Source organism: Nitrospira sp. BLG_1 (assembly GCF_047338595.1).
In the GTDB taxonomy this organism is placed as follows: Bacteria; Nitrospirota; Nitrospiria; order Nitrospirales; family Nitrospiraceae; genus Nitrospira_D.
This window is the reverse complement of sequence record NZ_JBLFBO010000022.1, coordinates 1-42854: the sequence shown is the minus strand read 5'-3', so window position 1 is coordinate 42854 and position 42854 is coordinate 1. Positions and strand designations below refer to the sequence as shown.

At 58.1% G+C, this 42854-nt stretch carries 62 protein-coding genes; 21 read left to right on the top strand and 41 right to left on the bottom strand.

All coding sequences use genetic code 11. From position 1 onward, the window contains the following. Positions 1–86: 86 nt before the first annotated feature. The 21 genes from ACMTNU_RS14555 (at position 87) to ACMTNU_RS14455 (ending at position 11709) form a co-directional block, all read left to right on the top strand. Complete coding sequence (locus ACMTNU_RS14555) at positions 87–275, top strand: hypothetical protein (protein WP_413935994.1); 189 nt, start codon at positions 87–89, stop codon at positions 273–275. Positions 276–446: 171 nt separating this feature from the next. Beyond that, positions 447–638, top strand: coding sequence for a hypothetical protein (locus tag ACMTNU_RS14550; protein ID WP_413935993.1), 192 nt, complete (start codon positions 447–449; stop codon positions 636–638). Then, positions 635–802, top strand: coding sequence for a hypothetical protein (locus tag ACMTNU_RS14545; RefSeq protein ID WP_413935992.1), 168 nt, complete (start codon positions 635–637; stop codon positions 800–802). The genes ACMTNU_RS14550 and ACMTNU_RS14545 overlap by 4 nt, the downstream gene beginning before the upstream one ends. Then, on the top strand, positions 795–1085 hold the full coding sequence (locus tag ACMTNU_RS14540; protein WP_413935990.1) for a hypothetical protein: 291 nt from the start codon (positions 795–797) through the stop codon (positions 1083–1085). The genes ACMTNU_RS14545 and ACMTNU_RS14540 overlap by 8 nt, the downstream gene beginning before the upstream one ends. 56 nt (positions 1086–1141) lie before the next feature. Beyond that, positions 1142–1354, top strand: a complete 213-nt coding sequence (locus ACMTNU_RS14535) for a hypothetical protein (RefSeq protein ID WP_413935989.1) — start codon at positions 1142–1144, stop codon at positions 1352–1354. Further along, positions 1347–1616 (top strand): hypothetical protein, encoded by a 270-nt coding sequence (locus ACMTNU_RS14530; RefSeq protein ID WP_413935988.1) that lies wholly within the window; start codon positions 1347–1349, stop codon positions 1614–1616. The genes ACMTNU_RS14535 and ACMTNU_RS14530 overlap by 8 nt, the downstream gene beginning before the upstream one ends. Then, the gene (locus ACMTNU_RS14525; RefSeq protein WP_413935987.1) at positions 1604–1825 is read left to right on the top strand and encodes a hypothetical protein; all 222 of its coding nucleotides are present in this window, start codon (positions 1604–1606) and stop codon (positions 1823–1825) included. The genes ACMTNU_RS14530 and ACMTNU_RS14525 overlap by 13 nt, the downstream gene beginning before the upstream one ends. Before the next feature lie 152 nt (positions 1826–1977). Then, complete coding sequence (locus tag ACMTNU_RS14520; protein WP_413935986.1) at positions 1978–2349, top strand: hypothetical protein; 372 nt, start codon at positions 1978–1980, stop codon at positions 2347–2349. A 174-nt stretch (positions 2350–2523) separates the two neighbouring features. Then, on the top strand, positions 2524–2853 hold the full coding sequence (locus ACMTNU_RS14515) for a hypothetical protein (RefSeq protein ID WP_413935985.1): 330 nt from the start codon (positions 2524–2526) through the stop codon (positions 2851–2853). A 102-nt stretch (positions 2854–2955) separates the two neighbouring features. Continuing rightward, positions 2956–3342, top strand: a complete 387-nt coding sequence (locus ACMTNU_RS14510; RefSeq protein WP_413935984.1) for a hypothetical protein — start codon at positions 2956–2958, stop codon at positions 3340–3342. A gap of 649 nt (positions 3343–3991) precedes the next feature. Next, positions 3992–4126 (top strand): hypothetical protein, encoded by a 135-nt coding sequence (locus ACMTNU_RS14505; RefSeq protein ID WP_413935983.1) that lies wholly within the window; start codon positions 3992–3994, stop codon positions 4124–4126. A gap of 30 nt (positions 4127–4156) precedes the next feature. Further along, entirely contained in the window at positions 4157–4336 is a 180-nt protein-coding gene (locus ACMTNU_RS14500) for a hypothetical protein (RefSeq protein WP_413935982.1), read from the top strand. Positions 4337–4346: 10 nt separating this feature from the next. Further along, entirely contained in the window at positions 4347–4559 is a 213-nt protein-coding gene (locus tag ACMTNU_RS14495) for a hypothetical protein (RefSeq protein WP_413935981.1), read from the top strand. After that, complete coding sequence (locus tag ACMTNU_RS14490; protein ID WP_413935980.1) at positions 4556–4777, top strand: hypothetical protein; 222 nt, start codon at positions 4556–4558, stop codon at positions 4775–4777. The genes ACMTNU_RS14495 and ACMTNU_RS14490 overlap by 4 nt, the downstream gene beginning before the upstream one ends. Next, positions 4774–5748: a PD-(D/E)XK nuclease family protein gene (locus ACMTNU_RS14485; protein WP_413935978.1), complete on the top strand. Its 975-nt coding sequence runs from the start codon at positions 4774–4776 to the stop codon at positions 5746–5748. The genes ACMTNU_RS14490 and ACMTNU_RS14485 overlap by 4 nt, the downstream gene beginning before the upstream one ends. 9 nt (positions 5749–5757) lie before the next feature. Beyond that, positions 5758–6699, top strand: coding sequence for a hypothetical protein (locus tag ACMTNU_RS14480; RefSeq protein WP_413935977.1), 942 nt, complete (start codon positions 5758–5760; stop codon positions 6697–6699). Between the two features lie 140 nt (positions 6700–6839). After that, positions 6840–7475, top strand: coding sequence for a hypothetical protein (locus ACMTNU_RS14475; RefSeq protein WP_413935976.1), 636 nt, complete (start codon positions 6840–6842; stop codon positions 7473–7475). 58 nt (positions 7476–7533) lie between these two features. Further along, complete coding sequence (locus ACMTNU_RS14470) at positions 7534–7701, top strand: hypothetical protein (protein WP_413935975.1); 168 nt, start codon at positions 7534–7536, stop codon at positions 7699–7701. Beyond that, positions 7698–10202, top strand: a complete 2505-nt coding sequence (locus ACMTNU_RS14465; protein WP_413935974.1) for a DNA polymerase — start codon at positions 7698–7700, stop codon at positions 10200–10202. Before ACMTNU_RS14470 ends, ACMTNU_RS14465 begins: the two co-directional genes overlap by 4 nt. Then, on the top strand, positions 10192–10392 hold the full coding sequence (locus ACMTNU_RS14460) for a hypothetical protein (protein WP_413935973.1): 201 nt from the start codon (positions 10192–10194) through the stop codon (positions 10390–10392). Before ACMTNU_RS14465 ends, ACMTNU_RS14460 begins: the two co-directional genes overlap by 11 nt. A gap of 12 nt (positions 10393–10404) precedes the next feature. Beyond that, on the top strand, positions 10405–11709 hold the full coding sequence (locus ACMTNU_RS14455) for a DUF3987 domain-containing protein (RefSeq protein WP_413935972.1): 1305 nt from the start codon (positions 10405–10407) through the stop codon (positions 11707–11709). A 99-nt stretch (positions 11710–11808) separates the two neighbouring features. On the opposite strand, the gene ACMTNU_RS14450 is transcribed toward ACMTNU_RS14455, so the two are convergent. The 41 genes from ACMTNU_RS14450 to ACMTNU_RS14250 all read right to left on the bottom strand — a co-directional run bounded on the left by ACMTNU_RS14450 (position 11809) and on the right by ACMTNU_RS14250 (position 42841). Next, positions 11809–13848, bottom strand: coding sequence for a hypothetical protein (locus tag ACMTNU_RS14450; RefSeq protein WP_413935971.1), 2040 nt, complete (start codon positions 13846–13848; stop codon positions 11809–11811). Next, positions 13848–16175 (bottom strand): hypothetical protein, encoded by a 2328-nt coding sequence (locus ACMTNU_RS14445; RefSeq protein WP_413935970.1) that lies wholly within the window; start codon positions 16173–16175, stop codon positions 13848–13850. Before ACMTNU_RS14445 ends, ACMTNU_RS14450 begins: the two co-directional genes overlap by 1 nt. Next, a complete protein-coding gene (locus tag ACMTNU_RS14440) occupies positions 16175–16417 on the bottom strand; it encodes a hypothetical protein (protein WP_413935969.1) in 243 nt (80 codons plus the stop codon). Before ACMTNU_RS14440 ends, ACMTNU_RS14445 begins: the two co-directional genes overlap by 1 nt. 2 nt (positions 16418–16419) lie before the next feature. After that, positions 16420–17010 carry a hypothetical protein gene (locus ACMTNU_RS14435; RefSeq protein ID WP_413935968.1) on the bottom strand — a complete coding sequence of 197 codons (591 nt, stop codon included), beginning with the start codon at positions 17008–17010 and terminating at the stop codon, positions 16420–16422. Positions 17011–17055: 45 nt separating this feature from the next. Continuing rightward, entirely contained in the window at positions 17056–18777 is a 1722-nt protein-coding gene (locus ACMTNU_RS14430; protein ID WP_413935967.1) for a hypothetical protein, read from the bottom strand. Continuing rightward, the gene (locus ACMTNU_RS14425) at positions 18774–18953 is read right to left on the bottom strand and encodes a hypothetical protein (protein WP_413935966.1); all 180 of its coding nucleotides are present in this window, start codon (positions 18951–18953) and stop codon (positions 18774–18776) included. Before ACMTNU_RS14425 ends, ACMTNU_RS14430 begins: the two co-directional genes overlap by 4 nt. Beyond that, complete coding sequence (locus ACMTNU_RS14420) at positions 18950–19405, bottom strand: hypothetical protein (RefSeq protein WP_413935965.1); 456 nt, start codon at positions 19403–19405, stop codon at positions 18950–18952. Before ACMTNU_RS14420 ends, ACMTNU_RS14425 begins: the two co-directional genes overlap by 4 nt. Further along, positions 19402–20064: a hypothetical protein gene (locus ACMTNU_RS14415; RefSeq protein ID WP_413935964.1), complete on the bottom strand. Its 663-nt coding sequence runs from the start codon at positions 20062–20064 to the stop codon at positions 19402–19404. The genes ACMTNU_RS14420 and ACMTNU_RS14415 overlap by 4 nt, the downstream gene beginning before the upstream one ends. 6 nt (positions 20065–20070) lie before the next feature. Continuing rightward, entirely contained in the window at positions 20071–20523 is a 453-nt protein-coding gene (locus ACMTNU_RS14410; RefSeq protein WP_413935963.1) for a hypothetical protein, read from the bottom strand. A gap of 1 nt (position 20524) precedes the next feature. Further along, positions 20525–21163 carry a hypothetical protein gene (locus tag ACMTNU_RS14405; protein WP_413935962.1) on the bottom strand — a complete coding sequence of 213 codons (639 nt, stop codon included), beginning with the start codon at positions 21161–21163 and terminating at the stop codon, positions 20525–20527. 81 nt (positions 21164–21244) lie between these two features. Beyond that, positions 21245–22186, bottom strand: a complete 942-nt coding sequence (locus ACMTNU_RS14400; protein ID WP_413935960.1) for a hypothetical protein — start codon at positions 22184–22186, stop codon at positions 21245–21247. Next, positions 22170–22517 (bottom strand): co-chaperone GroES, encoded by a 348-nt coding sequence (locus ACMTNU_RS14395; protein WP_413935959.1) that lies wholly within the window; start codon positions 22515–22517, stop codon positions 22170–22172. Before ACMTNU_RS14395 ends, ACMTNU_RS14400 begins: the two co-directional genes overlap by 17 nt. After that, positions 22514–22660, bottom strand: coding sequence for a hypothetical protein (locus tag ACMTNU_RS14390; RefSeq protein WP_413935958.1), 147 nt, complete (start codon positions 22658–22660; stop codon positions 22514–22516). Before ACMTNU_RS14390 ends, ACMTNU_RS14395 begins: the two co-directional genes overlap by 4 nt. After that, positions 22660–23463 (bottom strand): hypothetical protein, encoded by an 804-nt coding sequence (locus tag ACMTNU_RS14385; RefSeq protein WP_413935957.1) that lies wholly within the window; start codon positions 23461–23463, stop codon positions 22660–22662. The genes ACMTNU_RS14390 and ACMTNU_RS14385 overlap by 1 nt, the downstream gene beginning before the upstream one ends. Before the next feature lie 23 nt (positions 23464–23486). Then, entirely contained in the window at positions 23487–24392 is a 906-nt protein-coding gene (locus tag ACMTNU_RS14380; protein ID WP_413935956.1) for a hypothetical protein, read from the bottom strand. A gap of 27 nt (positions 24393–24419) precedes the next feature. Then, positions 24420–24917, bottom strand: a complete 498-nt coding sequence (locus tag ACMTNU_RS14375) for a hypothetical protein (RefSeq protein ID WP_413935955.1) — start codon at positions 24915–24917, stop codon at positions 24420–24422. Between the two features lie 11 nt (positions 24918–24928). Next, positions 24929–25603: a hypothetical protein gene (locus ACMTNU_RS14370; protein WP_413935954.1), complete on the bottom strand. Its 675-nt coding sequence runs from the start codon at positions 25601–25603 to the stop codon at positions 24929–24931. Further along, positions 25600–26373 carry a hypothetical protein gene (locus ACMTNU_RS14365; RefSeq protein ID WP_413935953.1) on the bottom strand — a complete coding sequence of 258 codons (774 nt, stop codon included), beginning with the start codon at positions 26371–26373 and terminating at the stop codon, positions 25600–25602. The genes ACMTNU_RS14370 and ACMTNU_RS14365 overlap by 4 nt, the downstream gene beginning before the upstream one ends. Then, complete coding sequence (locus tag ACMTNU_RS14360; RefSeq protein ID WP_413935952.1) at positions 26357–26578, bottom strand: hypothetical protein; 222 nt, start codon at positions 26576–26578, stop codon at positions 26357–26359. The genes ACMTNU_RS14365 and ACMTNU_RS14360 overlap by 17 nt, the downstream gene beginning before the upstream one ends. Positions 26579–26605: 27 nt before the next feature. Continuing rightward, the gene (locus ACMTNU_RS14355; protein WP_413935951.1) at positions 26606–28474 is read right to left on the bottom strand and encodes a hypothetical protein; all 1869 of its coding nucleotides are present in this window, start codon (positions 28472–28474) and stop codon (positions 26606–26608) included. Further along, the gene (locus ACMTNU_RS14350; RefSeq protein ID WP_413935950.1) at positions 28461–28763 is read right to left on the bottom strand and encodes a hypothetical protein; all 303 of its coding nucleotides are present in this window, start codon (positions 28761–28763) and stop codon (positions 28461–28463) included. The genes ACMTNU_RS14355 and ACMTNU_RS14350 overlap by 14 nt, the downstream gene beginning before the upstream one ends. Positions 28764–28772: 9 nt before the next feature. Next, positions 28773–29015 (bottom strand): hypothetical protein, encoded by a 243-nt coding sequence (locus ACMTNU_RS14345; protein WP_413935949.1) that lies wholly within the window; start codon positions 29013–29015, stop codon positions 28773–28775. Next, complete coding sequence (locus ACMTNU_RS14340) at positions 29016–29435, bottom strand: glycoside hydrolase family protein (RefSeq protein WP_413935948.1); 420 nt, start codon at positions 29433–29435, stop codon at positions 29016–29018. Between the two features lie 96 nt (positions 29436–29531). Continuing rightward, entirely contained in the window at positions 29532–29912 is a 381-nt protein-coding gene (locus tag ACMTNU_RS14335) for a hypothetical protein (protein WP_413935947.1), read from the bottom strand. Between the two features lie 101 nt (positions 29913–30013). Beyond that, a complete protein-coding gene (locus ACMTNU_RS14330; protein WP_413935946.1) occupies positions 30014–30889 on the bottom strand; it encodes a hypothetical protein in 876 nt (291 codons plus the stop codon). Further along, entirely contained in the window at positions 30876–31391 is a 516-nt protein-coding gene (locus ACMTNU_RS14325) for a methyltransferase domain-containing protein (RefSeq protein WP_413935945.1), read from the bottom strand. The genes ACMTNU_RS14330 and ACMTNU_RS14325 overlap by 14 nt, the downstream gene beginning before the upstream one ends. A gap of 34 nt (positions 31392–31425) precedes the next feature. After that, positions 31426–31914, bottom strand: coding sequence for a hypothetical protein (locus tag ACMTNU_RS14320; RefSeq protein ID WP_413935944.1), 489 nt, complete (start codon positions 31912–31914; stop codon positions 31426–31428). 2 nt (positions 31915–31916) lie between these two features. Further along, positions 31917–32153, bottom strand: coding sequence for a hypothetical protein (locus tag ACMTNU_RS14315; RefSeq protein ID WP_413935943.1), 237 nt, complete (start codon positions 32151–32153; stop codon positions 31917–31919). Between the two features lie 13 nt (positions 32154–32166). Continuing rightward, positions 32167–33408 (bottom strand): fibronectin type III domain-containing protein, encoded by a 1242-nt coding sequence (locus ACMTNU_RS14310; protein WP_413935942.1) that lies wholly within the window; start codon positions 33406–33408, stop codon positions 32167–32169. 588 nt (positions 33409–33996) lie between these two features. Then, positions 33997–34776: a hypothetical protein gene (locus ACMTNU_RS14305; protein ID WP_413935941.1), complete on the bottom strand. Its 780-nt coding sequence runs from the start codon at positions 34774–34776 to the stop codon at positions 33997–33999. Between the two features lie 11 nt (positions 34777–34787). Beyond that, on the bottom strand, positions 34788–35141 hold the full coding sequence (locus ACMTNU_RS14300) for a hypothetical protein (protein WP_413935940.1): 354 nt from the start codon (positions 35139–35141) through the stop codon (positions 34788–34790). Between the two features lie 9 nt (positions 35142–35150). Then, positions 35151–37412 (bottom strand): hypothetical protein, encoded by a 2262-nt coding sequence (locus ACMTNU_RS14295; protein ID WP_413935939.1) that lies wholly within the window; start codon positions 37410–37412, stop codon positions 35151–35153. Next, positions 37412–37795: a hypothetical protein gene (locus ACMTNU_RS14290; RefSeq protein ID WP_413935938.1), complete on the bottom strand. Its 384-nt coding sequence runs from the start codon at positions 37793–37795 to the stop codon at positions 37412–37414. Before ACMTNU_RS14290 ends, ACMTNU_RS14295 begins: the two co-directional genes overlap by 1 nt. Then, complete coding sequence (locus tag ACMTNU_RS14285) at positions 37795–38808, bottom strand: cellulase family glycosylhydrolase (RefSeq protein WP_413935937.1); 1014 nt, start codon at positions 38806–38808, stop codon at positions 37795–37797. Before ACMTNU_RS14285 ends, ACMTNU_RS14290 begins: the two co-directional genes overlap by 1 nt. A gap of 55 nt (positions 38809–38863) precedes the next feature. Next, positions 38864–39043: a hypothetical protein gene (locus ACMTNU_RS14280; protein ID WP_413935936.1), complete on the bottom strand. Its 180-nt coding sequence runs from the start codon at positions 39041–39043 to the stop codon at positions 38864–38866. A gap of 48 nt (positions 39044–39091) precedes the next feature. Beyond that, a complete protein-coding gene (locus ACMTNU_RS14275; protein WP_413935935.1) occupies positions 39092–39727 on the bottom strand; it encodes a hypothetical protein in 636 nt (211 codons plus the stop codon). Between the two features lie 177 nt (positions 39728–39904). Then, complete coding sequence (locus ACMTNU_RS14270; RefSeq protein ID WP_413935934.1) at positions 39905–41110, bottom strand: hypothetical protein; 1206 nt, start codon at positions 41108–41110, stop codon at positions 39905–39907. Then, positions 41031–41558 carry a hypothetical protein gene (locus tag ACMTNU_RS14265; RefSeq protein WP_413935933.1) on the bottom strand — a complete coding sequence of 176 codons (528 nt, stop codon included), beginning with the start codon at positions 41556–41558 and terminating at the stop codon, positions 41031–41033. Before ACMTNU_RS14265 ends, ACMTNU_RS14270 begins: the two co-directional genes overlap by 80 nt. After that, positions 41551–41802, bottom strand: a complete 252-nt coding sequence (locus ACMTNU_RS14260; RefSeq protein WP_413935932.1) for a hypothetical protein — start codon at positions 41800–41802, stop codon at positions 41551–41553. The genes ACMTNU_RS14265 and ACMTNU_RS14260 overlap by 8 nt, the downstream gene beginning before the upstream one ends. A gap of 91 nt (positions 41803–41893) precedes the next feature. Continuing rightward, entirely contained in the window at positions 41894–42277 is a 384-nt protein-coding gene (locus tag ACMTNU_RS14255) for a hypothetical protein (protein WP_413935931.1), read from the bottom strand. A gap of 345 nt (positions 42278–42622) precedes the next feature. Further along, the gene (locus tag ACMTNU_RS14250; RefSeq protein WP_413935930.1) at positions 42623–42841 is read right to left on the bottom strand and encodes a hypothetical protein; all 219 of its coding nucleotides are present in this window, start codon (positions 42839–42841) and stop codon (positions 42623–42625) included. Positions 42842–42854: the final 13 nt, after the last annotated feature.

Below are 42854 nucleotides of genomic sequence, written 5' to 3'. Positions count from 1 at the left end.
TGGCAGGATTTAGATCGCCGTAAGGATATGGCCCGTCTCGCCCGCCTCGAACGGCTGGCGCTCAAACAGGTGAGGAGGGAGAAGAGATGATGGATGTAGTGGCGGTCAACGTGCGAACGAATAATGTTCGAGTGATGGCTCGTAATCTGACGCCACAAAACGCCGAGGCCTACGTCAAACTGGCTGTTATGAGGCGCGGAGTAACAGAAGAATTCTTCTGTGATGTAGAGAGCGGAACGTATAACGATGGTGATTCATGGACGGTCCAGCCATGACCCCCGACGAGCTGAGGGAGCGGGCGGAGAGTGTGGTGGGTACTTGTCACTGCCACGAAGGCTACAGTTCTAGAGGTCTGAGAGATCCTAGCTGCGCGTGGTGTAATTATGGAGAGGATGTAATGGAACTGGCTCGTGACATCGAAGCACGCGGGTGGGAGGAGGCGCGGGATGAGTGAGCGACCTGTCAGCGGACTGGCTGAAGAATTGTGGAATATCTACAAGCATCAGCCTGTCTGGGACGGTGATGTCATTTCCAAGCGCACGAAATATGAATTGATCCGGCAAGGTCTCGCCGTGTGTCGCAATGGATATACGACCTTGACGGAGCAAGGCAGAAAATTGGTGGAGGGACTATCATGAGGCCAACACGCGAGGATCGAGATGCCTTGAGGCTCCTCCTCTCCCGCGAGGATCTGAGCGACTACGATGGGGAGTTTGTCGAGGCGCTGAGGAATTGGCAGGGAAATTGGACGGAGAGGCAGGCGAGTTACTTTGATCGCGTGTGGGAGAAATACTATGCCTAATATCCCTCCAAAACTCAGCATCCCATCCGATGGTCTGCTGTCGTGGAAGCGATGTTATGCGGATGTAGGAGATACGATTACCGTCTATCCGTTGCTACCGCCAGGGGCAGATCCGTTTCAAGCGGAGGTCGTGAAGGTTAGCCGGAACAGATTTGGACGCATTTCCTATGACGTGGTTAAGCATTGCATCAACTCAGGCCGGCGCGAAATCGTTCACCGACAGCATGTAGTTACCGAGGAATTGGTCCCAGAGCACCATCAGCGCGTGGATAGTTGGGATTGAGGCAGGCCAACATCCGAAACTGAAACTGTGTGACGGTTGCAAGGAGGCAAGTTCTCATGATGAAGCGTGATCTCGCAGGTATAGCGCGTTTCGCGCTGCTTTCATTCCCTGGCGCTGCGCTTGGAGCGATGCTGCCAAGTGAGCACGAGGCGGTCGTCAAACTTCTGACACATCTACAAGAAGAAGCTTACCAGGGTGGATTTGACAAAGGTTATCGTCAGAGACTGCTCGAAGAACGAGACGAGCGCAGGGAGAAAGATCATGCCTAACCTGACCTGGACCCGCGAGCAGTATGAGAAACAACGGATGATGGACCGTAGAGGGGAATTCCTGGCCGCGATCCATCCGCTTATCGATTTGAAGCTGCGGATTATGAACTCGACTCTGCCTCGGATAATCCTTTCAGGGGATGGCCCTGCACAATATGAGTGGCCGCCAGCGGTCCAGGAGCAGTGGGCGAAGATTGACGAGAGCATTGAGCAGATCAAGGAGATGATGGAAAGGAGGCTGCACACACAATGGATCGGCTAGTCTGGACCCGCGAGCGACCGACCGTGCCAGGGTGGTATTGGTATCGAGATATGACAACTGTGCCACGTGTCGTCTCGCTTATCCAGGATGGATACGGTTTAGTTGTCTATGGTATCGAAGAGTACTGCAATCGTTTGTATGAGGTACGCGGCGAGTGGGCCGGTCCCATCCCACCCCCGGAGGAGCCATGCGATGAAGCAGTCGTGTGATTGTCCGTGTCATTTGCCCACATGTGATGATCCGCGTATGCCGCGCCAGCCGTGGGTGCACATCGGGTACCCGACAGATATGCACCTGTATCCACCGTATCTGGAAGTGCCTACTGTATTGTTCTCACGCTGCCAGTGTGAGGAGGAGCCACATGAGTAAGATTTGGTCTAAGTCCTCAGTTGACGCTATGGAGTACTATGTACTCAACGGCCGGAAGCAGGAAATCGGGGAAGAGGGCTTAAAGATGATCATTGCCTCCCATCGTGCCCTGGAGCAGAGGGTTAAAGAGTTGGAGGCGGAAGTTGCAATGCGGAAATCCCTGCTCGTTGATCAGTGCGCACTTCAACGGAGGATAGATCTACTCTGTGAAGAGCGCGACCGGCTGCGCGAGGCGATCGTCAAGTGGATTCATGCGGGCAAGCTCTCCATTGGAGCAGTGGTGAGGGACACCGATATGACACATGAAGAACTGCTCGCAATCAATAAGCAAATCATGGCCAAGCAGGCGCTCAAGGAGGGGTGATGGACAAGCGATGTGGGACGTGCAAGTACCTAGCATATTCTGGCTCTATATCATGTTGTGAGTGGTATCCACCGGAAGACCTTAAGGCACAACTGCCAGATACTTGGCACGATGCTGGCGGGTGTCCGGTAACGCTCAGTAGTGGTACCAACTGCCCCACCTGGGAGGCCCGCCATGCGTGACGTGACCAACGAGCAGATTGCGAAATGGTTGGGGTGGATTGGATTGAAAGAGCAAGAGTTTGAATCTCCGCATGGATATAGGCCAGAGACACCACGCTATACAACCGATGTCGCCCTCGCCCTCTCCGAAGTCGCGCCGGAGATTGAGCGGAGGGGGTACAGGTGGGCACTGGAGGGATGTAGTGCATATGGCCTGGTTGTACGCCTCTACCGATTTGGGGATTTTGACGTCCATCTCGTGCAATCGTGGCCGTGTACCGATCCCCCCTCCATTGCGGCGGCGTTGTGTGAGGCGTTGGTGACGACGGAGGGGCGGGAATGATGAGTCACGCACGTCGGAGGGCCAGCGGAATTGTTCATCGTTTGAGCCCCAAAACGGTCCCCGCCAAGGCTGGATACCGACGTGCTCTTTGGGAGGTGAGGAATGTCTCGATCTGGGTATTCTGATGATTGCGACGGATGGGATCTTATTCGATGGCGTGGGGCGGTTGCTTCAGCGATTCGCGGCAAAAGGGGACAAGCGTTTTTGCGCGAAGTACTCACTGCCTTGGATGCAATGCCACAAAAGCGCCTCATACGTGGTGAGTTAGAGCATGATGGGGATGTGTGCACGCTGGGGTGTCTCGGACGTGCACGAGGTCTCACGATGGATGAGGTTGATCCATACGATCGGGTGACTGTGGCGAGTATATTTGGTATCGCCGAGGCGATGGCGGCGGAAATTATGTTTGTCAATGATGACTGGCAGGAGACACCTGAACAGAGATGGCAGCGGATGCGGGAATGGGTTGCGGAGCAGATTGCTACTTAGCAACAACGGAAGGCAGCGGCGTGGACAGTGACACGCAGGTAGTTGTGGAAGCGGTTCAGCGGCGACCTAGGGGGATAGGCACTCTAGGTAATTCCAGGTGGCAACTGGCATGACACTGAAAAGTGTAATAGCCAAACAAGCTAGACGGTGGGGATTCCGTCTTTCATCGGCAACTGCAACCGATGAAGCACACAAGACCGCGAGCAGCACAAGCCTATGCCAGCCGGTGCAATTCCGGCCTGCCTTCCCCAACGTGGAGCGTATATGAAACTTGATCTCATACCGCGTTGTAAACGTTGCAAGAAAGTGCCCAGAGGCCGACTAGGACAAATCAACTATGCACGGTACTGCCCGTACTGCTCATACCATTGTCAGGAGTGGGCGCGATTGGAAGATGCTCAGCGGTATATTCACGAGAAATTCATCAACGCCCCGAGAGGAGGTGGTGTGGAAATGCTGTACAACGGAGATGACTGTTCTCGCGGACACAACTACGCAAATGGATGGTGCCAACGGTGCGGGACCTCTATGTCCTAACCCGGGCCGCGCATGGGTCGGGCGCACGCGGTTCATGAATCATGAACAGGGCAGATGAGTGAACGGCCTGGAGGGTGAGCGGCCCTTGACAACTTCCATCTAGCATGAGAGGATGGAGAAAGTGGAGGTGGGGCATGTGCAGTTTGTGTGGGGAATGGTTCAGGGACTTGCGATGGGTCGAGTCGATTGGGTATTGGCTCTGCGAGTCGTGTGCAGCGATGGCGAGGCGGGAGGAATGCGAGGATGAGGCGGTCTGCTGTGCGACGGAGGGATGGCGATGAGTGACGAATATGACATCATCGAGGGCATGGCTCGAATCCTGTATGAGATCGACCGGATGCCAGCCTACCATCGGGAGCATTTGATTCATCTCATGCCTGAGTCGAGACTGCTGAGGGAGCAAGCGGATCAATGGGCAAAACGGAGAAGGGCACCATTCTCACAACCCATACGCTAAGGAGGCCACGATGGAACGCTGTCCACGGTGCGGGGGTTTGTTGGTGGGGGAGCTATTCGAGGACGCGAAGGGGTCCGATATCGTGCAGCGCCGGAGTGGATGTCGATGTGTGAATTGTGGATACTGTGGATTCGATGATGAGCAACCCCAGTATCGCACCGTGAAGCTGTTCGTCCCCCAGCAGTATGTGTCGAGGTTGGCTGAGAGGAGTTTTGTGAAATGAAGAAGGCGAAGGTGGCGAAGTTCGAGACGATGATTTATCAATCGAGGACGTTCAGGAAGGATCTCCACGCTCGCGTGTGTGTGCTCGCGGCGATGCGGAGGAAGCGGACGGGGAAAAGGGTAACGGTCGAGGCGATGTTGAATGAGGTCGTCGCGAAGGGTCTGATTAAGCTAGAGTGTGATGAGGCTATCGTTACGGCTAACCTGGAGGGTTTATGAGGCCGACGCATTGGGGTGGAGTGGGATTGGGGTCAGACGGCATCTTTCGCGTGGATGCCAGCGCGCTTCGGGCGTGGATGTCATGCTCGACACAGGCATGGCTAAGGTATGCGCGGGGGCTGACGACGAAGGGAGAGAAGGCGGCGTTGCTGGCGGGGACAGCAGGGCATGCGGCACTGGAGGCGTACTTTCGATCCGATGGGGATGCCAAGGCCGGGAGAGCAGCATTCGACGAGGTATACAAGGCGTGGGCGACTCAGAATGTGGCGGGCGACGATCGGCTAGCTCACCAGAATGTCAGCATCATCATGCGACGGTGGTTTGAGGCCCACGAGCGGAAGGGTGGGGGGAAGTACGCGAATCTACCCTGGACGGTCGTGCCGGAGTACGTCGAGGTGCCGTTTGAGTTGGAGCTAGCTGAGGGGATTCACCTCATCGGGAAAATTGACTTGCTTCCGCAGTACAATAATGGGTTTGTGGTGGTGGAGACGAAGACGACAGGGAGCATCAATTCGTGGTGGACAGCGCAATGGAAGCTCGCGGCACAGTTGACAACGTATCTCTGGGCGGCGAGGCAATGCATACAGGAGCGTGTGCTGGGTGTCTTCGTCAATGCCATTGAGTTTGGGAAGATCCCGAGCGACCCATCGAGGCGGTGTAAGACGCATGGGAAGAAGTACGCGGAGTGTGGGGAGTTGCATGCGAAGTGGGAGGTGCTCGGGCTCTATGAGCGCCCTGGGAGGATGATTGAGGAGTGGCATCAAGAGGCCGTGCAGGCTGCGACGAAGATGCGAGCGGTGTTTGAGGAGGCGGACTCGATCGAGGACGTGCAGCGTCTCTCGCAGGAGGGAATGTTCAACGGGTCCTGTCGAGGGTGCGAGTATGCGGAGGGAGTGTGCGACCTTGGGAGACAGCCGCATATGATCGAGGCGAACTTGGTCGAGGAGTGGTGGAATCCATTGCAGGCATAGGAGGGAGAGATGGCGAAGGCGATTGTGAGGAGTGGGGCAGCGCAAGCATTGGCGGTGAAATCGGTGGGAGATGCGGGGACGGTGACTGGGGAGAAGCCTGTATTCGATCCTACCGTACCTATCCCAATTACCCACTCGGCGATCTATGGAGATTCGGGGACAGGGAAATCGACGATGGCGGCGACATGGCCGAAGGTGCCAGGAAAGCCGATGCTCGTTCTGGCATTCGATCCTCCTGATAAGATGTCGCCCTATCTAGAGCAAGGGACAGACGTGGTAAGGCTGGAGGAGGAGTACTACGCTCAGCTTGGGATCAAGGCCGACTCAGTACTAAACGAGCACGGCGAGGAGATCGTCCGGGTGGAGTACTACATGGACCCAGATCCTTATGTCCCTCGTGCAATGGACCAGATCGAGAGTCGGCTAGCTGGATTCGAGGATGAGGCTCAGAATTGGTCTACAGTCGTGGCAGACTCGATGACGTTCTATCAGTACGCTGGAGTTCGTCGGGCGCAGAGTCGCCTCGGGTTCCCTGCTACAGACCCCTCACAGATCTTTAAGCCTGGGAGCGGATGGGATGGCCGCCAGCCGTTCAACATTGCGAAGATGGATGTGGAGCGCCTGCTCATGTCTGGGATGATGTGGTGGGGCACAAACACCGTGGCGATATTTCACACCTCTGAGTCCAGCGATAAAGAGGACTTTGGTGGGGAGGCAGTGAGGGGACTTCTCACGATCGGGAAGCTCCAGAAAAATCTTCCTGCCGGGTTCTCGGAGATTTACCGACTCTACGTCACACGCGGGTCGTCGGGGCATATACACAAGGCCCAAACTCGGCACGATGGACTGTGGGCCGCGACGAGTATTGTTGCGAAGGCCTCCAACCCATGCGAACCGACGTTTGAGGGGATCTGGGCGGGGTATACACAAAGGAAATCCAAGAAAGCGTAACAGCGTGGAGCCCTCTGCCCTCCGTGGCATACCTCGAATGTGCGGGGTCTACGGTCTGGGGGAAGGGGTGGGGGGCTCCTTTTTCCGGTGGGGCTGCGTCGATGGAGATGTAGCCTCACCATATTCCAAGGAGGTTTGAGATGGGTAGGATTTTACCGGCAGTGATTAAGGACCCGTTCGAACAGTTGCCGACGGGGGTGCTGGCACTTCGCGTCGAGAGCATGCAAGAGGTCATGCTTGGGAAGGAAGGCGAGGAGGTGTATGGGATCGAGGCAACCTTCACGGTGGCTGAGCCGAAGGAGGCTGAGGGACTGGAGCACCGTGAGGGATTCTTCATCGGGATTCGGGAGAACGACAAGGCGGTGGTGGCTGGGCGAGCGACCCCGGACCCGAACTGTGAGAGCGACGCCACGTTTGCGGCCAGGGCAGGGCGGTTCAAGAAGCTCTGTGCGGCGGCGGGGGTGTCGATCGGGAACGGGGAAGAGGGCGTCGATCTCGATCAGGTCTTCGCCGTGTGCGTCGGGAAGGTAGTGCTTGCCAAGGTGGAGCACAAGCCTTCCACGAACAATCCCGAGCTGATGAATGCCCGGGTGGCGAGGTGGATGGCTCCTGGGACGGCTGAGGTCGGCGTGACGAACGAGGCCCCGAAGTCGAATGGGGCAGCGGGTGCGCCGAAGGCTGGGCCGAGCCCGATGTCGAGACCGACACCTCCGACGATGGGGGCTCCGAGGGCCGCGACCCCACCCACGCGGGTTGCGCCTAGGCTGGGGCGGTAGAAGTCATCGTGCTGCGATGGGGGCTGGCTTCGGCTGGCCCCCGAAGGGGGGAGGGGGTATGACACGAGAGAATGGGAAAGGCACCTCCGCACCGTGGGAAGTTCGATGTGAGCAGGTAAGGAAGATTCTCCTCAAGATTGAGGCGGAGCTGGAGTTGATCCCGAGATCCGAGTCGAGGAAACTCATTCGGCTGTGGGTGGCTGGTGCTCAGGAGGCGCTGAAATGAGCGGCCACGTCCAGGGGAAAGGTCCATTTGACGCCCGGCTCGTCGTGGTAGCTGAGGCTCCCGGCAAGTGGGAGGAGCAGTATGGGGAGCCCCTCGTCGGCCCCAGCGGGAAGATTTGGGAGAGCTGGCTCCGTGCTGTGGGGCTCGATCGACGAGACATCCGCATCGAAAATGTTTGCGAGTTCCGCCCGCCGGGAAATGACGCCTCGGCCTGGGATCGCGGGACGTGGGAAGAATGGATGGAGGATCTACATGTACGCATGGCTCGGCTCGAAGATCCGTGGCTGGTGGTCCCGATGGGGAACTACGCGCTCTACGCCCTCACTGGCAAGGGGAAGGTCCCCTGGCACAGTCGCGATGGACGAGCAGTCCGTCCAGGTATACTTTCCTGGCGTGGCTCCATTTTGTCGTATCGAGACCGACGAGGTCGTGAGATTAAGTGCCTGCCGACTCCTCATCCGGCGAGTACATTTCGTCAGCCTGAATTAGAGGGGATTTGTCGGAGGGATTGGGAGCGGATTGCGGATGAGGTGAGGTTTCGGGAGCTGTACTTGCCTAGGCGAACCCATGTCATCTCACCGACGGTCGAGGAGGTGGAGAAGTTCGTGGGGGAGGTTCAGGGACTTCCAGAGGGTTCGGTGGTTGCGGTGGATATTGAGAACCCCCCAGTGAAGAAGGGTGGGCCATGGCCGATCGTGTGTGTGGGGTTCAGTTATCATCCTGAGTTCTCGCTCACCATTCCGACGACGAGGGCCTATTGGAAGGATGACGATTTGCTCAAGCGGGCCTGGGAGGCGATCCGTATACTCTGCGAGGGGCCTACTGAGAAGGCGGCGCATAACTGGTTCCACGAAGCCTACTGGCTATGGGAAGATCAGCAGATCGAACTGAAGCATGCCTACTGGGATACGATGTATATGAGCCACGCGCTGGACCCAAGCGGACCACATGGGCTTGATGACTGTGCCTCGCTCCATACTCGGCAACCGTACTGGAAGTCAATGGCGAGGGATAAGACCGGGAAGGGATTGTTCACGTCCGACACGGCGACATTTCATACGTACAATGGAATCGACGTGTGTGTGGGGCGGGAGTTGCAGGCATCCTACTACCAGGCTCTCCTCGATCAGGAACGCGAGACGAACGAGGGGCCAGTGAATGGGCTCGATTTTTACCTCACACACTATTGGGACAATTTCGATCCCCTCATGCGAATCATGCGGCATGGGGTGAGGGTCAATGAGCAAGTACGAGGGGAGCAGTACACGAAACTGCGTGCGCGGGTGGAGGGGATTCGAGGGGAGTTGAAAGTGCTCGTCGGGCATGATCTCTATGCGAAGAAATCCATCTCGACGGCCAAGCTCAAGAAGTGGTTCTATGAGGATCTGAAGCTGCCCGAGCAGGTTCGCAAGCGGAAGCCAGGGGTGAAGACGGTCACGGTGGACGAGGTCGCAGTCCGGACACTGATGCTGAAGCACCCCGAGATCCTCAAGGCCCCCGGGGAGTTGATCCTCGAACATCGACGTGTGGATACCCTCTCAAAATTCTACCAGCCCTCCAGGGTCGATGGGGATGGGCGATTCAGGAGTAGTTATGGACTCAACACCGAAGCGGGTCGTCTCCAATCTAAAGCGTCTCCGAACGGAACTGGATCGAATGCCCAAAATGTGGACCGAGATGCAAGAGATATGTTTCTCGCTGATGAGGGACGAATCGGTGTCGAGGTGGATCTCAGCCAAGCAGAGGCAAGAATTGTTTACTTGCTTATCTACCACCTCACGAGAAATGAGAAGTACTTACGCTCTGCTCGACTCCGCCCTGACGAATTCGATCAGCACACAGAGAATGCCGCGCTTATCTTCGGGAAGCCCCAAGAGGAGATCACGAAGTCAGAGCGGTACTTAGGGAAGAAAACCGTCCACGGCGCGCAGCGGGACTTGCATGGGAAGAAGTTCAGTGAGGAGTTGCTGAAGGATGGATACGTGCGAACGGAACAGGAGTGTCAGAAGATGATCGATACGTACCATCGCCGAGTGCCGGAGTTGTCGGGGGCCTACTTCCCCTGGATTCGTCGGCAGATCAACGATTATCGGATGCTGGAGAATTCTTGGGGGCATCGGCTGTACTTCACGTATGATCGGTTGAATGATGACACGTATCGGAGGGGGTATAGCTACCATCCGCAGTCTGAGGTGGGTATCCTCATGAACCAGCGAGGGCTCATCCCGATGTCGAGGCACCTCGCGCATGGAAACTTAGGGTTACTCAATGTTCACTGTCATGACTCGCTGTTTATGTCGCTGGAGCCAGAGGTGGCATTTGAGGCGACGTTGTTCCTTGTGAACTCATTGGAGGCCCCTCGGCGGTACTGCGGCGTCGATTTCTCCATGCCCTGTGAGGTGAAGATGGGGCTGTCGTGGAAGGCGAGTGTGGAATGGAAACGCATGCCGGACAGGAAGACGTTTGAGTCTGCCATGAGGGAAGTGTTGCATGGACTATGAAATCTGGGTCAACGACGGGGGCTGTGCTGTCTCCCTTGGGTTCTCAGAGGGTGCGACGTTCCGTGATGCTTGTGAGCGATTTGCCTCGAATAATCTAAACTTTTCTCAGTATTTTGATATCGAACGCATGACCTATTTTGGTCGTCGGCTATTCGATAATGAGTCGGATGCGAGAGGGTCATTTAGATGATGGAGGTACTCAGTGCCCGATGAACAACCTCGCGACCTGTTGGATCTCTATCTGTATCATATTGGCACCTCTGAAGTCCCGATGCAGTTTCATTTCTGGGCCTGCCTCTCCATGATCTCGGCATGTGTGGGGGATCGGGTATGGGTGCAGACGAATGCGGTGAATCGGGTCTACCCGAATCTATACGTGTTCCTGATCGGCCCGTCGGGGAGTGGTAAGGAGAAGGCGATCTCAACCGCTCATAAGCTCGTTGTGGAAGCGCTCGGGGCGGTGAAGGCTCACTATGTTGCGAATCGCCGAGATGAGTCGATGGTGGACAAGCTGCTCAGTTGCTACTCCGGCATGAGTACGAAGCAGAATATTCTGGAGTACCTCGTGCTCGGGGCAAAGATGGACAAGGTGACGCGAGTAAGGAAATCGACTCGATCCAAGTTCTACTTTGTCACGGAGGAGCTGGCGAATAGTCTCAATACTCCCGCCCTCGCACATGAGCTGGTGAAGCTGATGACCGCCCTTTTCGTACCGTCCCCTGCCCCCATGATGGAGGGGACACGAGTGAACGGATTCGTGGAGCTGTCGAATATCTGCCCGAATTGGCTAGCTGGGACGACGGATGAATGGCTACTCGAATGCATCCCCAAGACGTCGATCGAGGGAGGGTTTTTTGCGAGAGTCTGTTCGGTTCGGGGCAGGCGAAACTACCGCCAGCGGTGTCCGCAGATCATCTACCCAGACGACTATGATGAGGTGCGGGAGGAGATCCGGCGTCGGGTGGAGAGTCTCCTCTGGCTGGAGGGGGGGTATACGCTCTCCGATGAGGCGCGGAGGTATCACGACGAGTGGTACATGGGCCGACCTGAGCCCCAGGAAAGTGTCATGGAGCCCGCATTCAATAGAGCCGATGAGATGGTCTACAAGCTCTCGCTGCTCCTCGCGATTGCCAGTTGGCAAGGGACATTTGATTCGGAGGGGAATGTGTTCGGGCATGAGCCGTTGATCGAGCTGAATCATCTCCAAGAGGCGATCCATATTTGGGACAACCTCGCGGCTGAGATGCCGGGGACGATCAGGATGGCAAATGCCTCGACGCAGTCTAAGGATGTTGATCGACTCGCAGAGGTCATCAGCCGCTATAAGCAGATCATGCGGTCTGACCTGATGCGGATCGTCTCAAGCCGTGGACTGAATGCGGAGCGACTCGATAAGGCCCTCACGACGTTGATTGAGGGAGAGGAGATCAAGGCTCACACTGAGCAGCTCCCCGGTGCGACGAAGCCGAGACGGTGGTATGAGTGGATTGGGGGAGAGGAGGAGTAGGGGGATGGACTTTATTTTGGGGATGATCATGGGTGTGCTGATTTGTCTCCTGATCTCGGAGGTGGTGTGATGGAGTGGATTGTTGATGTCGTCGTTGCGCTACTCGGCGCGTGGGGCTGTGCCAGGGCGAGATTCTGATTGAAGTGTCGGCTCAGTCCCTCGTGCGAACTGGCCGAACGTGGCGAGTTTCTTGGGGAGATCCGGCTCGATCGCGAGGGACTCTTCGAGGGAGGGTTTCGCGGCGAGGGCTGAGGCTTGCCTGAGCATGGAGGAGAGGAAGGCGGGGGGTTTGCCGGTCCTCTGCATCTGAAAGACGCCCTCTTTCATTGCCTTGAGCCAGCGGGGGTTGCCGAGGATTTCCCCGAGGAGTTTGGGGCCGAGGAGGATGGTGGCGGCTCCGCCTCCGGCAGATCCGGCTGCCTTTTCGAAGTCTCCGGTGAGGGCATAGCCAGCCCCACCAGCAACACCCGCAGCGGCTCCAGCCGAGAGAAGCTGAATCGCGACGGAGCCTTGACCCTTGGGTCGAGTCCCCGCATGCTCCATCACCTTCGCGAAATCGACCATTTCCTTTGCGGAATTCTTGCCTAGCATCTCATCAAGCAGTGTCGTGCCGTACTTGTCCAATTCCCCCACGAGTTTTCTTGGGGAGAAGGTTTGGTTGACTTCATCGAATGCACGACGGCCCAGTGAGCTGACGAGCAGGGGGCGCATTTCGAGGTTCCAGCGGGGGCCATAGGCGGCCTTGATCGATCTGATGAGGTTGAGGTGCTCGGACTCTGAGGCGATGTTGTTGGGCATGAGGAGGCGAGCGAGGGAGCCGGGCTTCTTTTCGATCGTGTCGAGCGTCTTTTTCACAAATTCGTTGCGGTACTTTTCGGTCGCGGCGGCGTAGAACTTCTGGGCGCGTTCGTAGTCTCTGACGAGCGTGGTGTCGCTGGAGAGGGTCTGTTGACGTTTGAGTGACTCCATGACCTTGTCGTCGATCTGTTTGGACATGCGTTCAGCGGCCCCGATGAGGACCTGGCCTTCGGGGGAGCCTCCCAGTGAAGGTCGCTTGGCGATGTTGTTCAGCTCGGTCTTGAGGTGGATGGCTTGATCGAGTGTGAGCCTCGGCATCGCGAACCCGACTTGGGCACCCTTGGGGGTTTGGAGGAGGCTGATGATCTTGTCGATGGCCTGGACACCGGCTGGGTCCGGCATGCTGTCGCGGATCTTCGTGAGATTGTTCACCACGAGATTCCCGAGGGCACTGTTCGGGTCCCGAAGCTGTTTGAATAGGGGAGTGAGTTCGACCTGGCCCCCTGGGGCTCGCTTTCGGATGTCATCGAACATCACCTTTGCGGGGCGCATCATGTAATCCATCACGCGACCGTCGATGACGCCCCGGAAAGTCGCCTCCGCGTCCTTGGGGGCAAGCTTCTCCATCTGGGCCACGAACTGATCGAAGGCGGATTGGATCGCCACTTCGTTCGTCTGGTAGGTCTTTTTGAGGGGGCCGCCGAACCAGGCATTGTAGCTGAGGTTCTCGAACAGTTTGAGCATGCGGTGGGATTCCTCGCTGCCTGGCTCGATCATCTGCCCGGCGGTAAGGGTAGAGCCCCCCTTCTGGGCCGCCTTTTCGGTCATCTGGACGACGGAGCCATGCTGGGGGAGGATGTATTGGCCCATCTTCCCGGCCATCCAACCCACACCTTTCTCGATGACCTTTTTCCCACCAAGGCCAGTAATGATCTGCCCGGCTGCGGGAAGTGCCATCTCGGCGGACCCTTGGATAAGCCCGGACTTGGCGGCTTCGGTGAGGTTCTGGGCAATGCGATCGAGGCTCACTGGGACATCGTTGGCAAGGTCTTGAAAGGACTGCCCGAGGAAGTAGCCCCCGGTGGCCCCGATTGCGGCCCCCACACCGGCTCCAGCTTGGCTCCCAGCGACGGTGCCGACAGGTCCACCGGCGGGGGTGCCGAGGACGGCTCCAGCGATACGGCCAGGCTGAGCCCCAGCGAGCCCCCCGACAAAGGCGAGCTTCTCTGGGAGGTCGGCGAAGGTTTTGGTGCTCGTCGGTGCCCCACCAAGGTCCACCGTTTCGTCAGGAATGCCTCCAGAAAGGAGATCGTCGAGCGTGCTGAGTTCTGGGTCAGCCATCAGGGCTTCTCCTTCCCTTGGGCTTCCTTCTGCGCCTGGCGAGCCTTCTGGATCTTTCGATAGCCAAACGAGGAGAAGTCAGACTTGGGGTAGTTCTTTTCGAGGAATCCCAGGTCTCGCTCCAGCTCCGTCCCGGCTGCGGAGATGAGGGTCTGGACCTTTTGCAGGGCCGTGCGGAGGTTTTCCTTGGGGTCCGGCATGAACGTCAGCAAGTCACTCCGTTCGTTGAGTGAGGTTGCGGTGCCTGCGAATGTCTTTTTCTCGACATTGAAGATCTTGCCGAGGAGGGCGATGTACTTGGCGACGTCGGCGGGCACGGCCCCAAACTGCTTCTGGAAGGCTTGTTTGGTCGCGAAATAGAACGCGGGCTGGTCCCCGTACTTGTCGAGGAGAGACTGGCCGTCCTTCCCCTTCGTGGTGGCATGCTTCAAGATCGAGAGGCCGGTGACGTAGAGGTCATCGACGGGTTGGATCTTCTCAACGGCTCCTGTGGGGGCTTTGGAGAATTGGTGCTCGATCTCCTTGTGCTGCGTTTCAACCTTCCCCTTCTGGGTGAGGGCGCGAGATTCCTGCCCGGCCTGGATCTCGGCGGGGGACTTGACGGGGGCCTTCGGTGGAGTCGCCACACCCGGCTGAAGACGTTGGGCGGTTTCCTCGACGGCCTGAATGTCCTGAGCCGTGCCGAGGGCCTTCTCTTGGAACTGTCGCTGGAACGCCTGCTGCGTGATCGCATCCTGGGCTCGCCCGCCTGCGTCGGGGTCGAAGGGGCTAATCCCGAGGGCCTGGATCATTTCGGCCTGAGCAGGGCTGAACCCGAAAGCTTGGGGCTGTCCCATGACCGCGTCGTGCCACTCGCGGGGGACTTCGCCATCGACGGCGTAGGCCCCGAGTTGCATGGCGAGGGCGGCGTATTGGGCTTGGGTGCGACCTGGGAACGCCTGCTGCAGTTGAGGCATGATGCGCTGCGTGAGTGTCTCGGCCGCGACGTGCTTGGCCCTGATGGAGTCCTCCGGGCGAAGGTGTGGAGTCTGGTCAATCGCGCGGGAGAGGAACCCAGGGGGAATCGCCCCTCTCATGGCAGTCGGCGTCTTCGCCTCGCCCGCCGTCGCCAAAACTTTCGGGAGTGCTTCACTTGCCTGAGCCACAGCTTTCGTATAGGCGGATGCAGCAAGATCACCCTCCTTGGGTTGAATGACACTCTGCCAGCGTTGGGGGAGGTGGCCGGTTTGGTCGTAGGCAGCTTGGGTGGCGGCGACGAAGGCGGAACCGGCGTCCATGCGGCTGCGAAGGTCGTCCTCGATCTGCTTACGGACTGTCTCGAAGCGGAGATCCTCGTATTGTTCGAGGGCCTGGCGGTCCGGTTCGAGTGGGGGCTCGCCAGTCATTCGGCGTCGGGCGTTCTCGGCGTCCAGGGCGGCGTTGATTTTGTATACCGGCATGTTCTGGGCGCGAGCTTGGGAGATGAGGTCGGCGGTGATCTCCTTCCCTCCGAGGGGGCCGGTGGGGGTCAAGGTGACGCTAGCCCCTGACTCGGAGAGGCTTATGGAGGGTTTCATCCCGGCCCTGGGGCGGGGGATCGTGAGGTCCTGCGGCTGAGGGGTAGGGGTCACAGCCGAAGTCGTCTGTGGGGCCACGGAGGGCTGCGCGGGGGGCATTTGGGGGGTGGTTTGTGAGAGGGGGGTCGTTGGCTGTTCCGCCCCACCAAACCTCGCTCGCTGGCTCTCTAGCTCCCCCATCATCATCGACTGCTCGTGCATCAGGGGGTCGATAGGGGAGCCTTCAGGGGGAGCCCCGATAGGAGTCTGGAAGTTCTCCACCTCGACATCGCGGTAGCCTTCCCGAAGCTCTGTGATCCGGTCGTCGATCCCGTGCATGCGGCGGTACATCGCCGCTGTGTCGATGGGAATGGTGGGAGGCCCCTCGCTTGGTGTCACCGGGGAGGGCGTCGCCATCGTGGATGTCGTGGGTGAGGGAGCGACCCCTGGTGCGCCTCCAGGCATTGCCCCCTGCGACTGGAGATAGCCCCTGATAAGATTCTTCCACTCCTGCTGTTCAGACCACCGCTGCGTCGATTGGCCCACCATCGGGGCGACGAGGTTGGGGTCCATCCCGCGCTTCACCGCACTTTGCCCCAGCATCATCGCGGAGTCGGGGTCGAGGTCGCCCTTGAACAGCTCTGTGAAGTACTTCTGATTCTCCATCTGGATCGCTTGCTGCTGCTTTTCCTGCTTGAGCTTAAATTCAGCTTGCTCAGCCTTGCGCTCATCATAGCCTTGTTTGGCTGATGCCCCGGCAAGCCCAAGCATCGCGAGAATGGCGGGAAGCATTAGTAGAGATTTCCCTGGTTGCGGTAGTGGATCGTGCCGTCGCTTCGGTAGAGGTTATCTCCGTTCACATAGCCGATTTGACCATCGTAGAACTGGACGTGGTTCCCGTACTGGTAGCCGGAGATGTGGCCGTAGATGTGGGGGCCGGATTGGTATGAGAAGTCGTCTCGATTGTGAGTAGCACTTCCAGCCCCAGCGCATCCGGTAAGGGAAAGCATAAGGATTGAGATAAGGTATTTCACTATCAGCCTCCTGTCTGCCCCGCTGTAGCTCCTCCACCAGCTTTCGCGGCACCCATTGCGAGCTTCATAAAGTCTCCAAGGAGGCTGGCATAGGCTTGATTCTGACTGGACATCACCGGAGCCTGCGCCCCAGCGGCCCCTACTGCTGCGTTCGCTCCCATCTGCATTTGACCCATGGGGTTCCCGCCGAACTGCTGAATGAACCACTGAGCCATCTGGGGGCCAATCTGCCCGATTGCGTTCTCGCTCTCCATCCGCTGGTTGGCAAGGATGGATTCTCCAAAGGGAGTACCGAGTAGTCGCCGTCCCTGAAGCCCCATCGTGGTTGCTCGCATCGCCTTCCCGCTGGAGAGCCGCATGTTGTCCATCATACGGGTGATCATCGGCATCTGGGCCTGGATGCCGCCAGTGCGAAGGGCTTCCGTGAGCTGTTGATTGATCTCCCGCTGGACAGGCATGCCCATCTGGACGAACTGGTCGGCCATTCCAGCCGCCTGCCCAGCAAATGGGTTCGTTTCCTTGGCGGGTCGAATGCCAAAGATGGACCCAAAGAGGTCTCCTGCGCCTTTGGTCAGCTTATCGAAGAGTCCCATGGTGTGCTCCTTGATCCTCTATTGTAAGCCCCTCCAGCTCCATTGTCATCCTCTTCCCGCGCTTGGTTGGCTCCCTGGGATATAGACATCCGCCTCAACACCGAATAACTCAACCGTATCGTTCGCATCCCCCCGAATACGGACGGAGAATACTCGACAGGTTTGGCCGACGTTGAATTCAACCATTTGTCGGGAGGGGGTAGAGATCGTCACTTCTTGGGCGCTAGAGCCATCGATGAGACACTCAACCTGAAGCTGGATATTTGATGTATCGATGTCCAGATAGATTCGCTGGAGTACGGCATGTTGGGAGATGTCCTGGAGGTTCCCCCCAAGTTCCCAGTCGATGGAGATGCCTGCCCCCGTATCCGTTGTGAGGCCCTGTAGCTCTAGGCTCTGCGCGTCCCCATTGAAGCTCGCATAGAGGTTATCATTCGGGTTCGACATGGTAATCGTGGAGCACCCTACCCCTAGCTCCCGCCACGTCTGGGCCATGGTGTGATACGCCAGCGTGCGCGAGGTGTTCGCCAAGAAAATCTCGTCTCGGCCATAGGCGATAGAGGTGGGGGAGAAGATAAAGTCCAGCTCCGTCGTCGGCGAGAGCCTCGTGAGACCCTCAAACTGATCCCATCCAATCGGTATCGTACGTTGCCCATCGAAGATACGAAGCGTGCGATCTGTGGCGTAATAGACGATCCCCGATGGCGTGACAGCAATGACCCAACTATTCCCCGGAACGATCCCCTGCGTGGCACTGATCTTGGTTGCGACGAACGGCTCAGTTGTTCCATCGATTCGGTAGATGCCATCTCCCCCAAATGCCCAGTTACGTTCGTTCCACTCAACCCCCGCAATGATGCCGGAGCCGGGAGAGCCTGTCCGCATGAACCCCTGCACACTCTCAGGCCGTCCGGGGGGGCTATAGTAGATCCTCTCCTGAGACCCCGAGCTGGAGCCATCCTGGCACCAGAACATGCGTTGGAGGGAGGGACTCCACCAGGGGAAGTTGTAGCCTGCATCCGGCTTGACATTATCAAAGAACAGGAGGTCCGTGTTCAGGTTCGCATCGACCGTGTTGTCGTTGTATGTCGTCGTGGAGTTATCGCTGATTGTCGTGAGGAGGAAAAAGAGCGATCCTCCTGCCGAGGTACGATAGATATGTCGGCGATCCACCTGTGCGTCGGTGGACACCGGGATGCTCGTCAACTGCACCTGCCGACTGGCTCCGATCGTGACGGAGGCCGCGCTGGAGGGATTGCTCTCTGACCCGGTCAAGGAACTCCCGAAGGTGACGCGATATTGGTACGTCCCCGCCGCCATTGCTCCTGCACCGTTGTCGGCTGCGGTGGGAGCTGTACTAGGGGCCGCGATACCCCATTCATGGACAGTCGTGGGGGTGCCGGTACGAAACTTCCCCTTGACTCCACTGGAAGAGATGAAGACCCAGTCTGTGCCACCATTCTCGACAGGGGCCACAATCGTGATGGGGCGATCCTCAGTGAGACTCGATGTCACGATCGAATTGCCGTAATACATCGTCGTCGAGGTGGAGATGATTGGAAACCCCGTTCCATCGACCCCGATCTGGATGGCATTGACGGGGTTTGGGGCATTCACGTTGGCCCGCTGACTCCCATTGCGCGACCGGAGCGACGGCTGGCGAACGGAGTGCATCCCTACTGAACGACGCACGAACCCCTGCATCGTCTGCTCTTTCCCGCCGAGGACCCAGAGGCCCTTGCTGAAGTCGTGCCAGGAGATTCTCATTGATGCGCCTTCATGGTATGAATTCTCACACAGGGACCAACTGAGACAACATATTCGGTCATGACGTATCGACGGATCTCCTCGCAGATCTCCTTCGTATCGTAGGGGCCGAGCATCACGGATTGATCCGTGCTCGCCACGACGGCAATGAAGTACCACACAGCGACAGCAATCATGGTCCCACCGCCAGGGGTACCCAGCGTTGAGACTTACCATCATAGATCAATGCCAGTTGCGACCCGGCAGTGATCGTCAGGGTTGTGCCGGTGCGAAGCGAGATACGATTCTCCTCCTCGATGCCAGTGAATTCATGCCTGAGCGTAATGGTCTGTGCGCCGTTGTTGCGGATCGTCGCGACTCGACCATCGAATCCGCCCGCGAACCCCCCGAGGGTGAGGGCGGTCACGCTGGAGAGGAGGAAGAGACTTCCTGCCCCGAGTGTATGGACTCCCTTGAATCCTGCCGCATCGGGAGTAATCACTTGCGCCGTCTCGCCCTCCCCCACAAGAGGAGTCGTCAGACTTTGGAGGATCTCATTCAGCGTCGTAATGAGTTCGTTCATCTCCTCGACCGAGATCGTCTCGCTTCCCCCGCGCCTGATCTGTGGGATGGAAGTAACCTTCTTCACAATTGCACCATGGAGAGAAGGAGCGTAGACATCTGCTCGCACATCTGGGCCATTGTATCGTCTCGGTGATTGCTCTCGCGGGAGAATTCTCGGGAAAGGATCTCATAGGCCAGCGGTAGCTCAAGCCACTGTGGGACAGCGACCTGGAGCTGAGTATGGAAGAGGGTCAAGGTGCCGGGATAGTCCGGCACTGGATAGAGTCGGTAGGTCCTCGTTCCCTCACCCTCCGTCACATACCCTACCGGCTCTCCGCGACGGTCTCGCCACTGTGGGTCGAAAGACTCAAGGGATCGAAGCGAGATCGGGTCCAATTGACGATCCTCAAAGAACACCGCCACGATTTTCATGGCGAGTGTGGGAAGGGTCACACTCGTTTGGCCGGAGGAGATGGATTCTGTGCTGATCTCGATGAGCGCCGTCGTCCAGGCCAAGTCTCGCATGACCGCGTCGAAGAAGGTGTCGAATGTGTGGGAGTCGATCTCCCCGATCGAGAGGCTGGAGGCAAGGGAAAAGATACGAAGTTCACTGATCGAGAACGCATCGAGCTGGACAAATTCCCCCACGCCTACCGAGTCAGACACCACCAGCAGGACGAGGTGCATCCTCGGGGTGACTGACTCAGAGACGGTGACAGCATCAAAGACGCTGACATCAGGCATGGGGTTCTACCATTGATAGCCCTTCCCGTTGAAGGACTCGTTATTGTTAAAGTTACGTTGCTGCTGACTGTTCTGGTTCTGGGCACTGGCTCCAGCACCGGACTGGGTGTTGTTCGTCACCGTATCGCCGCTCCCTTTCAACCCTTGCCCGATCGCATACCCAGCATAGGCTCCCGCCGCGCTCGGGAGGGCATACTGTAAGGGTCCCGCAATATACCCCGGGGCCGAAGTATGGCGGTCATTCGGGGCCACGATGAATGAGCAGTTTGTGTACCCATCCGCCGTCTTCGTCTGGCATCGCTCCATGAAATTCCGTTGCTGAGTCGCGGCGAACGGCGAGGGGTCTGTGATGGTCCGCATGACCACGTAGGACCCACTTCCGTCAGGATACCCAATCGCGCTGTTCGTTCCGCACCCAGCCAACAGGACTGCCACTCCTATCAAGATCCACGCTCGCATCTCAACCCTCCTTTAATTTTGCCCCCAATGGTTCCGGCTGATCCTGCACCACATGCAGGCGCTCGGCGAGGAATTCGGGGCGGGCTTCCTCGATGAATCGGTTAATCGCCTGCTGAGAGGCCGCAAAGTCCTTTTGCCGCAAGAGAATGATCCCTTCAGCCAGCCTCAGCAGTGACTCATGGTACTCCTGGGGGATGAAGACCGTGTCACTGTCACTCCCATACCCAACATACATGGGTACATACACAATGTCAAGCGTGATGGAGGAGGAGGATGTGGGGTAGATGAGGAGATAATCCTGCCCCAATTGTGTCCAGGCCTCGTGGCGTGGTCCGACTTTCCCCCACCACAGTCGGTCGAGGTGAGTGAACTGGGAGAAATCGGAGAGCTTCGTCAGATCGCGCCCCCCATCCCGCACGTGCATGACACGGAGGCCGAGGTTGTTGGTGGTGAGGCGATAGTGATTCTGGCCGGGAACTGTCGAGAGGGTTGTCGTGCTTAGCTCAGGCTTGAGCGCGAGGTACATCTGCCACTGGCAATTGAGGAACACCTCCCGAACAAGGGAGCGAGCGTGGAATTGGCCCTGTGCATCTCGCACCCGTTCGAGGAGGATGTCAACCAGATTGCCGATGGTTGCCACATTACTTGCCTTTCTTCTTTCCCTTCTTCATACCTTCCTTACACATCTTCTTCATGCCGGTCTTATACATCTCATCACCCCCTATCTGGGCCACATGGAGAGAACCTGATCTTGAGCCGTGCGGATGTCGGAATCACTCATCCCAATCCCAGGTACGCCGAGAATGAACGTAAGATCGTCGAATTGATTGTCGGACTGCATCAGCTCACGGATGTAGACTTCCCATTTCGTCTCCTGGGTCCGCATCTCGTTGCGCCAGAATGCGGCCTTTTCAATCTCACCCTTGTCAGCCGCCTGCGCCATCTTGTAGCGGTAGATATCGATGAGGACACCTTCCTTGAGCGCGTACTTCTGAAGCTGTGGCGGGAGGGCGTCTTGGGGCTGCATCTCCCCCACGTTCGGCCACCAAATGTACTTGAGTGTGAGGGGGTCCTGCTGGTAGGGGTAGATCTCCACTCGCCGCGTGCCGTCTGGGAGGGCTGGAGCCTCCGCCACGATGTCAGGACCACGGCCGACGGCCTGCCTGGAGGGGTAGGCTTTATCGAGTTCCTCTCGCTGCCTCAAGTCAAACGCGATTCGACGCTCGGCGTAGATGAACTGACGACCGATGAATGTGGCGAGGGGGTCGAGGGGAATCCATTGCTGGACGATCGTGTAGGAGGAGGCGGAGGCTGAAGACTCCGTGTAGGGGGAGGCGATCTTGAGGACTCCAGATGTTACATTGACGATTTCGTGCCAGACGACTTTCCCTCGAATGTGTCGCCCGATCATGTCTGATGTCCAGGCCGCTTGGGCTGTCGCATCACCAGTGATGAGGTCTGAGCCGAGGGTAAAGTTGGCGAGCCCAGCCGTCACTTGGCCAGGCACCCTCAGCTCACCGACTCGACGAAGGTGACGGAGACGGACTCGTGTGGCAAGTTGCTGGTAGCGGGCGACTACCCACTGTGAGGCAAGGAGATGCCCAGCGGAGCAATCACAGGCGGCAAGGGCATCGCGTGCGACATCTTCAACTCGATGCGGCATGGATGTCCTCAGAGACCGACAGGGCCAACGGTCCTAAGGGGTTTTCGAGGTCTGGAGGGATGATCGCAATGATGTCATCATGCTGGAGGATCTTGAGGTCAAGGCCGTTGTAGGAGAGGTCGATCCCGGCATAGCGACCGACGACGACACGATCGCCAACCTTGACGAGCGGCATCCGCTGCGTGAAGTTCACCCACCAAGGCTCGTCACTGACTGCGTAGACCGTTCCCAAGCTGCAATTGTCCCTCGCGTTTTCAGGGACGATGATCGAGCCAATCTTTTCCTCTGGGGGATCGAGCTGGATAGCAACCTTGCCTGGTATCATTTTCATGTCGTCTTGGTCCTTTTCGTGCGAGAGCGGGCGAAATCTCGAAGCTGGTCCTCACTCATGCCAGTTTTCGTTTTCTTCCCCGCTCGCTTGCGGGCCAGTTCAGCACCCATGAAGCGTTGCTGCTTCTTTGAAGTCGAGGGCACTAGACCTCCTGAAAGAACATGATCCAGTCATAGGTCACGGTCTGGGACGCGCCACGGAACCCGGTGATGAACTGCATCACATCAGCAGCGGCGTTGGGGAGATTCGCATCCCCCGCCGCAATCGTCTTGCTTACCAGCGCCGTTCCATTGTGGTAGGGGATCACGTTCCCCAGCTTATCCACCACGAACCCGATGATCACATAGGTATCATCGACAAGGACGCTCGGGAGCATCAGCGTGCGCTCCGTCGAGGTCCCATCCTGCCGAGCATGGAAGTCGAGATTCGTCGCTGCGTTGGCTTTCTCGAAGAAGATGCCGTCGGCGGGAAGGGTGTTCGTGACGGTCGGCTCGGTGTCGGGAGTCCCAAGCCCGAAGAAAAACTCCATCGATGTGATCGTGGAAAGCTTGCAGCGGGTGAAGCACCAAATTCGCTTACCGACTTGGTAGACGAATCGAGCCCCGAGAGTCGTGCTCCCGTATTGCAGGGTCGGATCGCAGTTTGCAGTCGCGTCGGCAGTCAGGACGATCTCACCGTGACGGAGGTTGTTGATCGCGACCGTTGCTGTACCAGTAGCACCGGAGAGCGCCCAGCCAGAGCCAGAACCCTCGGCAGTGGGACCTTCCCAACCGAAAAACTGGTTAAAGTACCCCACGACGCCAGCGGCCCCAGATGTACTCGGCTCGCCGTCTCGGGGGAGGATCTGCCCAAGAACTTCGAGGGGAAGTCCATCGTAGGGATGGACATGTACCCCTCCCACATCTTTCGTGTGCCGGTAGACCCACGGTGAACGAGATCCACTCATGTTCGGGCTCCTTTCCTCGTGGGCTAGCCAGTGCTGCCGTCGATCCCACGCCAGCTCCCGAAGGTGCTGACAGTGTGGCGCTGGTAGCAGGTAAACACGGCGTTCTTGGTCCAGGGATTGTCGAAGTTGTCGAAGATCGGACGGTCACGCCAGCGGAAGTTGATGTCGTGCTCGCCCTTCTTCGCCTGAAGGTGCCAGTGGTTGGCGTTCGTCTTGTAGTGCGAGACCATCCAACGGAGATCCTCCTGCACCAGCGCGTTGATTTCGTTGTCCGCGCTGTAGGGCCGTGAGGAGCTGCCGAGGATCTCGCGGGCGATGAAGACGTTCGTCGCGCTCACGATCGCCATCGTGGGGCGGATCAGTTGAGGCAGTCCGCGCTCGTTGGTGAGGTTGTGGAATCGGATGAGCGCGTTCTGGATCGCGGTGACGCTGAATCCGATGTCGGTCGAGGGACGATTCGCCTGGCTCGTGCCGGTCGCGAAGCTTACGTGGGCAGTGGAGCAGAGGGACTCACCCGCTGTGAACCCGACGAATGAGGTCGAGAAGGCGTTGTTGTGAGCGTCCCAGCCTGCCACCTCTTCCCGGTTGCGGGAGCTGCGGGCCATCTCGCGGACCATGTCGGCCATCGTGCCGTACAGCTCGTCTCGCCACATTTCCCAGGTAATCTCGATCGCGAGACCGTAGGGAGTGGCGGTGTAGGCTTTCGTCCCGCCGAGGATGGGCTGGTCGAGATTGAACTGGCTGCCCTCGGGTTTTTCCCCCATCGGGCCGAGACCGGACATTTGACGGTCGGTCTCTGGGTTCCAGTTCATATCCTCGACATTGACAACCTGTGTGTACTCGGTGGGGTATTCTTTCCCCGTTTCGAGATACACTTTGCGTAGGTCCGGTGCCAGAAGGGCACTGAACGCTTGGCGTGTCATAGACATGGGATGCCTCCTTCGTTGACTTCAGACCTACGTGTTGTAGACGGTCGTATCTTCCAAGAACACGAACAGGACTCGGGATCGGACGGTGCCCGCTGTAATGTCGGTGTTATTCTTCACGCCAACGATGCAGACACAGGTATTGGTCGTGTCGTTCTCGTCCACGTACCAGTTGTTGGACGAGTCCACCTGGAGGGCGTAGTCGGTGAACATGTTCGTGATGACGAGAGCATGGTTCTCGTTCGACTGATCCTCCAGGGTCGCCTCATAGACGAAGTCCGGAGTCGCGGGCCAGTAGAGGCATTCAGCACCCTGCGTGCCAGTTGAGTTCCCCGCTGCGACTCCGACGATGTCGGCGACAGGGTCAGCCGAGGCTTCGACAAGGTATCCAGATGAGCGAATGAGGGGGGCTCCAACCGTGAAATCCTGCGAGGAGCCTTCCTGGCCGCGCATGAGTCGATGCCCCATCCCCGAGTGCTGGCTGGGCCGGATTGAGATTGCGTTGGAGAGAAGTGTGCTGACAGCCATGATAGCCTCCTTTACAGTCCGTCAATCCTGCCGTCGCGGAGCGATTGGTCGAGTTTTTGGTTCGCTGCCATTGCGCCTCGGGCGCGGGATTCCATCGTCTTGAGGAGATTGGGGTCCATGTTGTCGGGTGTGTGGACGATGACGCCACGACCACGGTACTTTTCGCCGAGTTCTTGAAGGGTGCTGTGGGAGCTTCCCGACATGCGAGCGGCCCGCTCACGCTCCAAGCGGAGATGAGCATCGTAGAGAGGCTTCGGGATACGCATGAGGATGACATCACCAACTCGACGATTACCTGCGACATCCTTGACTTCGATCGCCTCAGGCATGTCACCGCACACGATCTCCCAGCCTTTCTCACGGAGCTTGTTCTTGACCATCAAGCCGCGAGCGTGGCTCGGGGAGTCGAAGTTGACCCAGCAGTATTCGTAGCCAGGCTGGCGATTGGTGACGGAGAGTTCGTCCATCTGGGAGACAAGTTCGGATTCGAGTGTGAGGGAATTAGGATCGATCGCTTCGACCCCCTCAACCTTCGCCCGCTTTTCACCTTCTTCGGCCAGGATATCCGCTCGACGCTTCAATTCCTCATCGCGCTGATGACCGGCGGGGGGGAGGCCGGGCTGGGTGGACTTCACGTCTGAGCCAGGGCGTCTGACGAATGGACGAGATTTGACTGCGTCACTCATGCTTTCACTCCTTCAGCTTTGCGGGCCTTGACAAGCTCCTCAACAGAGTTATAGCCCCAAGACTTGGCATATTGCTCGGGGGTGCGACCCATGCTTTCGAGGATCGTCAATTCTTCTTGGGAAAGGCCGTTGGCTGTCTGGGTGTCGTCCTTAATGACGGTCGTGCGGCTTGTCTGGCCGGTGCTTCCGCCGGTGTCTCGGTCGCGATCCCCTCGAACCGCTCCACGGCGAGCCTCTTCCTCGATCTCGTCCATGTGTTGGCCGACGATGAAGGAGTAGGCGGCGAAGTAGGCATTGGGGTTCTTGAGGTCATCGGGGTGAGCATTCGCCAACGCGGCCTCGATTTCCTTCTTGTACTTCTCATAGTGCTTCATGCGAGGGGTGCCATCGGCCTTGCGAGACCCCATTGCCATTTCACGGGCCATTGCGGCGAGGCTGCGAGTGTTGGAGTCCTGGGTTGCCTGGAGAGTCTGTTTCCACTTCTCCTCGCGGGAGCCGATGAGTCCGACGACCTTGGCGAGGCCAGCTTTCGTGTTACCCTGCTCAAATTCGGCAGCGATGTCTTCGAGGGAGGGTTCAGCGGGAGTCGTGTGCGGTGCGCCGACTTGGGTATTGCGGGCCGCTGCGAGGGCTTGAAGGGAGGCGTTGATTCCCTCGAAGGCTTGCTGCATGCCGGTCTGGAGGGCGGTAAATTCCTCGCGGCTCACCGGGGGAGGGGTGGTGGAGGTCGTCGATTCGGTTGTAGTGGTCTCTTCAGTTCCCTCTGGCATGGATCGCCTGCTCCTCTCGTTCTTCTGCTGTGGCGTCAAGGAGGAGGACTTGAAGTGCCTCGACGCGGCCTTTGATCTTCAACACCGTCTCGAAATCCTTCGCGTTCATGAAATTTGACTGAGCCTCGTGAATGCGTTGAGTGAGATACTCTTTGTAATCCTCATACCCAACTCGATGTTCCTTCAGCGCGTCAAGCCATATCATAGGGCATCACTCCTGCAATTGCAATATCTATGCCTGTCCAGGTTCGACATTGCCAGTGGGTTGCTGTGCGGGGTTGGCTCCCTCCATGAGCATGGGGAGGAATGTCATCATGGCTTGAGCCTGCTGTATCTGATCGGCCTGCTCCTGCGCCTGCTGAATCTCGGGGGCGATGTCCACGATGAAGGTCGCGGGGTCGCGGGTCTGGTCGAACGTGCGTAAGGTGCGATCGAGGAGTTCCCCGAGCGCCTGAGAGGATTTGAGCGCGACGGTGCGAACCTGTTCGGGGACTTGGGGATTGGAGATCATCGCCACGAGTTGGATCATCTTTTCGTAGTAGGGTTCGAGGAAGTTCGCGAGCATGATGGCGTTCTGGCGATCAGCATCTCGGTTGATGCTGGCGCTGGAGGCAGTGAGTTCCACGCTCACATGCTGGTCGAATTCTGGGTCCATGAGAAGCTCGATGACGAGACGGCCTTCCTCGGGGCCTAGGCGCTTGATGATGTGGTCCTCGATCTCGATGTCGCCATCCTTGAGCAGCTCGCTGTATCGCCACACCGCCTGTCTCACAGCCGCGCTCGTCGCCAGCCGTACGCCGTCGAATGCAGGGGTGAAACGCTTGTTCATTTGCTGGATGAGGGAGAGGGCTGTGATGCCAGGTGTCCGATTGCCGAATGTCTGAGACTGTGATGGCTGTGTCAGTTCGTTCGCCCCCACTCGACGCTGCGCGAGGGAGTCGATCATGGCTTGAGTAGCTGGGAGGGAGTTGTAGATGTCGGCCATCGCTTCAGGTTTGAGATCGTCTGGGTCCGCGAGGGGTACAACACGATTCGGCCAGAGTTTGAGGTTATCGGGAACCGTGCCGGTGCGGGCCTTCCAGATGCGAGCGTTGGCGAGGATAACATTGAGTAACTGCTGGTTGTGGAGGATCGTCTCCTCCTCCTGCAAGGTCTGCAACATCTCCATGATCCCGATGCCCCAGAAGAGATGTGGGCGAATCTGGTAGCACATCTTTTCAATGGGGCGCTTGTCGTAGGGGTTGTAGCGGACTTCGAGGAGGCTATTGCTGGTTCGGTCCCAGGTGATGAGGAGATCCTCGTCGAACCCATCATCGTCGATGTCGTAGTAGGCATAGAGGTAGTGGATCTCGAAAATATCCACCCGACGAGTCGTCTCATCCTTCGTGCGGGCGAGCGTCTCGCGGCGATGGCGGACCCAATCCTTCGAGGCAGTGGGGGTACATTTCGAGATGTCCCACTTCCTATATTTTGCGCGTCCATTCAGCTCCGATTGCGTGTGCCAGAAGCGTAGGCCGATCCAAGGAATCTTCTGCACGTCGAGCATGACGCCGCCGGGGGTGATAACGTCTTCGACGGGGTGGGCCAGGACGACGGGGCGACGGGACTTGACCTTGAAGGAGTGCGCCTTCTGAACGTGCTCCTGGAATGGGATGTAGTACACTCCGGTTCCAAGCTGGCAGTCGTCCATGATGGCCTGCTCAGCAGCGAGACGAAGATCTAGTTCATTCTGGGCCATGTAGTTGACCCAGGTCTGAAGGGCCTTCGCGTGGCGGATGAATTGGGGGCCGTTGACAGCGCGACAGGTGATGATCGGGCTGACAGTGTAAATCAGGTCGATGATCTGGGCGTAGATCGAGTCGCAGGCGATTGCGCCGAGCGGAACTTCGACGTTGGGGGCGTTCTCGATTGGGGTATTGACGACGGCCTTCTTGGGGACTGCCTCATATTGACGAAGCAGATCTTGCCACAGGCGCTCCTGAGCAGACTTGGCCGCGTAGGCATCCTCGACTTCTTGCTGGACCCACTGCCCGCACTTGCCGAGCTGTTCAGCAGTGGGGTTAAGCACCTCACGCTGCGGATATTTCTCAAGGGTTCGCATGGGGGCCGGGGATCTCCTGCTTATCCGTCGCTGCCGCAACCACAACGCGTGGCTTGTCATATCCTAGTGCGCCGATGAGGACGGGGACGAGGCCCGCGACGATTGGGCCGAGCGAGAGCGCGTCAAGGTTGCAGCCGACTTCTTGGAGTTTCATGGTGAGGTATTCGTAGACCGCTGCGCCGGTACCCACACCAATGAGTGTCTGCTTCTTGTTTGTCCATGCTCGATCCACGAAACCTTCGACAGCTTTCGTCACGAGAGGCATTAGTGCAGTCATCCAGAGTGGCATGGTGTCCTCCTATCGACGAGTCAGGAGCTGATCGACCTTGTTTTCGAGGCGCTCAAGACGGCGAGTCAGTTCAGCCTGGACTTGCCAGTAGCCACGTGTCTCCTGCTCGATTTTCTGCTCGGCGACTGAGACGCGCTCGCGGATGGAGCTAACCTCAAAGGCTGAGGTCGTTCGGTCCCCGAAGTAAAAGACAATCCCGACGACGATCCAGCTTGCGACAGTACAAATCTGGAAGAATCGGTCGAAGTTCATTCATACCCTCACCCAATCATTGTGACGCATCATGTAGGCCAATTCCTGTGCCCGGGAACCGACCTGTTTGGACCATTGGCTGTTCAGCATCTCGACAGCGGCTTGCTCACAAGCCCCACCGCTGAGGGCATGGAGCATTTTCTCGAACTTGAGGAAGCGGGGGAGGCCCAAGTTGAAAAGCATGGAGAGGATGACATATTTACGGATTTGGGTGAGGCCGGAGAACCATGGAAACGTCGCGGCTTCACGCTCACACCGCTCGATGTCGCTCGCGAGGAGGACGAGCGCCTCAACCTTGGAGATCCCGACATCCGTGAGGTTGCGACCGATTCCGATGGTGAGCTTGCCGACGATATCGCGGTAGGGTTTGAGGCGCATGCCTTCATGACGGATGAGGAGATCACGGAGGAGATTATCCACGTCGCCTCCGAAATGGGCCCCAGCTTCCCGGCTCAGGGGTTCCACAGTGGGAGTGGACACTGTGGCGGGAGAGGGAGAGGCGGGTTGCTGGGGTGTTCATGTTCCAGCCCCGATGCCGCGAATGTTGGCAGTCGCACCGGAGAGGTTGTTGATGGTGTTTTGCACGAAGCCGTTGCCGAGATCGCCGTTGAGGATGATGAGGAGGCCCCCGGCGCTGACGGTGGGGCAACCAAATCCTTGTGACGGGAGACCACCGTTCAAGGCTACGGTGATAGTACGATCGGTTGTGAGGACGAGTGACTGAACACTGTCGAGAAAGTTGAGAGGGATAATCGTCCCTTCGCCAGTCGAACCGTGGGCAGGAATCTCAACCGCGAATGATTGTAGTTCGTCCGCTGTCACTCGGCGGCTCAAGGGAAACCCGGCAACCGACATCCCGTCGATCTTCACTTGTACGGTGACTTCGAGTGTCGGCACGGTCCCTCCTCCACTTGCAAAATCTATGCCACTCATCTTCTGACATAGCTTCGATCTTGTCAAGCACGGAGGCGAGAATAGGCCAGCCGAGAGGGATGGAGCTATTTTGGTCCACGTGGTTTACCTTTCGGTCGATGACGGACGGGGACGTAGAGGGGGTAGCGTTGTCCGTCATTGGTGATGTGGAAGCAGAAAAAGCCGGTGTCGCAGAGGAAAGGGTAGCGTTCTTTTGCGAGGGATTTCCAGCCGGACTTTTCGAGGTACTTGCCGGTGATGACACGGTTGCACCAGGCCAGGTCCTCGGTGCCGCTGAAGCCGTGGGGGGCTCCAGTCTCGGGGTCGAAGAAGATCCCGGCGGGGTTGTCGAAGACGCGCTTGATCGTACCGATGCCTTTGACTTCGTACTCAGGGGCATCGTCCCACATGACCTTCATGATGCTGCGGTGGATCAAGGTGCAGCCCATCGGGATTCCGTCCACCATCACATGATCCCCGAGCCTCCAGCCGGTGAAGTGACCGTTGCCGCGACCTCGGTAGATGAGGGGCTCAGGGGGGTCGCACTTGGCGAAGTAGAGTCCACACATGACGGGGTACTTCTTCCCATACTGACGAATCAGCTCTCCGATCTTGACGAAGCCGGTGGGTGGGAGGATCACGTCATGGTCGAGGAAGAAGAGCCACTCGAAGCCTTCCTTGATGAAACGATCCACGACGATGTTACGAGCTTCTGGAACTGCATAGCCGAGGGGACTATCGGAGGGCATCATCGGCGTGCAATCGCTGTGCCCCCAGTTGCAGGGGATGATCTGATTCCATCGCGACATCGCCCATTCGCTACGGAGGGTGCCGGTCATGGGGATACCGATGAGGAGCTTCTTCGGTGCGAGGGCTCGTACATCGGGGTTCATGAGCAGACGCATGTAGGGATGGTTGAATTCGTTTGTGAGTGACACATTCTCCCGCTTACTTTTTCTCATTGCGCTTCTCCATGCGGATTTCGATGTTGCCTGAGTGGTGGATCGCCACGTCCACGATCTTCCACGGCTTGGGCTGATAGATTTGGTAGAGGGGCTTGTCGGGGTCGAAGTACTGTGGGGTCGCTTCGTTCCAGGGTTTGATGTGCGTCGGGTCCTGCCAGTGGCCGAACGAGCCTGGGTAAGGCATGGCGAGGAGGAGTTGACCTTTTGGCTTCATCACTCTCCACATTTCGTTCATCAGATCGACATGGAGCTTGGGGTTGAGGTGCTCCATAACATGGGAGAGGATGATGCGATCGAAAAGGGAGTCGGGGAAGGGCCAGGGCAGGACTTCGATATCGTGTACCACATCGACGCCGTCGAGTTTGCGGCGGTCCATGCCAACGGCTCCGGGGGTTTTCCCTGAGCCGCAGCCTGCGTCGAGCCAAAGCTGGCCGTACTTGTTCTTCCAATGACGATGGGGGGCATGAGGCCCCCCACGATGGGATCGAGAGACTGACATATGTCCACTCCTTCTGAGGTGAGAGAAACAGCGATTATGAGTAGCGAATCTCGTACGTCGCGTTGAGATCCTGGTTCGTGTTCCACTGACTGGTGCTGTACGTATTTCCCGCCATCATCGTGCCAGCAGAGGTTGTGTTGTTGATGATCCCGATGTTCTGCAACGTCACAGCGGCAGTGATATGAGAGCTGGACGAAGCAAAGGTGGCAGTGAAACGAGCTGTCTTGGAGCCGACGTTGGAGAAGGTGACGGTCGTGCGAGTGTAGGTCGCAGTGTTCAGCTCACCGTTCAGGGTATTGTGCGTGGCGTTCGGGGCTGTACCGGTGCCAAGCATCATGCGGGAGATTTGCTTGGAGTTGGCACCTTGGCCGAGGAGATCAACGAGGTAGTGAGAGAATCCGAGGTCCGTGACCTGGTTCTCGCGCCAACCGGAGTCACCGACCACCTTGCCGTTCTTGACAATGTTCAACCTGAAAAACCCTCGCGGGCGGATGATGCTATGAGCCTTCTTTGATCGAGCCATGACTAATCCTCCTTCGGGGGTTGGATACAGAGTTGAGCAGTGTCGTTGACGGAGAGCGCTTCGCCGGGATGGGTGGACGTGGAATAGGTCACTTCCCGAACGACTGCACCGAATGTGGCGTGGAATTCCTTCGCCTGATCAAGCGAGGAGAAGCAGAAGTGCTCCTCCTTCCCACCCTCATAGACAACGGTGAAGCCAGGGAGGCCATTGATGACTCGGACATGCAGGTTTCGTGCCATGCGATCCATGCGCCTACGTTATCACAGTGATTCCTGAAATTCCAGCGATCTGTGTGACGCGGCCTGTGCCGTCTCCGGTGCCGGTGCCAATTGCGACGAACCGCCCCTCGTGGCCCTCTCCCATGAAGATTTGGTCGAAGGCCGAGAACTGGGCTGGGTTGAGCATGAGGCTCACAAGCTCTGTGACGGCGAGGGAGTCGAATGGGCTAATCTGGTTCGTGGGGAAGATGATGGTGACAGCTTCCTCGACCGTGATGGCGTCGGCTCCAGAAACTCCTGAGACGATCTCGATGCTATGTGACTCAGCCACCGTCACAGCGTCGAAGGACGAGAGGAGTTCAGGGCGCTTGAGCGTGATGGACTCGCTGAGAGTGACGGCCTCGAAGACGGAGATAGTCAAGGTAGGGGCCGTAGCGAGGAGGAGGGAGACTGATTCGGTGACCGTCAAGGTGTCGATTCCCACAGAACCGTTATTAGCGACGAAGACTTGCCAAAATTCGGCGACGGATCTGAGATCGAACGCACTTGGTTTGGGTGCGACATTCACCGTGACTGCCTCGGCGACACTCACTGATTCGATCTTGGTGAGGGAGCCCTGGAGGATACTCACCTGATACCAGTTCCCGACTGGGCCACGGACGAGCTTGGAGACCTCTGTGCCGAAGCCGGATTCGTTGTTGCTCGTGTCGTAGGCCGTGACGTTGAAGTAGTACGTGACGCCCTTCGTCAGGTTATAGATCGTGTGGCTTGGGGTCGCTGGGGTTGCCGTGAGCCCCACGTCGATGACTGTGGTGTAGACCCCTGAACTGGTACCGTAGTAGACCTTGTAGCCTGCGAGATCGGGTTCAGTGTTGGCGGTCCAAGAGACTTGTGCCGCTCCGACGTTGACGCCGACAGAGTCAGAGACATCGATGACGCGGGGAGCGATGCTGCTCAAGAAAACCGCATCAGCAACCCCTACAGCATCGAAAACCGTAATACGACGAAGGCTCAAGTCGATTGTCGCAAATTCCGTCACGGCCACAAGGTCGAATCGACTGACGCCGAGCGTTCGACCCGCTGAGACGAATTCAGTCACCGTCACTGTATCAGAGGCCGAGACGAGGAGGCGCTGGACGGATTCAACGACGATGACATCGGGGACGACGATGCTGTCGGAGACGGAGATGGTGAGTGTAGCAGGGGGAGCCGAGACAGGGTTGACGGAGACTGCCGATATCACCCAGTCGTCAGAGGCCCCGAGATCCCAGGACATTGTAACAGTTGTAGCTCCCGCCTCATTACTGGAGCCATAGATTCCGTATCCGCCGATGAATGTGTTTTGACGCTCAGTTTGACCAGCTCCAACTGATATGGAGCTAGCGGCACCAGGAGCGACGACACCGTCAATTACTATGGCATCAGTTTCACTAGAGGCGTCAACAGTCGCCGTTGCTGTACTGCCTGTCGCATTTGCCCCTGTTCCAACTGGGGTAGTACCATCTACACCGTTAAGTGTATAGGCCGTTATTGCACACTCAAGACAGGCATTTGTAAATGATACCTGTAGTGTAAAAGTCCCTATGCTCGGGTTCAAAACTCCCCACGACTCTGTTGCGAGAAACACCCCTCCTCCACCTATATCCTCGACAACAGCATATGTACCAGAAAGAAGTGCGAGGCCCGCACCATTGAAGGTTACACCAGAAACAGTAACCGTATTACTCGATGGGCCCGCATGAGCATAGCGTACTTGTACAACGAGACAGGGATTCGAGCCACTCGACGTGTGAGAAAAGCTGACCGTTGAACTGAAGGAGTTGTCGGTGAAGTTCGTGACGTTGGCGACGGTGGCAGGCATGTGCTATGTCACCGTGATCCCAGTTGGGGGATTTGGGGGTGTCGTGTCAGGTGATCCAGTAGGAAGACTCACACGGACATGGTCCCACCACATTTCGTCTGGATTCGACCTGTCAATTGGGGGGGTCCAAGTTGGTGTAAAAAAGAGTTGGCTCACATTGGCATCTGGGGTATTGAGATTGTTGAGGTTGAGGATAAGCGAACCATCCAGCCAATAGCGCACGAAGCCGTCCCGGTTGCTGACTGTGCTACTCGCCTTGTAGTGCATCTCGAACTGAAACCAGACCCCTAGCGGGACTGGAGTGGGGGCATTCCATTGACGCAGGAGGCATGGAAAATCGGGGTCGGCGACATAGAAGTTTTCCGTGATATGGCAATTATCCAGGTACGTATCATTCTGCGGTTCTGCCGTCGTCCAAAAAAACGATGGAAAGAACTGGCCTGAGCCTTGTTCCCCCTGCCATTTCAGATACCAAGCAATCGAATCATCCGTGAACGAAAAGATGACCTTGTTGGAGCCGTTCCCTGCTCCCTCGAATGGATCGGACAGCTTGTGGAAGAAGCTCAGGTAGAACTCACGCGCATTGATGATCGTCCAAAGTTCCCCACCCCCGAATCCGGTTGCGGGATCGTAACGAAATCGCATTGTTTGGGGAGGGCTTATTGGAGCACCGGCATCGTTGACAATTCCGGCACAGTCACCAAACCATCCCCCACCATTACAGGTGTTAAATCCCCAATCGCTGATGACTGTTGAGCCTGCTGGTTCGTTCGGCCACGCCATTGAAATCGCCTTTAGGCTCGCGGGTAGACTTGTTTCGTCACTTTGAAGGTTCGATCAGCACCCTCAGCACTGCCAGAGACGAGGCGGAACTGGCGAAATCCGATGTCGGTGATGGTGATGGACTTGCCTGCTGGGATCGTGATGTCGGCCCCGCCTGATTGCTTCGTGTGCCAAGTGACGCTCGCGGCGGTGCCGCCCTCGGAGACTGCACGTTCTTTGGCAACTTGGAGCGTGATGGTGCCGGTGAGGGCAGAGGGGGCATAGAAGGTGAGGGCCTCGGCGTCCTCGGCTCCGCTGATAGCGTTGGAATTTGTTTGACCGCTGGCGATGACGAGATTCGGTAAGTCTGCAACAAAGCCACCCATGGGAGCCTCCTATTCGATCAGGGTCAGCGCCGGGAGGCGTCCGACCGAGGTAAGTGCGCCGATGTCGTCGTGAGCGATGATTTCCAGGGTGCCCCCTGCAATTTCGATGCCAGCGAAGTCCTCCACCAGTATAGTGTCCTCGATAGGATTGTTCAATGGGAACATCAGATTGAGGAATTCGGTGATCGTGATTGTGTCGTTCGCCGAAATGGGGAGGAGGGGTTCGGAGATCGCGACGGAGGAAGATTCCCCTATCGCCACGTCGCTTGATGCCGAGGCGAAGAGATAGACGGGGAAGATCAGGGTGGTGGCCTCCGCGACAGTGAGGGAGTCTGAGACGGAGATCTCCAGACGGAACCTGACGTCAATATGCTCATCGAGGAAGACCTGATTCTCCAAGAAGATGAAGGAGAGGAGGTGCGTAGTGGTGGCGTCGGTGACTGTGACAATCTCTTCAGCCTGGATGACGAGCCCGATGAAGGAGGCTTCGGTGACGGTGATGGCATCGAACACTGAAGGAACTAGGAAGGGGAGGAACGTCGTGCTCGATTCATCGATGGTAAGGGTGTCGAAGGGGGCAGGTTGGACGAGGAGGTTGAGCGTCTGTGCTTCGGTAGCCGAAATATCGTCGCCGAGTTGGGGCTGGAGGAGCACATGGACGTTGACACCTTCCTGGGTCGTGACGGTGTCACCCTGCTGAGGGAAGACGAGCAGGTTGAGGATCTGGTCCTCGGCGATGGTTAGGGCATCAGCGACCTCTGGATTGAGGGAGGTAAGGAGGACGGTGGAGGATTCCTCTACGGTGGTCGTGTCCCCTGCTTGTGGCTCGATGTGGAAGTTGACCGCTGAGAATTCCTCGACAGTCGAGGCATCGAAGACCTGTGGCTGGAGGAGGATGTGGACACGCTGACTCTCCTCAATCGTCACTGTATCGAAGACACTGACGCTGATGGGGGAGACAGTAGAGGCGATCTCGACCGTGACGCCTTCTTCGATCGTGACGGTATCCCCAACTTGGGGCTGCAAGAGGATATGCGCCCGGTGGTCCTCGGTGATGGGGATCGTTGTCTCGCCGATGCTGGGGGCGAGGGTTTGGAGGATCAGCTTCGAGTCGAATTCGATCCAGGGGGCATTATCGTCCGTCGCCGTTTCGTCCTCGGTGCGATCGCTGCCGGTGTCGCCGAGGCGGAAGGTGGCGGTGCGGTTAGTCGTGGCTCCGTTGTGGGAGCGGATGCCGATTTCGATAACTAGGTAATCTCCCGCCTGCGCAGTTTGGCTCGTCAGGACCACGTTCGTCCAGGCGACGGGGAACATGCGAGACGCGGCGGTGGCGGAGGGGAATTCACTCGTCAGGGCGGAGGTGTCGAAGTCGAGCAGTGTGCCTCGAACAGTGGTGCCGTCGTCGTCCATGATCTTGATGACGAGCTGGGCACGGAAGTCAGCGGCTCCGTTGGATTCGAGCGTGCGGATGATACCGCGTACAGTGCCGGAGATGGTCTGGGCGGCGAGCGGGCCATAGGCGTACTGGCGAGCGAGCACGTCGTAGGGGTTCGTGGCGACGTTCTCCGAGCACGTCTTGTTCGCCATCGCGGTGCTGGTTTTCTCGTGGTAGGACTGGATTCGATCAGCCTCACTGGTCTTCTCCCACCCAGCCGCGAATGAGAAGTTGATGGGGGAGGCTCCGCTGGCGGGGAGGTAGAGCCGCGTCGTGAGGATGTCGGCGGCGGACCAATCGTCGATCTCGGCGTTGTTGACGTTGTCCTGGGCCCAGATGTGGAAGCCAGGTTGGCCGGAGGAGTACGTCGCGTCTACGCGGGTGGCGAGGATGGTGCCGTTCTGCTTGGCAATGAGAAGGGTGCCCACCATGTCGAGGCGAAGGACATCGTTGACCGCGAAGGTACCGAACGCGGCCCCGAGGGTTGTGCCTGCGAGGGTGCCGGTGTCATCGACGCGCCGGATGTTGAAGGTGGTATCGAGATAGGCTGGACGAAGGAAGTATTGATCCGCGTCGGTCGTCGAGGCAATGCGGACAGCGGGGCCAGCGTAGTCGTTGGTGTCCGTGCGAGTCGTGACGGTGCATTGGGCATACTGGGCTGCCGCGAAGGAGGGTGAGACTCGACGTGCAGTGCCCTCAGTGGCAACGGTCGAAAGACGCGCTCGATTGGTGACGACTTGGACGTTGTCTGAGGCTCCTGGGCCGGGGGTCCAATTGCCCCCGTCGCTGATCGGGTTCTCATCGGCTCGGTTGAAATTGTCGGATGAGGATGCCATCAGCGTGTGACCCCCTTGAGCCACATGAGTTCCTTGAGGATGTCCTGCATGCGGGCGGAGGAGTTGATTCTCTGGACTGTGAGCCCGTCGTTGAGGAGTTGGGTGCGGAGAGTGGGACTGAGTACAGGAGCCGCTGCCAGCCACGCATCCCGTTCTGCCTCAGAGTCAAACTTGGGGCTGACTGGAACACTACCGCGAGCAGACTCGACTCGTGCCAGCATGTCGGAGGGCGCATGGAGCCACCAATACTCCGAGTAGCCCATCTGAATCGCTCGGATACCGGATTTGAGGTTCTCGACAAGATGGTCGGAGAAGGCCCAACGGAAGCTATCTCGTGGGGTGCCGGTGCCGATCTGGGCGCAGCGGTATAGCCCGATTGGCATCACAGCACCATGATGCCGGTTGGCGGGCTTGGGGGCGTGATATCGGGTGCGGGGCCGAGGGCCTCCTGAATATTACTGAATGCCGCGAGTTCGTCGGGTGTGAATTGGTCGAACATGGTGAAGGCGGACAGATCGAATGAGGCACCGGAATGGAAGATGTAACCCGCGCAGCCTCCATCGCGAGACCCCACGACAGCCTGGACAAGTTCGGCAGCCGAAGGATCGCCATCTTCTGTGCTCCCGACGCGGCCCTCTTCGCTGAAGTAGAGCGGCTTGTTGTATCCGATGCTGTCGAGGTAGGCGCGGATCGCTGTGGCGCGGGATTGGCACTTGGACGGCCATTGACGGTCTCGGCAGTTGTGGGGGGCACCGAAGCTGGCCCCTGTCGCCACGTAGGCATCAATCGCGGGTGTGAGGAGGTTCTCAGTGTCGTACTCGATCCAGTAGCCGTCTGGGACTTGACCACGAAGGCCACCACCACCCGATGCGCCGATGATGCCGGTGGAGTAGGCTGCGAAGGCCGCGTTGAGGAGGGGCTGGAGTTCGGTTGTGACGTTGTTGAATGCCGTACCGTAGGTGTACTCATTTGCCACATCGAACATGACGTTGGTGTGGGTCTTGAAGGCATTCGTGGCGTTGGTGACGGCGTTGGCACGAGCCGTCGCCGTGGTGAGCCAGCTTGCGGAGTTGGGGATGCCATCCGCAACGAGGATGATGATCTCCACCGCCGCGTTGTTCGTGTTGCAGGCATTGATGAAGTTGTGGACGATGTTCGTTTCGGTCGTCTTGATTGATCCGTTGGAGTTGAAGATCGACTGGGCTCCACTGGGGCCATCGGGGGCGAACTGCTTGTCGAGGATGATGCGGAAGACGTTCGCGCCGTAGCTCACCGCAGTGGTGATGTCGCTCAGGTGCCAGTCGAGAACGTCAAAATAGGTGGGACCCCAGAGGAATGTCGGTATCCCATTTCGGAGGAAGTGAATTCCGCCAGTACCCAGTGTGCCAAAGGCCATGAGGCATTAGAGAGACCGATGGCCCCCCGGAGGGTCGAGGGGCCAGCAGGGGTGGTTATTTACCGAGGCCCCGAGCCTTGCCATTGATCCCGCCGCCGCTCGTGGCGTTGCCGGAGGCTCGACCCACGGCTGGGCCAGTTTTCTTGTCCCACGGCGAGCCGGACATGCCGGGGCGGTTGGAATTGTCTTCGCGGGACTTGGCACGATCAAGACCTTCTTTGTCGGGAGCAGCCATGGGGACCTCCTATGAGCAGTGAAGCAAGATGTGTGCCTAGGATAGCACTTACTTCCCAGTGCGGTCAAACTCTTGCATGCGGGCCGCGATGAGGTGGGGGGCGACGCCTTGATCCCTGAGGTGGGCCGCGATGGCCTCGCGCTCTGAGCGGTTGGCGGCGGGGGGAGATTTGGGGGGCACAAGCGCCACGGCTGAGGCGAGCGCATCGACGAGGTCCATGAGGGCCAGCATGGGGAAGGAGACGATTTCGCGATGGAGGTCGAGCTGGGTTTCGTGGAGGAAGAGACGGCCATAGCCGACGACAGGGTTGAGCGTCGTGCGGATGCGAAACTCCTTTTGGATGTTGGTGGGCTGGGGGACGGGGACGAGCGGGAGACTGACCTTTCGGCGGGAGGCTTCAAGCTGGAGCATTTCAGCGTAGAGTTCCTGCATCGCGTTCGCTTCGCAGCCGAAGACCTTGGGGTGCCATTTCTCGTTGAGTTTGAACACCTCCTCCATGGTGGTGATGGCAGAGGCCTTGCGTGCCCAGGTGTCGAGGACGAGGATGCGGCGGAGGGGATCGGCCCCGATGATGACGATGGCGGAGCGGGCGCGGACCTTTTTGACGTCCTGGGCCTTCTTGCGACCGGCGGGGTCGAGGAAGGCGTAGATGTCAAGGTCGGAGAGTTTGAGGGTGGTGGGCATGATCTATCTAATTCCACACATGATGGACCCATACCTCCCCACCAGTCGTCGGGTCCTCATAAGATAATTCAGGTTCGCAGGGACATACAGGAGAGAGGCAGTGGTATTCCTCCTGGCAAACTGGGTACACATGGATGCGTGGGCAATCATCATTTGAGACAACTTCACCGTATCTCATCAGCGGACCCGGAGATGCATCGACAATCGCTCTTCGGCCAACTGCATCGCATAGACTTCGGGGGTCATCGGCACGCCACGGAGGCCGTCGGGGGCTGGGGTGTCGGGGACTTGATCGCGGGTGCGGAGGGCAAGGTCGCGGTCATCCTCCTCGATTACCAGCACGTCGCCCTGGACCGTATAGTACCGCAGCTCCTCCTCAGGGAAGTCGGTGAGTTCGGGGTCCCCGGCATTGTTCATGTACCAGAGATAGAACATGTTCTTGTGGGCCTTGCGGAGTTCGGCCACGTGGGCGAGCGTGATGTGCTCAGGCCAGATGGGGACACCATCCTCGACGATCGAGCGGGTGAGGCATTCGACGGAGGGATCGCCAGTTGCGATTTGGTCGTAGATGTCGCCCACCGCCCAGCGCGTGCCGATGATGTACTCCAGGCCACGATCCTCGTTCGGGGCGAGCAGAGCGCGGGAGGCGATATGCCATTCGTAGGCGGATTGCATGACGGTGGGGGAGTTCGCGGCCTCGATCGAGATTAGGTCATCCTTGATGAGCACGTTCGGGTGGGCTCCGGTGATGGCTCCCCCCACACCGATCACACGGATGCTCGGGTCCGCGTAGTCGTTGCGGCGAGGGATGAGCATCTCGACTTCGTTCCATTTCTTGCTTTCTTTGCGGGGGTTGTCCCAGCAACGATGGGGCCAGAGGCCACGGAGGAGCTTGTTCGACTCGAATTGATTCTCGATCCAGCGAAGGTGGGCGGACATGAGGTTCTGAGTCTCACCGGCCAGCAAGATCCGCATGTCGGAACCCAAAATACCGGGCCAATAGATGTTCTCGCCGTCCTCTGGGTCTGGCTGGATCAGCATGTGGACGGGCATGGCTTCGGAGACGATACTCGACTTGAGATGTCCTCGGGGCATCAGGCGTTGCTTGCGGTACGGGGGCGATTTCGTCAGCGAGGCACAGAACCAGGAGTGGAGAGTGGGGGAGAGGAGATCTCGCTTGAGGATGCCCTTCGTGAAGGCATACAGATCCCGCTCACACTCGCGCTTGAATTCGAGGACCGCCGGGCCTTCCATGTCCGCCCCGGCCTGACGCACGCGGCCTGTTTTGGTCTCAACGACGATCTCACTCGGGGCCAGGTTGGGTGATGGCGACGGTGTCGATGACTCCTCGATCGGTGGAAGCTCCCTCCTCCGTAGTGCCATGCTCCTCCTGTGCGCGGGCCGCGATTTGTTTGACCTCAGCGCGGACAGCCGTGATGCGGTCCATGTCGCGGCGCTCGATGATGATCTTTGTGACGTGGGTCTCATCGTGGGTTGTGCGTTTGGGGACCTGGACACCCCAGAGTTCTCGGCAGGCTCCAAGGGACACTTTGAGATCCCCGTCTTGCTCGCGGAGGGCCTTGAGACGATTAAATGTATTCAGGGTGTCAGATTCGATATGCGAAAGTGTATCAGCTTGGGTCTCTGGGATCTCCGGCATGGCACGGTTGCGGAGGGAGAGGATGTAGTCCACGGTCTCGGGCATGGAGAGGACCTTGGAGACGACGCGAACGGAGAGGGCGGTTTCCTTGGCGATTTCCTCGATCGGTAGGCGCATGGCTGCCAGAGTCGCAATGCGCCGATCGCGAGTGGAGAGGACGATGTCAGGCATTGGGGAGGCCCTCGTGGCGGGTGAGGTAGACGAGATCCCCTGTGGCGGGGTCAATCTGTGAATAGAGCGTGACGCCCAATGCGTCGAGGAAGTCTGTCTCCCTCACACGAAGCTCTCCACCGAGGGCGTGGGTGATGACTGAGAGGAGGCGAAGATGCTCCTCCTGCATCGCTTCGAGCATGGATTGAAGCTTCCCAACCTGGGAGGCCATCGCTGCATAGTCTTGCGAGTTCTCTATCGCCATCTCGATCTCTCCCTCCAGAGCAGAAGTGGATACACCACCCAGTATGTCACGAGCCCCACGATCGAGGCAAGGTAGGCGGCGAGGTAGGGATTCATGATGTGCGGAGGCCGGTCCATGGAGTTGCCCCCAGACGAGATGGCACGTCAGTTGCATCCCCAGGGAATGTTTCTATCCTCGCGCTGGCCTCCCCCACTGGCACATTCATCTCCCGATCCAGCATCATCACATAGAACGCGGCGTAGTTGAGGAGATCGATGGCATCCCCTCGTGCGACCGTCAACATGCCCCTTCGTTCGGCACCCAAGATTCTCGCCACCCGTCGCTTCAATTCGAAGCTTACATCACGCGAACCATGTGGGAACCCAGCGTAGAAGGAGGTTTCCTCATTGCGGCCTTTCTCATCTCGGTCCTTGATGATCGCAATGGCCTCTCGCGTGACCTGTAAGTAGTCCTCCCATGGGAATCCCTTATCCATTGCTATGCTCCTCCTTGTGTAGGTCGAATACCTTCGCCCCTTCCCACCTGAACCATTCTCTCGTCTCGTGGCGCTCCCAGCGATCGAGGAAATCGACGACGTGATGAAGGAGACCCCCAGGCCACGAGTAGTTCCGTGCATCGATCACACAGCCATGGAAGTGGATATTAACAGTTGGCCGATTCCACCATTTCAGGCGAGGAAAGAGGCTCCATTTGTCCGCGTCTTTTAGTTTATTGATATGCAACTCAAGCTCGATACGGTGTTCGCCCCTTTGTTCGTAGACAAGCTTATATCCAGGTTTGTAAGTGACTTCCCCCAGAACCCTCAACGCCTCCTCCATCGTCATCGTCCACCCCCATCCGTTGGCTTCCTCGTCACCGAAATCGCTGGACCATAGAAACAATCACTCACCACCGCCCTCGCGGTCTTCGTCGCCCAGAGGTGGGTGCGCTCACACTGGCTGTCGGTGCTGAATGGACCCACGATGGTGAGTTGGCCCCCGAGCACCGCTGCGAAGTACCACGCCACGACGATCTCGAAGGCTCCAGTCGGCATATGCACTTACCCCCTCCTC

Excerpts from the sequence above, each read along its gene's own strand:
- ACMTNU_RS14270 (WP_413935934.1), bottom strand. The coding sequence starts at position 41,110 with ATGGCACTACGGAGGAGGGAGCTTCCACCGATCGAGGAGTCATCGACA.
- ACMTNU_RS14370 (WP_413935954.1), bottom strand. The coding sequence starts at position 25,603 with ATGAGTGACGCAGTCAAATCTCGTCCATTCGTCAGACGCCCTGGCTCA.
- ACMTNU_RS14430 (WP_413935967.1), bottom strand. The coding sequence starts at position 18,777 with ATGAGAATCTCCTGGCACGACTTCAGCAAGGGCCTCTGGGTCCTCGGC.
- ACMTNU_RS14525 (WP_413935987.1), top strand. The coding sequence starts at position 1,604 with ATGGATCGGCTAGTCTGGACCCGCGAGCGACCGACCGTGCCAGGGTGG.
- ACMTNU_RS14260 (WP_413935932.1), bottom strand. The coding sequence starts at position 41,802 with ATGGCGATAGAGAACTCGCAAGACTATGCAGCGATGGCCTCCCAGGTT.
- ACMTNU_RS14495 (WP_413935981.1), top strand. The coding sequence starts at position 4,347 with ATGGAACGCTGTCCACGGTGCGGGGGTTTGTTGGTGGGGGAGCTATTC.
- ACMTNU_RS14435 (WP_413935968.1), bottom strand. The coding sequence starts at position 17,010 with ATGGGACTCTTCGATAAGCTGACCAAAGGCGCAGGAGACCTCTTTGGG.
- ACMTNU_RS14425 (WP_413935966.1), bottom strand. The coding sequence starts at position 18,953 with ATGATTGCTGTCGCTGTGTGGTACTTCATTGCCGTCGTGGCGAGCACG.
- ACMTNU_RS14275 (WP_413935935.1), bottom strand. The coding sequence starts at position 39,727 with ATGCCCACCACCCTCAAACTCTCCGACCTTGACATCTACGCCTTCCTC.
- ACMTNU_RS14305 (WP_413935941.1), bottom strand. The coding sequence starts at position 34,776 with ATGGCGTGGCCGAACGAACCAGCAGGCTCAACAGTCATCAGCGATTGG.
- ACMTNU_RS14445 (WP_413935970.1), bottom strand. The coding sequence starts at position 16,175 with ATGCTTCCCGCCATTCTCGCGATGCTTGGGCTTGCCGGGGCATCAGCC.
- ACMTNU_RS14255 (WP_413935931.1), bottom strand. The coding sequence starts at position 42,277 with ATGGATAAGGGATTCCCATGGGAGGACTACTTACAGGTCACGCGAGAG.
- ACMTNU_RS14395 (WP_413935959.1), bottom strand. The coding sequence starts at position 22,517 with ATGAAAATGATACCAGGCAAGGTTGCTATCCAGCTCGATCCCCCAGAG.
- ACMTNU_RS14515 (WP_413935985.1), top strand. The coding sequence starts at position 2,524 with ATGCGTGACGTGACCAACGAGCAGATTGCGAAATGGTTGGGGTGGATT.
- ACMTNU_RS14315 (WP_413935943.1), bottom strand. The coding sequence starts at position 32,153 with ATGGCACGAAACCTGCATGTCCGAGTCATCAATGGCCTCCCTGGCTTC.
- ACMTNU_RS14360 (WP_413935952.1), bottom strand. The coding sequence starts at position 26,578 with ATGATATGGCTTGACGCGCTGAAGGAACATCGAGTTGGGTATGAGGAT.
- ACMTNU_RS14375 (WP_413935955.1), bottom strand. The coding sequence starts at position 24,917 with ATGGCTGTCAGCACACTTCTCTCCAACGCAATCTCAATCCGGCCCAGC.
- ACMTNU_RS14355 (WP_413935951.1), bottom strand. The coding sequence starts at position 28,474 with ATGCGAACCCTTGAGAAATATCCGCAGCGTGAGGTGCTTAACCCCACT.
- ACMTNU_RS14535 (WP_413935989.1), top strand. The coding sequence starts at position 1,142 with ATGATGAAGCGTGATCTCGCAGGTATAGCGCGTTTCGCGCTGCTTTCA.
- ACMTNU_RS14350 (WP_413935950.1), bottom strand. The coding sequence starts at position 28,763 with ATGCCACTCTGGATGACTGCACTAATGCCTCTCGTGACGAAAGCTGTC.
- ACMTNU_RS14520 (WP_413935986.1), top strand. The coding sequence starts at position 1,978 with ATGAGTAAGATTTGGTCTAAGTCCTCAGTTGACGCTATGGAGTACTAT.
- ACMTNU_RS14310 (WP_413935942.1), bottom strand. The coding sequence starts at position 33,408 with ATGTCCTGGGATCTCGGGGCCTCTGACGACTGGGTGATATCGGCAGTC.
- ACMTNU_RS14500 (WP_413935982.1), top strand. The coding sequence starts at position 4,157 with ATGAGTGACGAATATGACATCATCGAGGGCATGGCTCGAATCCTGTAT.
- ACMTNU_RS14475 (WP_413935976.1), top strand. The coding sequence starts at position 6,840 with ATGGGTAGGATTTTACCGGCAGTGATTAAGGACCCGTTCGAACAGTTG.
- ACMTNU_RS14400 (WP_413935960.1), bottom strand. The coding sequence starts at position 22,186 with ATGCCGCATCGAGTTGAAGATGTCGCACGCGATGCCCTTGCCGCCTGT.
- ACMTNU_RS14290 (WP_413935938.1), bottom strand. The coding sequence starts at position 37,795 with ATGCCAATCGGGCTATACCGCTGCGCCCAGATCGGCACCGGCACCCCA.
- ACMTNU_RS14550 (WP_413935993.1), top strand. The coding sequence starts at position 447 with ATGAGTGAGCGACCTGTCAGCGGACTGGCTGAAGAATTGTGGAATATC.
- ACMTNU_RS14460 (WP_413935973.1), top strand. The coding sequence starts at position 10,192 with ATGGACTATGAAATCTGGGTCAACGACGGGGGCTGTGCTGTCTCCCTT.
- ACMTNU_RS14325 (WP_413935945.1), bottom strand. The coding sequence starts at position 31,391 with ATGTCAGTCTCTCGATCCCATCGTGGGGGGCCTCATGCCCCCCATCGT.
- ACMTNU_RS14365 (WP_413935953.1), bottom strand. The coding sequence starts at position 26,373 with ATGCCAGAGGGAACTGAAGAGACCACTACAACCGAATCGACGACCTCC.
- ACMTNU_RS14320 (WP_413935944.1), bottom strand. The coding sequence starts at position 31,914 with ATGGCTCGATCAAAGAAGGCTCATAGCATCATCCGCCCGCGAGGGTTT.
- ACMTNU_RS14410 (WP_413935963.1), bottom strand. The coding sequence starts at position 20,523 with ATGCGAGCGTGGATCTTGATAGGAGTGGCAGTCCTGTTGGCTGGGTGC.
- ACMTNU_RS14385 (WP_413935957.1), bottom strand. The coding sequence starts at position 23,463 with ATGAGTGGATCTCGTTCACCGTGGGTCTACCGGCACACGAAAGATGTG.
- ACMTNU_RS14265 (WP_413935933.1), bottom strand. The coding sequence starts at position 41,558 with ATGCCTGACATCGTCCTCTCCACTCGCGATCGGCGCATTGCGACTCTG.
- ACMTNU_RS14530 (WP_413935988.1), top strand. The coding sequence starts at position 1,347 with ATGCCTAACCTGACCTGGACCCGCGAGCAGTATGAGAAACAACGGATG.
- ACMTNU_RS14285 (WP_413935937.1), bottom strand. The coding sequence starts at position 38,808 with ATGGCCTTTGGCACACTGGGTACTGGCGGAATTCACTTCCTCCGAAAT.
- ACMTNU_RS14540 (WP_413935990.1), top strand. The coding sequence starts at position 795 with ATGCCTAATATCCCTCCAAAACTCAGCATCCCATCCGATGGTCTGCTG.
- ACMTNU_RS14450 (WP_413935971.1), bottom strand. The coding sequence starts at position 13,848 with ATGGCTGACCCAGAACTCAGCACGCTCGACGATCTCCTTTCTGGAGGC.
- ACMTNU_RS14470 (WP_413935975.1), top strand. The coding sequence starts at position 7,534 with ATGACACGAGAGAATGGGAAAGGCACCTCCGCACCGTGGGAAGTTCGA.
- ACMTNU_RS14415 (WP_413935964.1), bottom strand. The coding sequence starts at position 20,064 with ATGCCTGATGTCAGCGTCTTTGATGCTGTCACCGTCTCTGAGTCAGTC.
- ACMTNU_RS14330 (WP_413935946.1), bottom strand. The coding sequence starts at position 30,889 with ATGAGAAAAAGTAAGCGGGAGAATGTGTCACTCACAAACGAATTCAAC.
- ACMTNU_RS14490 (WP_413935980.1), top strand. The coding sequence starts at position 4,556 with ATGAAGAAGGCGAAGGTGGCGAAGTTCGAGACGATGATTTATCAATCG.
- ACMTNU_RS14380 (WP_413935956.1), bottom strand. The coding sequence starts at position 24,392 with ATGTCTATGACACGCCAAGCGTTCAGTGCCCTTCTGGCACCGGACCTA.
- ACMTNU_RS14545 (WP_413935992.1), top strand. The coding sequence starts at position 635 with ATGAGGCCAACACGCGAGGATCGAGATGCCTTGAGGCTCCTCCTCTCC.
- ACMTNU_RS14280 (WP_413935936.1), bottom strand. The coding sequence starts at position 39,043 with ATGGCTGCTCCCGACAAAGAAGGTCTTGATCGTGCCAAGTCCCGCGAA.
- ACMTNU_RS14465 (WP_413935974.1), top strand. The coding sequence starts at position 7,698 with ATGAGCGGCCACGTCCAGGGGAAAGGTCCATTTGACGCCCGGCTCGTC.
- ACMTNU_RS14505 (WP_413935983.1), top strand. The coding sequence starts at position 3,992 with ATGGAGAAAGTGGAGGTGGGGCATGTGCAGTTTGTGTGGGGAATGGTT.
- ACMTNU_RS14300 (WP_413935940.1), bottom strand. The coding sequence starts at position 35,141 with ATGGGTGGCTTTGTTGCAGACTTACCGAATCTCGTCATCGCCAGCGGT.
- ACMTNU_RS14295 (WP_413935939.1), bottom strand. The coding sequence starts at position 37,412 with ATGGCATCCTCATCCGACAATTTCAACCGAGCCGATGAGAACCCGATC.
- ACMTNU_RS14510 (WP_413935984.1), top strand. The coding sequence starts at position 2,956 with ATGTCTCGATCTGGGTATTCTGATGATTGCGACGGATGGGATCTTATT.
- ACMTNU_RS14345 (WP_413935949.1), bottom strand. The coding sequence starts at position 29,015 with ATGAACTTCGACCGATTCTTCCAGATTTGTACTGTCGCAAGCTGGATC.
- ACMTNU_RS14485 (WP_413935978.1), top strand. The coding sequence starts at position 4,774 with ATGAGGCCGACGCATTGGGGTGGAGTGGGATTGGGGTCAGACGGCATC.
- ACMTNU_RS14555 (WP_413935994.1), top strand. The coding sequence starts at position 87 with ATGATGGATGTAGTGGCGGTCAACGTGCGAACGAATAATGTTCGAGTG.
- ACMTNU_RS14480 (WP_413935977.1), top strand. The coding sequence starts at position 5,758 with ATGGCGAAGGCGATTGTGAGGAGTGGGGCAGCGCAAGCATTGGCGGTG.